Here is a 57,671-nt window from a genome sequence, read left to right on the forward strand (position 1 = left end):
AGCCAAAGCCACCTGTTTAAACAGGATGTCAATAACGCCAAATCCTAGGAACACAAACAACGGTGCCAGTGAACGGGCATCTTCCTTCGCCTGCTGCTGTGGTCTGTACAACACAAAGAATATAGCTACAAAGCCGAATACCAGTCCGACAATCTTGTAGTTATTAAACGTCTCTCTGAACAACAGCCAGGCTGCTACGATTGATATGAAGAGTGACAACCGCTGCGCAATATCCGTCTTTACGATCCCGGCCTGTTTAACAGAAGCACCCAGAATCAGGAATACAGAGGGCAGCAGCAATGCCAAACTGATAAATGCCCACCAGGGAGCATTAGCATCAATAAGGGAAAAATCTGGTTGGTTCAGCAGAAAACTGAATGCACCCGCAATGATATAATTGATTGTAACAGCCTGAAGGACATTTACATGATAACGTTTGGCCAGTTTCAGAATAACACCTACAGATACGCTGCAGATGACACTTAATAAAATGTATAACATTTAGATTCCCGACATTTAGTCGGCAAAAGTAATGAACTTTTGTAATCCTTGTTCAGGCCAGCCAGGAATGAGCGGATTTCTCCGCTCCCCCACTGATTATACCGGCGTCCTGAATTTGCTGGTTGCCTGTTTGAGGTAATAGCCTGTATGTGATCCCTCGTAATCGGACAGGTCATATGGTGTGCCTTCAAAAATCACCTGACCGCCTTTATGCCCACCTTCTGGTCCCATGTCAATTATCCAGTCAGCATTTTTGATGACATCAAGATTGTGTTCTATCACGATCACGCTATTACCACCATCTACCAACCTATCCATCAGCGTGATCAGTTTACCGGTATCTGACATATGCAATCCCGTCGTAGGCTCATCCATCACATAGATACTTCCTTTTTTGTGTAGCTCACTAGCCAGTTTGATTCGCTGACATTCCCCGCCAGACAGCGTACTGAGTGGCTGTCCAAGGGTAAGATATTCCAGTCCGACATCCATCAGCGTCAACAATTTCTTTACGATCTCTTTGATAGTGAAGAAGGCATGTGCTTCTTTGACAGTCATTTCCAGTATTTCGGAGATATTTTTACCATTTAGCCGGTAATTGAGGACATCTTCGCGGTATCGCTTACCCTGGCAGATCTCACAGGGCGTCTTTACGGCCTCCAGGAACGCCAGATCGGTATAGATGACACCCGTGCCCTGGCAATTCTCACACGCGCCTTTGGAGTTAAAGGAAAACAGGGCAGCATCTACGTTATTTGCAGCGGCAAAGGCTTTCCTGATCTGATCCATCACACCGGTATATGTCGCAGGGTTAGACCTCGAAGATGTTCCTACAGCGGATTGATCTACCACAATCGCTTCCGGGTGTTTGGCCAGGAATGCATGATGTATCAGCGAACTCTTACCTGAACCTGCTACACCGGTTATTACTGTAAGAATGCCGGCGGGGATATTGACGGAAACATTCTGCAGGTTGTTATGGGTGGCATGTGCCACAGCAAAATGCCCCGTCGGAGTACGGTATTTTTCTTTAAATGAGAAGGCATGATTCATGAACTTACCAGTCAGCGTATCCGCCGCGAGTAATCCTTCGAGATCCCCTTCGTACATGATACGTCCTCCTTTCTCGCCCGCCATCGGTCCTACGTCAACAATATGATCCGCAATCCTGATCACGTCAGGGTCGTGTTCCACCACGATGACCGTATTACCTTTGTCCCTGAGCAGCGTCAACAATGCATTCAGCCGGTATACATCTCTAGGGTGCAAGCCAACACTGGGTTCATCAAAAATGTACAATACATCAATCAGGCTACTGCCCAGGTGTTTGACCATTTTAACCCTTTGCGATTCTCCGCCTGACAGTGTATCTGTTGGTCTGTCAAGACTAAGATAACCTAGTCCCATATCTACCAGATGCTGCAAACGTTCCGTAAGTGTGGCGATCATCGGCTGGGCCACAGGATCATTAATGCTTTGCAGTAACGGGATAAGTTCTTCAACTTCCATCGCCGACAATGCCGCAATATTGTGTCCTGCAATCTTACAGGACAGTACCTCCTGATTCAATCTTGCGCCCTTACATTGTGGACACACCCCATATTCGAGATAGGCGGATACCATCTTCTGCGTCCGTTCAGACAACGTTTTGATATCCCGTTTGATATACGAACGGTTGAACTTTTCGATGATACCTATATAAGTGGCATTCATCGTACCATTGCCAATCTGGAGTTTGAACTTCTTCGGAGGACTGTATAACAACAGATCCATTTCTTCCTGCGTATAGTCTTTCAGTTTTTTATCCAGGTCGAAGTAGCCGGTATTGGCATACATTTCCTTCTCCCACGTAGCGAAACCGGGCACCTGTAAAGCACCTTCCCTTAATGACTTCTCAGGATCGTAAAACTTACTGCCATCAAATCCCAGCTTCTGCCCCAATCCATTACACTCAGGACACATACCCTGCGGGTCATTAAACGAAAACACATTAGAATAACCCACAAAAGGTTGTCCTATGCGCGAAAACAATAACCTTAATACCGGAGAAATGTCCGTAACAGTGCCCATCGTGGAATGTGAACCTCCGCCTAACCGTTTCTGGTCTACAACAATTGCCATACTCAACTTCTCAATAGCATCAGCATTAGGTTGCGGATAGCGCGGTAACAGATTTCGTATGAACATACTGAAATTCTCATACAATTGCCGCTGGGCTTCATTGGCAATTGTGTCAAATACAATAGAGGACTTTCCTGAGCCGGAAACACCAGTAAAGATGTTAATCTTTCTTTTGGGCAAACGGATGTCGATGTTTTTCAGATTGTTCTCACGTGCACCGCGTATTTCGATGTATTCCTGGGTCATGGCGTTAAAATTTATACGTTAAGAAGAGCGTGAAGATTATCCGGAAAAGAGGGGGCAAAAGTATTATTTTAATTATAACCATCAACAGGTAATATCGACTTTCTTTTCATGTTCGCAGATATACGATATTGCCAAGGAATGTCACCAGCCGTTTCATGGCTCTATCATATTGATAAACATCATCCGATTTCTCAAGAGCCGGAAAATATTACACGGACGGGAGGTTGACATTTAAACCTGAAAAGACTATGTTTGTACATACAATACATACAAATGTACAAACATAGTTATATTTTACTGATCCTGGCCTGCTGCTATTCGTGCGTAGCGCCCAAAGAGAACCTGTTAAGATATGCCGATCCAGGTATTGGCACTGCTCACAGCAGGTGGTTTTTCTATACACCGGCTGCCGTACCTCATGGCATGGCGAAACTGGCACCTTCTACTAACGGGCACTACGGCAATCCCAGTGGATGGGAAGCGGTAGGGTATGACACCAGGCACACGTCTATTGAAGGATTTGCGCATTTCCATGAATGGCAGGTTGGTGGCGTGGTCGTAATGCCAGCTACCGGACAGCGATTGCTGACTCCCGGTGAACTGGAAGATGCAGAAAAAGGGATTAAAAAAGGTTACCGCTCCTCTTTTAATCATAAAACAGAAGTTGCACAACCGGGGTACTACAAGGTTGAGCTGGACGACTATCATATCACCGCAGAGCTTACCGCAACTGAGCGGGTAGGCTTCCACAGATACACCTTTCCGGCCGGCACGGATTCCAGGATTATACTGGACATTGGCAATAAACAGGGAGAAAGCGGTGAAGTGCTGGATGCAGAAGTGCATATGACCGATGAGACCCATTTTGAAGGGTTTGTAACTACCTATCCTGCCTACATCAGGCAATATGACCCTAAAGGCAGTATCTCTATGTATTTCTATGGAGAGATCAGTAAACGTCCGACGGCAGTTGGCGCATTTAACGCCGGCAATGTACGTCCCGATGTAAAATCCAGTAGTGGTAAAGGTGCTGGCATTTACCTCGAATTTCCTACCACCAGCCAGGAAACTGTGGAACTGAAGGTTGGTCTGTCTTATACCTCCGCGTCTGAGGCACAAAAAAACCTGATAGCCGAGGCTACCGGACTTGATTTCAACAAAGCCCGTAAGCGCGCACAGGACACCTGGCAGCGTGAGTTCAGTAAACTGACGGTAGCAGGAGGAGATGTGAAAGACAAAACAAAATTCTATACTGGCCTGTATCATGCATTGCTGGGCCGCGGCATCATCAATGACGCCGGACAGCCAAACCGTTATAATACAGACGCTATATGGGGTGCATTCTGGAACCTGACGCAGCTGTGGGCACTCTCCTACCCTGAGCGCTACAATGACTATGTACGTTCTCAGCTGGATATCTATCGTAACAGAGGTTGGTTTGCAGATGGGGTATCCAATGGTCATTTTACGTCAGGAGTGGGCACAAACTTCGTGGGACTGGCCGTTGCTGCTGCTTATCAATGCGGCATCCGGGACTATGATACTGCACTTGCTTACAAAGCTATCAAAGCGAACGAGATTGATGACCTCAACAGACCGGTAGGTTCAGGTAAACTCGACGTTGGTATCTTCAACAAGCTGGGATATGTTCCACTTCTCGAAGAAGATAAGACTGACAGTACCGGATCCCGGTTTTCCGCATCACACACATTGGAATACAGTTACAGTGCATTTGCAGCCGCGCAGATGGCAAAAGCAATGGGAAAAACCGCTGACTACAATTACTTCATTGATAAATCCAATGGCTGGAGATTGTTATTTAATAACGACACTAAGCTGATTCAACCGAAGACAGCAGCGGGTACATTTATTGAAAATTTTGACCCAATGCAGCCCTGGCGGGGATTCCAGGAAGGGAATGCGGTACAATATACTTTCTACGTACCGCAGAATCCTGCCGGCCTGATTGCAGCCATGGGAAAGGAGGAATTTAATACCAGACTGGATAGAATATTTACCAATGCACAGCAAAACAGCTTCGGAGGAGGTAAAACGATCGATGCATTTGCCGGCATCAATGCCAGTTATAATCACGGAAATCAGCCCAATCTACACATCAGCTGGTTATTTAATTATTCCGGCAAACCATGGCTTACGCAGAAGTGGACACGCGCTATCTGTAACGAATTTTATGGCACAGAAAGCATCCACGGCTACGGATATGGGCAGGACGAAGACCAGGGGCAACTGGGTGCCTGGTATGTAATGAGTGCCCTGGGACTATTTGATGTAAAAGGACTTACAGACCTGCGTCCCGCGATTCAACTGGGTAGTCCGCTATTTGAAAAGGCCACTGTTACCCTCGGCAATGGCCGGAAATTACACATCATCACAAAAAATAACAGCAAGGAGAATGTCTATGTGCAGGCAGCAAACTTCAACGGACAGCCGCTGCAACATGCATGGTTGTACAGAGATGAACTGATGAAAGGTGGAACACTGACGCTGGAAATGGGTAGTTCGCCGAACGAGCAATGGGGTCAGGAGCCACCGCCTTCCATACAATAATCCTTTAACGGATACACTTTCTCAATAGTTGTTCATGAAGGAATGCTCATATTGAAAGTGTCCGCCTAGACGACCTTTGCGTTCCTGATTGTTTGAATTTTGCATGTTTTGCACTTTTTAAGGTGTAAGCCTATTTCAAGGATATCATTACAGCATTACATGCCAACTAAATATTCTAACGACATGTACAGAGATCTCAGGATTATTTTTTCACTTGTATAGGTATATTAGGACTAGACATCGTACAAATCTTCATCATCCTACGTTCATCTTACGTTCTCAAACGTAGGATGAACGTAGGATGAACGTAGGATCACCCCAAAAAAAACAAACGCCCCATTATCACTTTCTATATCTCTCACACCACGATATGGCGTCCTGTGCACACGTTTTGGCGTCCTATGGACATGGATCAGCATTGAAAAAAGAAATGTGCTACTTTTGTTTTAACAATTCCGCTCAACAGGCGCACACCTTCAGCAGAACATAACAGTACACTGCGATTGGCCGCCGACGGAATTGCTCACCACACTTGTGATGTAACTATTTTCGTTAACACCAGACATTTAAATTAATAACACGTGACTGATCAAAACATATACTTCGATGTAAATAAGCAACTATGGAACAATAAGACGGCGGTGCATATGAAATCCGCTTTCTATGACCTGGCTGCGTTTAAGGCAGGTAAAACTTCTTTGAATGAGATTGAACTTGAGGAGCTGGGAGATGTATCTGGTAAAAAACTGCTTCATCTGCAATGTCATTTCGGTATGGACACCATCTCCTGGGCTAAACGTGGTGCTGAAACGACCGGTCTTGACTTCTCTGACAAAGCCATTGATGCAGCAAAAGAACTAGCTGTGGAGATGGGCGTTAACAGTCAATTTGTGTGTTCTAACGTGTACGATGCAGGCCAGCACCTTAGCGAGAAATTTGATATTGTGTTCACATCGTACGGCACGATCGGCTGGCTGCCCGACCTTAACAGATGGGCCGCTGTCATTGCGGAACGACTAAAGCCTGGCGGCGTTTTCTATATGGTGGATTTCCATCCGGTAGTATGGATGTTTGATGATACGTTTTCTTACTTTAAATATTCCTATTTCAATACCGGGTTGCCTATAGAGGAGGAAAATTCCGGCACCTATGCGGATAGGGACGCTGATCTCAGGGATAAGGAATATGGATGGAACCATAGCCTCAGTGATATCCTGAACGCATTGATCAAAGCAGGATTGAATATCCGGCTGTTCAATGAGCACGCCACGTCGCCTTATGAGTGCTTCAGTAATATGGTGCAGACGGGGCCATCTTCCTATCAGATAGCTAAGATGGAAGATAAGCTACCTATGCTGTATTCTATTAAAGCAGTATACGAAAAATAGAGAGATGACCGGAATGGGACTGACAGTAGCGATAGCTCCATGAAACCGGCATATTTTACCGCCAACAGCTATACAAGGCTACCCTGGGGCGTTTCTGTAAGCACGCCGGTGTCCATGCGGTAGAGATGATGTGCAACATGGAAATATGCATCATCGTGGGTAATAGCGATAATGGTACGGCCTTCACTGATAAGCGAAGGCAGAATAATTTCATAAAACCTGCGGCGGAATACTGGGTCCTGATCTGCGGCCCATTCATCCAGAACCAGTACAGGCCTGTTCTCCATTAACGCTGCTATCAATGCCAGCCGTTTACGCTGACCTGCGGAAAGATTGATCGTTGAAAAAGTGCGCTCCTTCAGATCCACCTTATGTGCCATCTCGAAAAGCGCCAGGTAATGACGAAATTGCGAGATAGCCGGGTCTGATATACCATAGAGTTTATCAAAAAGGTAATAGTCGCTGAAAACAACAGAGAAACAACAGAGATAGTCAGATTTGTTTGCCGAAGTAATAGGATACCCATTGAGTAGTATCCGGCCTTCACTGACAGGCAACATCTGCAGCAGCACCTTGAGAAAAGTCGTCTTACCACTTCCATTACCTCCATGGATAAAGGTAATACCACCTTTTTCGACTTGCATGTTAATAGGGCCGAGTCTAAAAGGCGTATCCCCACCTTTACTTTCATAGGAAAAGGAAATATCCTGGTAGTGAAGAGACTGAAAGAGCGGAGGATCACTCACTACCGGTAGTTGGCTGATTGATTCCCCTGATGAATTTAGTTCATCTTTCATGTCTATGATCCGTGATGCGGCCACATTAGCCATCGCAACACCAGGAATCTGCATGAGGATTGTCTCAAGGGGCTTCAGAATAAATAATAAAAGGAATACAAGACGGGTGGTAAGCACCGGGTCTCCGTGCAACAAATAGTCTGAAACGCCAAAAAGGAAGCAGCCGATAAAGGAATAATAACTTAGTTGAACAAAGAAATTATTGTTAATCATACCAGTGATGCCTTTGCGATGGTAGAAAATGCTATCCGTTATGTCTTTCCGTATCTCTGACTCAAATATCTCGGATCCCTTTGCAGGATTAACCTTGATTTCCTTGAAACCACCCAGAATATACTCAAGGTGGCGTACAAAATGCTCTTCTGTATCTCTGGCTCTGGACAAGTGCGCCATAAAAGACCTGCGGTTGAGCAGGTAGAGCAGCAATCCGGCAAGAATCAGCAACATTGTCGCCAATAGTACCTGTACTGATAAGATACCAAGGTAAACGATACAGCAGGAAAAAACAATAATAGCGCTGATCAGCTCTACAATGCCGAGGCAGCACTCAGACAGGACCACGACATCACGCGTGAGACATGCATATATCCTGCTCTGTTTGTCGCTGATAGCGGTGTAGTCTGAACCCACGATCCGTTGCGTCATCTCAAGACGGATAGCGCCAAGTTGCTGCTGGGTAAACCGGATAACGGACCCTGACAATAACCTGGTGGATACGACAAAGATGAGCAACAGACCTGCAAAGTACAATGCATCATTTGTACCACTGGCAGCGCTGCTGGGGGCCAACTGATTGTTGATGGTGATCAGCAGCCCGCTGCTGGCTATACCAGAGATACAGCCAGCTACTGCAAAAGTCAGAAATTTCCTGAAATGGACTTTGAAGAGCAGATGATATAGTGCCATGTTTACGCTATAATGATTAATTGAGTGACTGACCAATATTCAGCTGCTCGGATCTGTCGAAATAATACCTTGCCACTGCAATGTCGAAGATGGCCATACCCATGGGGTTAAACATCACTACACTGTCTGCGGCATCGTCCAGCACAGCATTATCCAGCAGACACTGACTGATATTGAACGTCTGATCTTCGGTAAGGCCATGTTGCAGATGCATCTGCTCAACATCAGTATTTTCGCGGCAGATCTCCTCCCAGTCATCTACCACCATTCTGTCTACATGCTGCAGAAATGACGGTTCGTAATCCCGAAGCGAGACATTCAGATGCAGGGTGCCTTTTGAAGGTATGCTGTTTATATATCTACCGGAAGAGACCGTGCAGGTAATGAATATTTTACTATTTTCAAACGCTGTTTGCCAGTCATCGCAGATTATCACCTTTGATTGCAGATGAGCAGGAATACTCTGCAGATCAGGTTGGCGAAGGTCGAAGATATAAATGTGCTTTAACTGGTCTCCCCATAGCGCATCTATCATCGACAGATGCATCCTGCCGATGGGACCAAAACCAATAATACCGAAACTGAGGTTGTCACAGGTATTCAGTGACAGATATTTCCGGATTACCGCACCGGTGACTGCTGCAGTACGGATAGCACTTACAGCGCCGGTATTCAGGATGGCAAACGGAATACCGGTATCCGCCTCATTGAGTATAATCGTTGCATGAGCGCGCGGAATCTGTTTTTCTATATTTCCCGGAAAACTGGCAATCCATTTAATACCAGCGGTATTGATATTGCCGCCAACAAACGCAGGCATAGCGATGATCCTGTTTTTAAGATTTCGGTATCTGAGATATGGCTTTACCGGCTGACTGGTCTCACCTTCTCTTAATAACGCTGATGCTTGCTGTACAACATCGGCTAGTCCATGCCAGTCTGTTCCTATTTCTCTGATGTGCTGTTCACTAAGATATTTCATGAATCAATTTATTGCTTGAATGAATTGTCTTTTCAACCCAGCTGGTGTTATACACAGTATCCAGGTAGGCATTGCCCTTATCAGGACATATAATAAGCGCCGGCTTGCACTCATGACCATGTTCATGGAGATACTTTCTGGCCGCGGCATATACAGCTCCTGTAGAAGCTCCTCCGAAAATCATCTCTTGCTGTAATAGCTGCTGACATCCTTCTATGATCTCCTCCTCAGGCAGGATCATGTAGTCGTCAATTTCCGCTGAGCGGATCATTGTAGAATGCTGACTGGACCCGATACCAGACAAGTGACGTACACAAGGTTTATTCTGGAACACCATGGAGCCTTCCACATCTACACCAATGATGCGGATATTGGGGAATTTTTCCTTTAGTCTGCGGGATACTCCGGTAATCGTACCACCGGTACTGACACTGATAAATGCATAGTCAAGTTCCGTAAACCGGTCACAGATCTCCTTTCCCAGCGAGTGATAATAACTCAGGAAGTTGTCTTCATTTTCGTATTGATTGGGATGATAGGAACCGGGGTATGCAGCCAGTAGCTCCTTCAATATTGCCAGTCTGTTTAACAGGAAGCCTCCGGAGGAATCTCGGTGTGTTACCTTGATCACATTATAAGATAAAAGACGCATGAGTTTTTCCTTCTCATCAGCGGTGTTGGCATCTATGATAGGGATGAACCTCAGATTCAGTTTTCTGCAGATAGCAGCGAGCGCAATACCAAAATTCCCGGAGCTGGATTCTATCACTACCGTCTCAGGACGTATAAGATTTTTCTTGATTGCACTTTTGAGAATGTAACAGGCGGAACGGTCTTTGACGCTACCCATAAAATTCTCAAATTCCAGCTTCGCAAAGAGATTACAGCCGCTGTTTTCCAGCTGAATACAGGGTGTGTTACCTATTCGCTGTTCAATTTTTTCTATTGCGGATAATAAAGTCATTCTGTTAAAGATTAACGTGGTGTATAACTATTGCAGATTCGTTTCCATCACAGCTACATTCGATTCTGCATAACGTAAGAAGTGGTCATTCATGATCTCAAGGCGGTTAATAATTACCTCTGCCGGTTCATGGATGGTAGTGATGCGAAACCATGCCTGTCCGTTTTCCTGTGGCATGCCGAATACGTTGCCTGGCAATATGCCAAGTCTGGCCCCGTTTAACGTCTCACGAAACAGGACATCGCAGCTACCTCCGAACAAAGCGGGATTAGCTTTCGCAAATATGACATTGCCGATATTGCCGTTGACCACTTCACTGATCAGCGGTAATTGCTGCATAGCAGTGACTATTTTAGACATACTGTCTGCCTGCACTTTGTTACTATGATGCACCATTCGTTTATAGTGCTCAAACAAGCCGTTATCCAGGATGCCATCGAGTACCTTCTGTACATCCATTTTTACATTCCAGCCAGCGAGGAAAGTGTCCATCAGTGCAATATCATCAGCGACCAGCGGGGTTTGGTCTAACATCTTTTTGCGAAATAAAAGGTCCATAGCAAATACCAGGCTGGTGTGATTGTTATGGGTATTGTTGAACAGCGACGCGTAATACTGGTAAGCCTGTTTGATACGCGGGTCGCCTATCATATATCCCATACGTAGTCCGGAAAAGAACGGTCTGTCTTTGCTGGCACCGAAGACCTTGAAAAGATAGTCTGGTGAATCAGTCAGGCAGAATATCTCAGGGTTGAGCATCTCTTCGTCCCAGATGGTTTCTTGGTAGATATTATCTACGATCAGGTACACCTTTTTCTCCTGGCAGGTTTTAACGATATCAGCCAGCGTCTGCAGATTCTCTGGTTCATAGGTACTCTGAGCAGGGTTATTAGGATAGGTCAGCACCAGCGCAATAGTATTTTCATCTATTGCAGCTGCCACTTCTTCTACCGTAGGCAGGAAGTCGTTTTCTGGTTTTGTGAGCAGATACTTACTTTTACCACCATGTGCGTTGACGATACCGTCATAAACACTATAGTTCGGAACACAGAGCACGACGTCTGGACGGCCAGGGAATCTTGGGCGTTCCATATCGAAGATAGATTTCAGGAGACTGCCCATTACACCGGTAGTACCCATACCTGAGCCTACAGCCAGCGTTTCCAGATCAACACCTTTGGTAAGAACGGAAGAAGCAACAGAAGGATAGTTCTTACTAAGCCACTCATTATACTGACGAACCCTTTCCGTCTCGAGTGCCTTTACTAATTTACCGAGTTCATATGAACCATCCGGAGCACCGTAGCCGTAGGAAGGTTTGAAGATGTCTTCCACGATACCGGAATTAATGACTTCTCCATAGATATCGCGATTGAAGTTAACGAGGTCGAGGTAATCACACTGCTGATAAGCTGCAATTGTAAATGCATCAATCAGCCGGGTGTACATGTCATTACTAAGATATTGCATAAAGAGGTTTGATTTTATTGTAAGGTTGCTAGTTGTTCGGGAACATTGTATAAGTGAGTTTTCGGACAGGGATGCCCAGCAGCTGCCTCACTTCTGCAAGTGATTTATTCAGCAGAGGATCGGGATCAAAGTCTTCCAGCGAACATAGACCCGTTGTAGCCTTGGCTAAGCGGACTGCGTCGGAGAAGATATCTACTTCAGCTTTTGTCAACCTGAATTTGCCCGGGTACAGGTATCGGCTGACAAATTTGAAACAGGCTACTTCCAGTTTTTTCAACTTGGGTACACTTCCCATTGTAAATCCGATAACAAATGCTTCGTCAGCATTGGTAAGTCCACGGCCAAGCAAACAATGTATAAAGTCGTGTCGATAAAGCGTCACAGCACCGGATAAAGGGAGCGGCGATGCAGGATTTTCAATCAGTTTAACGATCCATGGTATATGCGTATCAGGTGTGATAGCATACATCTTCATGTATCGTGCGTAAGCTGCTGTTAACGTTAATTGGCCATCGTCCTGCCATGGGTCAACATTTCTGTGGATAATTACAGGCTGAGATGGGGTTAGGTTTCCAGATTCCATTTCGTTATTTCATTATGGTGGATAATTACTTTAATTGCCAGTCATGGATGTCAACTGGTCTTCTGATACTTCCAGCAAATAGTATTTATCAATTTCAAGTAAAATATTTCCTTCAACGTCAGCAATGACTATATCAGTTTCAATCCCACCTGCTGCACTACGGCTTGTGGCATGACAATAGTATTGCGCAGGCAGCGGCCGGTAATGTCTGATGGACCTGAATTGAAACGGCGCCAGCATTGGATTGTCAAGTAACAGCGTAATGGCTACATCCAGCAATGCAGGATGCAACAGGTAGGTATCGACATCCGATACGAATGCGGGATCGAGCGATAGCAGCGCAATTCCTTTGTCGGCACTTCTCCATACCTGGCGGTATACATCCAGCCACCTTCTGCCGAAGGCAAGCTGATAGGCAACATGGGCATCTGTTGCTACACCGGTCTGCTGCTCATGGGATGCCATTGTTTGATAAACAGTCTTACATGCTGCTACATCAAACTTTAAGTCGGTGTTTCCTACTACCCGGGCCGCAGTTCCCGTAACATGAACAGCACTGTTACCATCTGAGCGCAGGCATGTGATGGAGAATGTTGCCTGATCTGCATCACCGGTGAACAAAATCCGGAGCTTCGCTTCCTCATCCGGCTGCATCAGCAAGGGCTGAGATATAGTAAGTTTGGTAATTTCAATGGCAAACCAGTGGAAATAAAGTCTGCAGGCAGCAAAGGCTAGTTCCAGAAATCCAGTTGCCGGCAAAGCAGAAAATTGTCCGATACGGTGTTCCCTCAGCATCCAGTGATGCTTTGCAGACAATGTCATTTCAAACGTGCATTGATCTTTTCCCTGACGAACGTACGAAGGAAAAAAGACCTGTTCTGCTGCCGCTGTATCAGCTAGTGATCTGTCCATGGATTTATTTGTTTAAAGCATCCTTTATCTGGTTCAAAACATATATTTTAGTAGTCATTAACCCATAAAAAAACTATACAATGAAATTCCTGTTCTTCAATGCCCCTGTGTTGTTTCGTAAACCTGCCCAGCCAGCACACCAGCAACTATTTGAGACCTTCTTCCGTATCTACCATCATCATCCTCAGTTGTTTCCGTGGGTGCTTCCGTCTCCGCTTTCAAAAAGAGGATTATTGTTCACCGGTTTTAGAAGTGATACATTCAGGAAGTACTCCGGCCTGGAAATCGGGCTACTGACCGGCAGCTACTTCGGGTATGTCCGACTTCCCGGGGCTTTACCCGGCGGTGAAGGCTTCGTGAATACCGGTATTCATCATTTAGCATTTACTTACCTGCAGGGTTATAAAAAGCATTTTTTAACAATCAGAAAGTCTGCTGATACGCACCTTCATCTAATCGACAGTGACTCAAGAAAATCGGCTAAAGGGCTCCATCACTTTACCAGTTTTAATTTTTACGACTATTCATTGTTTGTAGAGGAGATTTGCTACTGCCTTCATCACTATCTGACTGAGAAGAAAAAGATGAATACACCTTTTCAATATCCCGCTGATGTTGAGCAGGTAGTTCGTCTTGCAGAGGAGTGACCGTTAAGTCTTCCTCTCTCTCAGCTTGCTTTTTCCAGTTATTCTTGAAAAGAAATAATGCAGGATAGATCCACCACAACATGAAGAATGATAGTATCATAAGGCTATAAATACCAATATGCAAGGACATACCTAGTACCGCAAGCACCTTATGCGTACGACGGAAAAGGAATGCAAAGAAGAAGCCCACTTCAACAATGCCGGTGTATACACCAATGACATGATATACTTCTCTGTATTGCGTCATGAACTGCCCCAGTCGGGTGCCAAACATCATAGTGGCATAATAACTTGTTTGTCCGGAGGTAAACCATTCAACGCCGGAGTTGAGTAGCTTAGAAATACCGGTTTGCAGATAGAGTACTGCGATAAATATCTGCATGAATGCAATAGCAAAAGATGCGGCTTCTCGCTGCGCCTTATCAGATATATAAATACGTTTACGCATCCAGCTATCCAGCGAGTAATGCCTGGAAGTATCCACACAGGATAGTGCAATCGAGAAGAAATGCAGATGTGTAATATACGCGAGCCAATAACTATCGTTCGCAGCAATGTAGCCGTTTAACAGGAAAAATGACACCGTCAGCACTACCATACTGACACGGGTAAAGAGACCTGCCAAAGTAAACAGTCCGCCTACTATTGCAACACTTTTCAGTATCAGGAATGCAGTTGGTCCTAGCGCTGGAAGGAAAGGGAAGATAGCATCCTGCCGGTGCAGGAAGCTGCTGGTTAGTCCGTAAAAACTACTGTCATAATCGCCCCAGATCAGTAATACCAGGCAGATGACACTTATGGATATGCGCAATGCGGCGAGACGTTCCCATACAGCGGGTTGATGGAAAAGAAAATACGCCAGTTTGCCTGAAAGCTTCTTGATCATAAATGTATGGCTTAGGATTGCTGGTGATAGGAATAAATCAGTTTACGGTTCACTGGCTCGAGTTTTTGACCGTACCGGTACAGATCCAGGTCGTAGTTGTAAATGAATACCTCCATGCCCGTAAAATGACTTCCCGGCGTCGGTCTTGCCGATGGAAGTATTTCATCAAACTTTCCCCAGGGAGCGGTATTCAGGTGATCAAGCAGAATCCGGCACAGCTGTACCTTTGAACTTTCATTATTACCGTCAAAGACATCGCTCATCAGTACGGGCGTTCTGTAGTACTCAATAGGGATGGCATTTCCCGGTAGGACAAGCTGCTTATTTCCTTTGCTGTCATACAACCAGATCATAAATTCATCAATCTTGGGTTGCATCATTCTATTAAACATGTTGTATGAGCAGAACGGCCAGCTATTTGTATTTCGGATAGTGTGTGACACCTGAATTACAAAAAAGGCTACCATACCAGTGAACAACATGATTTTTGTGGTGTGCTTCATGGATGTTTCGTTTACATTATAAGCTACTATTTCGCCAGGGCCTTTTTACTGCTGATACATTGTTCCAGCTCGATAACGGAAGGATTCAGAAATATATCTTCCAGCGTCAGTGCGATACCAAATTCCTCTTTCAGCAAGCCAATAAGCCTGATGGCCCGGATGGAATGGCCGCCGGCTTCAAAAAAGCTGACTCCAGGACTTACATTTTCAGATTCGAGTACCTGCTGGAATACCCGGAGAACGTTTTTCTGTCCGGCTGTCAAATCGGTATCCATTTCTGTGTTACCGACGGGGAGTATGGAAAGCAATTCAGTTTTATTATTCTTTCCTGATTCCAGTACTGGGATTTTATCTACCACTACAATTCTTGCAGGAATCATGTAGGAAGGAAGCAATTGCTGCAGTCTTCTTCGCAGGCGCAAGGGAGTGAGATTAGATACCGCTGGCGAGGTCAGACTAGCGGAATGGTCAATCCATACGCAGGGGTCATAATATGTTGCTCGGTCGCAGGTCAGGTCTACATGTACCGGCTGAAGCGCATCTTTGATAAGGTAACTGCCATCGTTCTCAAACACAACACCGGTCCATCCTTCCCATTGCACCAGGGAGCCTTCCACATGTTGTGACTTTTCTGAGGTACCGATGATCTTTCCACCAATAGATTCATGTAGTCTTATCCATTTATCTTCGCTCCTGTCCTGAGCGTCACGTAGCGCTGCATATGCATCTATTGGTATTTCCTGCCGGTCTACCTTATCTATCGGGCGTAAAGCAACCAGCAGGTGCCGGAATCCTTCCCTTGAGGCGATTCGCTTGAAGCCGTCGATTATATGGCGGCTAACACCGCCCACCCAAGAGAATGAGGCAGCTGCCACTCCCGCGAGAATAACTAATGTATCTGGCGTGTCTCCCGCTTCTGCGCCAAGTACGCCTCTCTCAAGCGCATCATCCCAGCCGCCCGGCAGGTCAGCGACAGTACCATTCCAGCGGACCGGTACCGCATTGCCTACGGCAGCGATGGCACCCTGGTTATCAGTGATTACCAGCTGAAGTTCCGGAAACAGCTGATAAAGCCTATGCCAGTAATTCTTAATGACCGTGGCACCCTTGAAATACTCGGGCCAAGCGCCGGTATGTAATGCATCTGCATATCGCTTCAATTCAGGACGCTGGGCTATTGTGAACAGGCGTAAAGCATTATTTTGTCTTTCCGCCAGAAGTGTGCATGCATCATCCAGCTCAACAGCGGTAGTCAACGTTTCACCCGCGTTACCGCTAGCAGTAACTACCGCAGCCGCATTACGCACTCCCGGAATTTTTGATAATGCAGTCTCTACTTCATCCAGCTCAATCCTGTTGCCATTGAGCTTGACCTGGTTATCCAACCTGCCCTGGATGACAAGGTTACCATCTGATAGTAAAACACCCCTGTCACCAGTACGGTACAAGCGGTCACCGAAGCCATCATTGAATGGATTGGGAATAAAGGCATTATCTGTCTGGGCAACATTCCCGAAATATCCTTTGGCAAGTCCGAATGAGGAAATCACCACCTCACCCGCTACGTTTGGCGCACAGCTATTCATATGTCGGTCAACCACATAGATAGCGGTATTTGCTACCGGCTTTCCTACCGGCATAATGTCAGCCGTAGTACTTTGTGCACAGTCATAGCTGGCAGCGTCAATAGTGATTTCTGTAGGGCCATAGTGATTATATAGCCCACATTTGAATACGCTAAAGAATTTGTCACGAAGAGCAGCGGTCATAATCGCTCCACCACAGATTACATACCTGAGCGAGACGGGATAGTCAAATACACCGGTGGCGGCAGCTGTGACAAATTCGCTAAGCAGCAGTGGAACAAACTGTATAAAGGTCACCTGATGTTTATTTATACATCCTCCCAGCGCAGCGATATCTTTATTAGTACTATCAGATATAATAATGCGGGCACCAGACAATAATGGCAGGAATATTTCCAGCATTACGGCATCAAAAACGACCGGTGTGTGGAACAGTACGCTATCGGTAGTGGTTAGCGGATATTGTTGCATTGTGGACAACATGATATTCAGTAGGCCCTGGTGTCTGACCTCTATCGCTTTGGGAACACCTGTGCTACCGGAAGTAAATATGATGTACACAACATCATCCAGTTGCCAGGCTACCGGCTTAACAGCTGGCACAATAGTGTTTAATGCCAACCTCTTTGTAGCAATATCTGTATATTTCCCGGTCAGCAATGCAAAAACGTCCGGTGACAGAATACTGGCATCGTAAAAGATATCAGCCATATCAACCATCTGCATGATGGTATCCATACGACCGGCAGGGTATTCCTTCGTAAGCGGAATCCAGGTTGCACCAGCCTTCAGAATACCAAGGATGACACCAATCATTTCAAAGGAAGGTGCTAACAGGACGCCCACTTTACTGCCTTTTACCACTCCTTTGTTTTGCAGATAAGCGGTTACTTTTTCTGAGAATACCCGGATTTCTTCAAATGAATAGATTTGTTCATTGTGTACAATAGCCGTCCCTGCACCCTGCCGAATGAGATTGTCAGTAATCAAATCTGCCAGGGAGTCAGCAGGCAATGGAATACGAGTGCCCGTAGCAGACAAAGGCTTTTCTTCCAGCAGATATGTCCTGAGGTAATCAGCCGGAGTTTTTATTGCCTGTTTCAGCAGCGTGAGGTACCACCGTAGGAAGTTGGCCGCTGTCTCTTCCCTGAAGAGATCTGTATTATAGCGGATGGACAGTTTCATGTAGTCCACAGTATGGTCCACCTGCATCGTAAAGTCGAAAACAGATGTATCTTCTTCAAACAGTTGTACATTATCTGCTTCGTACATTTTCACTTCCATGCCATCAAACTGATAGGCCAGCTTTTCAAACGAGGTCTCATCATTCTGAACGCCAAAGAATACAGATATGAACCTGGATTTAGAGAAATCACCGGTATGTTTCAGCAATTCCAGTACTTTATTGAATGGATAAGAGTGATGATCATATGCCTCCAGGGATACTTTTCTCACCTGATCCAGTAATTGCTGGAAGGTAGCGCTATCATCTACCTGGCTACGGATAGGAATAGCAGAAGCAAATAATCCGACGATAGGCTCCAGCGAAGGGTGATCGCGGTTAAAAATGGGTGTACCGACAACGATATCATTCTGACCAGTGATACGGAACAGTAATAATTTCAATACTGACAATAACAGTATCTGGAGCGTCACATTATTGGCTTCCTGGAAACGGGTCAGGTCTCTTCTGGTATCTTCATCGATCAGCTGAAATATTGTCCGCCCATTGAATGTCTGCCTCACGGAGCGTGGAAAGTCCAGCGGCAATTCCAAAGGAAGTGGAAGCGTCTCGAACTGCTGCAACCAGTATGTTTTGTGATGATCAAGGCTACCATCATTCAACCGGGTATGCATCCATTCAGACCAGTCATAATAGTTAACCGACAACGGTGTCAGTTCCGGGTGCAGGCCCTTGCTAAGCTGGTTATATAACTGCTGGAGTTCTCTGAAGAAGATAAACGTAGAAAGCTGATCCCAGATAATGTGGTTAATTTCAAAGACAAAGATGTGGCGTTCTTGTTCCACCTTTATCAACCGGAATGTTGCTACCGGAGCTTTGGACAGATTCAGTGGTTTCCTGTATATCTCACTCAGAATTTTCTCTAAAGGCAGTTTCCAGTTCTGAGATCCGGAAATATCCACCAGGAAATCATCCATGGCTATATCCAGGTCATCTACAAGGGATACATGTGGAGTACCGAGTATCTCATGGAAGGCAGCCCTGAACACCTCATGCCTGTTTATCAGGATGTTCAGAGATTGCAGCAAGTGAGGCACGTTGACAATACCGTTCATCTCAAGCACCATCCCAACATTATAGAAGGTACTATCAGGGTTTAGTCTTAACATAAACCATTCAGGATATTGCACAGGGGAAATCTCGTAATGCTGTTTAGGCTGCTTCACCGGAATATCGGCTGTTTCGTCCGTGCGCAGCAGAGAACCTTCTTTTTCACTAATCACACTACCAAGGCCACGTATAGTCGGATTCTCGAATATATCGAGCAATACGAGATCCGCCCTGAAGTGTTTCTTAATTCTGCTCATCAGCTGTATGGCAGCAACAGAATGACCACCAAGCCGGAAGAAGTTATCGGTGACACCGAGCCTGTCAACAGACAATACCTCTTTCCAGATGCCGAGTAACACATGCTCTTCCGGAGTTCTGGGTTGTTCAGTACTTTCAGATTGGAAATCCATTTCTGACAAGGCCTTTCTGTCAATCTTACCATTAGCAGTCAGCGGCAGTCTCGACAACACATGAATGTTGGCAGGCACCATATAGGCCGGCAGCCAGGCAGACAATTCATCTTTCATCTGATCAGTATTCACGCCATCAGTATCAGACACAGTGATATAAGCACTCAGATATTTATGGCCCTGTGAGGTTGTATGATCAATCACAACAGCTTCCTTGACAACTGGTATTTTCAATAAGGCGCTTTCAATTTCACCTGGCTCAATCCTGTAGCCACTAATTTTCAGCTGAAAATCCTTCCTACCCCAGAAGTCCAATTGTCCGTCGCTACGGTATGAGCCAAGGTCACCTGTTCTATACATCCTGCGCGGAGTCGTGGTGAATGGATCCTGGAGAAACACTTCCGCTGTCTTCTCCGGGTTGTTGATATAACCTCTACCTACACCAACTCCAGATACAAGGATTTCGCCTTTTACTCCGACGGGACAGATGTGCATATGCTCATCAACCACATATATGTGCATATTCTGTACAGTACGGCCTATCGGAATAATCTGGTCTTCGGGAGGAGCCGTCAATAAGCTATGGGTGATATCATCGGAAGCTTCAGTAGGACCATAAGCGTTTACTACCGGTATACCGGGATTTGCTGCAAACCACCTGGAAGCCAGTTTATGTGGAAATGCTTCTCCCGTCGTAAGCAGGAAGGACAGATCCGGGAAAGATACCTGGCGCTGTTCCTGCGTATCACATATCAGTGAGAGATAGGAAGGAACAACCTCCAGGATAGTGATCCTGTCTTTCACTACCTGATCAACAAATTCGTTAATATCCAGGTTGGTATCTGTTGTGTAAATGACAGTAGATCCACCGGTAATTAATGACACAAAAAACTGCCAGACGGATATATCAAAAGTATGTGAGGCGTTCTGTGCTACTATGCTTTGTGGCGTAAGACCAAGATCATTAATTTTGGCAAACATGTGATTCATCATACCTGCATGTTCAACCATTACTCCTTTGGGTTTTCCGGTAGATCCAGACGTATAAATGATATACGCAAGATCACCGGCACTAGCTGTTACTGGAGGATTTTCAGGGGACAGCCCCGCTATTATTGCAGCTGCATCATCCATATGGATAACTGTTCCGTCAAACAGGCCGGCACTTCCAGTTATAAAGGCAGAACGCGTCATGAGTAATTTGCTGCCGGCATCCGTTAGAATGTCTGCAACACGCGCCCTCGGATAAGCTGTATCCAACGGAATATATGGCACACCGCATTTCCACAATGCAAGAATTACCTGCATCATTTCAATGGAACGCGGCAGCATCAGTCCGACGGGAGCTGTGCTGGCACCTAATTGCTGTTTAAGAAAGACAGCAATTCTGTTAACGTGTTCATTTAAGGCAGCATAACTTAACGACACGCCATCACACACCACTGCCCGGCTACCGGGCGTATTGGCAGCGTGCTGCTCAAGGTAGTGGGGAATCAGCTTTTCGACAGGAAATATGGTATTACGGCCTTCAAACTGCTGAATAAGCTGCTGCTGATCTTCTGCAGACAACAACTTAACGGTATTAAATGGCACGTTAACATCAGCCAATAACTGAGAAGTCACGTTTTCCCAGCATCGCAACAGCTGTGAGCACATCGCCTCGGGATATGACTCCGTAGAATAACTAATCCTGAGTAGTAACCGATTCTCCTGCTTCGAGACAATGACCTGTATCTCTTCTTCTGGCTCATCAATAACCGGGAGGTCATGGAGGTTATCCATGGCAATGGCAATATTAGTAGCCGGATGCAAGTGAGGAGACGCCAGACTATCTAATACATTTTTAAGGGGATAGTCCTGGTTATCGTACGCTTCTATCACAGTTTTACCGCATACCATCAGCAGCTCTCTGAAAGTAGTGGACAAGGAGATGTCATCAAAAAGAAGAAGGCTCCTGTTGAAGGTATCCTCGGTTGCCTTCAGTTTATTGACAGGAGAAGAAACTGTTATATGCGACTGCCTGAGAAATTTAGACAATAGCACTTTCCAGCTTGCTACCATCACGATGTAACAGGTAAGGTCTGCATTGTTGGATATCTTGAGTATTCTTTCCTGGAGTGTTGATGCAATTTCCCAGTCCAGAACATGCCTGGACGCTGGAGGCAACACACTGGTGCCATGGGCCGAAAGGCGTACAGGTTGCTCAATGGCTGCCAATTTCTTTAACCAGTATTCTTTCTGATTCAGAAATTTATTAGAAAATAACAGCAGTTCTTTATCAAAAGTATTTGTAATCATGGAGCATCAGAATTTAAACATATCATTTAACTGGGCATCAGCAGTAGCTTCCTGTAAAGGCATCATCTCAGTGGTTTCTGTTTCACCTGCCCATGCCTCTTTCATCTTTTTCAGTACGCTGACGTCTGCTTCTTCTTTGTGTGGGTGAAGAAGTTTGTCACGTACGCCTTCATTAAATGCAGCAATGAACTGTTTCAGCTGGGGCAATGTTTTACCTCTATGTAACAGGTGGAGTAGATTATCGAAGTCAAAATTGTATTGGGGTAGCCAGAGTGAGTTCTTAATGGAAAGAAAATTCTGATCTACAATGTCACAGGCAGTCTTTGCATCCATAGTTTCATGACTCCATTCAAAGCTTTCACCTTTAATCTTGTATTTATCTTTCTGTTTCCAGATGGGAGTAATAGGCTCAAAATACCACTGTTGCGTTCGATAGAAGTCCATTTCTGTCTCTTCTATGAAATCTACCGTTTCGCGCACTGTCTCTTCTGTTTCACCTGGAAACCCGATAATGAACGAACCAAAAGTAGCGATCTCGTATTTCTTCAACAGTTCGATACCTCTGCGGTAGTGTTCTGCGGTAGCAGCTTTGTCCATGTTCTTCAGGATACGGTTACTTCCTGATTCAATACCGAGAAAAACGCCTTCGCAGCCACTCTCCTTCATGAGCTTCATGGTTTCATCATCTGCAAACTGACACCGGTAATAGGAGTGCCATTTGAAGTCGAAACCGTGGCGGATCTTCTCACGCAGCAGCGTTTTAAAACGTTCTTTAGGTATATTGAAAGTGTCATCCACGAAATGAACACTTTTGAGGGTGGGAATTTTAGAGAGGAGCTTCAGTTCTTCAATAATAGGAGCAACATCTGTAGTCTGGTAGTCGCCGGCATGCGCTGGGAACCCGCAGAATGAACATTTGTACGGACATGAAATGGCGGTTCTTACTGCAACATGTTCATGTACTCTGTGAGCAAAAAGGTCCCAGTTGACGGTATTGTCAACAAGCTTGTTATCTTCCTTCAATTCAGGAGTGGGAAGGTATTCAGTGCCGCTCTTATAATAAGTATTATACAAATTTGCTGGCGAGCCATTCTCCCGCAGCGTGTTCAGGATATTCACGAGCGTCAGTTCCCCTTGAGAACTGTTCACGTAAAAGTCAGCACCAATACTTCTGAAGAGATAATTCACAAAAGTGCTGTCCTGCGTCCTGATCTGGGTTGAAATAAACGGACCACCAACAATCACTTTTACCTTATTACTGTATTTTCTGACAAATTCCATTATCTCCAGGATCGGGAAGACAGAGACGTACAGTGTCGTGATGATAGCCACGGTACGTATACGTCCGGCCTTAAGCAGATCTCCGAAATATTCCTTTTCATCCTGGAATGAATTGACATAATCAAACGTGAAGCCTCGCCGGTGTAGATAGGTGCCGAGATAGCCTATCGCATTACTGTGGGTTTCCAGCATATTGAATGGCCGGAAAGTTGTATGTCCGGGGGTAGACGCTCCTACGATATTAATAACATCAGAGATGGGCAATATCTTTTTGTTGATAGTAAGAATGCTTTTACTTAGATCACGGTAAGCACCGGAATCTGTCCCCATCTTGCGGAGATTACTTTCATAACCGGAAAAAGGCATTTCGTTATGACCTACAAGAAAACAGTCAATCATGTTATTCATATGTCAGAAAAGTTAAATTGGAGTCCTGATACTAAGGGGCTGCCGTTATCGACAGTATTGGTGGTTGTTTCTGAGTCTAGCAGTTCTGCCGGTCCATTATTGAGTCGTACCATGGACATATCATCAATCAATGTTACACTACCTGAACACAATTGGGTAAGCAGATGCTGATAAAACATGGAAAAACGCACAATAGTCTGCTCGAAAAACAATGCATTGTTATATTGAAAATCAAAACAGAGGTTACCATTTATTTCTTCGACCGTAAGGATAAGGTCGAAAACCACAGAGCGGTGTTGACGCTTATATGGACTGATCGCAAATTCTGTAGGCGCGGCTACTTCATCGTCGAAGTTGTACATTTCAAATAGCACATCAAACAGTGGATTTCTTCCATCACGCTGGACACCTAATTCTGCGACCAGTTTATCGAACTGATATTCCTGGTTCTCAAGTGCGCCTGCCATGGATGAAGTCACTTCCCGGATAAAATCATCTATCTTTTTGTGACGTGAAGGAGCAGTACGAATTGCAAGTGTATTTACAAACATGCCAATGGACTCCTCAAGCTCCTCATGCACTCTACCGGAAGTTACAGTTCCTACTACTATATCATCCTGTCCACTGAGTTTTGACATCAATATGGCGTAAACACTAAATAGCACATTGAATATAGTTGTTCCATGAGCTGCCGAAAAGGCTCTTAACTGCGCTGTAAGCGTTACGCCGGCTTCATAGCAATAGCTATCGCCAGAGAAGGTCTGCACGTTACCACGTGGGTTATCCAGCGGTAGCTGAAGGGGTGTAACCGGCAGATTGAACTGTCCGAGCCAATAATCTCTTTGCTTGCGGACTGCCTCGCCTTCAAAACGGGCGTTCTGCCAGACTGAAAAATCCTTATACTGTACCCGGATAGGAGGCAATGTATGAGTTGCGCCTTTTGCCGTAGCGGTGTACAGCTGGAGTAGTTCCTGTATAAAAAGGCCCATAGACCAGCCATCGGTCACAATGTGGTGAAGGACGTAGCATATGACAAATTCCTCTTGGTCCAGCTGTACAGCACCTGCCCTTATGAGGCATCCCGAAGTAAGGTCAAAAGGTGTCTCTGCCATTCTGGTGATCCACTCGTCCAATTTCACTGTCTTATGCTCCAGATTACGCCAATCTTGAAACTCAAGTTTAAAGCTGACGTCACGGCTAGGAAGGATCTTTTGAACAGGGATATCGTCATTGACTATAAATGCTGTGCGCAAGGACTCATGCCTATCTATAATCTGCAGGAATGCTGACTGAAGTACATGTACATCCAATGTTCCTTTTAACAGGAAGGTGCCGGGCATGTTGTAGGCAATAGCATTCTGTTCCAGCTGACATACTATCCAGAGCCGCTGCTGTGCGGCAGACATTGCATAGTACTCCTGTAGTGGTGCTGGTGGGATGGTAAGAGTAGCGCTTACTGCTCCGTTACCGCTTCTTTCATCAAGGAAGCCTGCAAATTCAAGAATAGTCGGATGTCTCATGAGATCCTTAAATTCAAGCTCCACTCCTGTCATCTTTTCAAGCCGGTTTAGCATACGTAATCCTAATAGAGAGTGACCGCCTGCGCTGAGGAAGTTAATATCGAGATCTACATGCTCAAGCTTCAGGATACTCTTCCATACGGCGGCTACCGCATTCTGCATAGGTGTCCACTGTGCATTGATAACCGGCAAATTGATCTCTGCAACAGGTTCTTCTGATGTATCTTCCTGCACCGTCTGTGGCCCCTCCAGTTGTTCTTCAATAATAAAGTAAGGATTGCGGCCTATTGTGGCAGGGCTTACATTAGACACTATATAATTCGCCTTATCGCCCATCAATGCCAGTTCCATCAGCGAGAGTCCGTCTGCAGTCAGAATTGACTGCGCAAGTTCAGCCGCAGATGGCTTGTTATGCGTATAGAAGCGATTCCACATACCTGTCTCTCTCCAGGACGGCCAGTTCACAGATACAACGCGTAGCGAATTGCTATTCAGTTTGTGCGCTAATGCATCCATATACAGGTTGGCAGCTCCGTAGTTTGACATGCGGGCCGCTGGCAGCAGGGCGTTGTCTGAAGAAAACAGGAATAAGAATTGCAGCTTTGTACCCGCCGCCGTTAATATATGATTAGTACCCTGTACTTTAGGGTATAACGTCTCTTTGAATGTATCCGCATTATGATGCCTTATGCGCATAGTGCCGGGCAGTCCGGCGGCATGAAAGATGCCTGAAAATGCCTTACCGAAAAACTGTCTGGCAGTATCAGCTGCAGCAGCTGTCGCTCCTTCGGAAGCAAGATCTGCGGCCTGGTACAGGATGCGCGAACCGCTTTTCTCCAGCTCTAACCATTTACTGATTACTTCATGATGAGGGGCGGATTTGTCAGCGGCGACCATCTGCCAGTGGATTCTGTCAGGCAGCTCTTTACGACCAGTAATAAGTATATTAACCGGGCACCTCATCGCTAACCAGCATACCAGTTCAAGGCCAACACCGCTACTTCCGCCAGTAACCCAATACAACTCATCTCTTTGTATGAGCACAGGTGCCTGTGGCTGTTGCGGAGAGACACGAGGCGCTTGTTGAATCAATGGCGTGAATCTTTGTCCGTTGCGCCAACCTGCCATCTGATAATTGTCATCAACAAACATCTCCTCCAGCAGGTCAATAGCAACACTGTGAAGATTAGACAGCTCTTCGCTGTGCAGATCGATACATCTTACTCTGCACAAGGGATACTCCTGCGGTAAGTATATGGTGAAACCGTGTATTGCGGCATACTCAGGAACAATACGTTCTTTATCTTCCGGCAGAATGCACCTGCCATTCACCGTCACAGTAATAAACTGTATACTGGTTTTATGAAGGATGTCTGAGAATGCCCGGGCAAAATGAAAATGTGCATATAGCCCTGATGCAAGCAATATTTCTGTATCCGGCTGTCCGGCGATTGCGCAGGCTCCCAGATGATATACTGTACTGAGGCTGATATCCCGTAATGCAACCTCAGACATAAGCCTGTCATAATCTTCGGGCTCGTTAAACCGGATAGTTATATGCTGTTCACTTTCTATGGAAAAGCGGTCCCCATTATCAATGAGCAGGTAATTTCTTCCTTCTGCTTTTAATGCGGCAACTAGTGCATTCCCAATCCCAGTCGTATCATTAAAAACAAGCACACAGCCTGCTGTTGGCTGCGGGAATATGCTTCTTGTCTCTGCGGGTCGCCAGCTCAGTTCATACAAGTGTTGCTGCAGATTGCGGGTATTCTTGTTCTCCAGCCAGCAGCGAACCGGCTCAAAGCTATATCCGGGCAAGGGAATCTTTCTTGCTCCAGAGGTGTAAAAAGCCGACCAGTCAGGCGTAAGCCCAGCAAGGTAGCAATGACGCACTACTGCCAGGAACGAGGTAATAGTTGAGGAACTATCAAGGGTTAATATCCGTGAGTGACCTTCTGCTGGGGAAACCGTCCGTAATGTTCTTGAAATACGGCCTTCAGGACCTAACTCAATAACAAATGTATCGTCAGTAAATTTTGTGGATGCAAACTTCCTAAGTGATGCTGCCAGATCTGTACTGTCCGGTACATAGCGGTTCAGTCTTTCCAAAGCAACCTCCAGGCTAATCTTACCGGATATGCAATCTGTAGTGATCTTACCTGTTCCGAATCCCATAATCTTGCGGGAGGCTATGCCCGCCCTTTCCAATAGTTTGTACAGGCAGTACTGAAATACAAAACTGTTGACTGTAGGATGCTGAACACTATATCCAGTAATCGAGCGGCACGTATGTAGTGCTTCCTGAAATGCCGGGAAAGCGGTAGCATATAACGCTATGACATCGGTATCTATCTGATAGTCATCCGAGAATACATACCAGTATACTACTTCTCCGTCAAACGTATAGGATGACTGCTCCTGCATGATTTCCAGCTGCATCAGGAGGTCATCTGCACTATCCGTAAGAATAGCCGTTCTATGAGCATAATGTTTTCTACCATGCCCGAGCGTATAGGCTATGTCACTTAAATTAGGCGCGTCTGTGACAAGCAGCTGTTGTAATAATAACTGCAGGTTTCTATTAAGTCCTTTTGCAGTCATTGACGATATCGGTAATAACACTGGCATTGGTGGCAATGTGGAGGTATCAGCAGCTATGAACTGCTCCAGTACCATGTGGCAGTTTGTACCTATGAAGCCAAATGAACTAACGCCAGCTCTCCTGGGTGTGCCAGTAGGTGTGTCCCAATACCGGAGTTTTGTATTCACATATATCGGAGCAGCAGGAAAATTAATATATTGATTAGGAGCGTTAAAGTGCAGTGACGGGAATAACTGTCCGGAGTAAACAGATAACACTGCTTTTATCAATCCAACTATTCCTGCGGCGGCATCTGTATGTCCGACGTTGGTCTTTACTGAAGATATTGCACAGATATTGTTCTTCCGGGTATGGACGGCAAACGCTTTGGTAATAGCCTCTACTTCTATCGGGTCTCCCAGTGCAGTACCTGTACCATGCGCTTCGATATATCCGATAGTTTCGGGGTCTATGCCTGCTTTCTCCCATGCTGACAAAATCAGTTCCGTCTGTGCGAGACTACTGGGAGCAGTCAATGATGTAGACCGTTGCGCATCCTGATTAGCCGCGGCACTCTTAATCACAGCGTATATATGATCTTTGTCAGCAATAGCCTTATCCAGAGGTTTCAGTAATATTGCCGCTACCGCTTCACCATTACCTATACCATCTACTCCTGCAGCGAACGCCTTACACTTTCCGTCGGCAGAAAGCAGTCCCACGTCTTCCTGTTTATCATCTTCCTGATTAGGGAACAGAATAATATTGGCTCCACCTACCAGCGACATTTCAGACTCTCCGGCCAGGAGGTCATTACATGCCATGTAAACGGCCAGTAGTGAAGAAGCACAGGCTCCGTCTACCATGAGCGCGTTACCCGTAAAGTTGAAGAACCGGGAGACCCTTCCTGCGGTTGCTGCATTGAAACAACCGGTCAGTAATGTGGGATCAAACGCAGTCGCAAGTTTATAGTACTGCTGATTCGTATCCCCCATATACACGGATACCCGTTTCCCGTTCAGCTGGTCCGGATTAAACCCGGCGTTACTGATTGTCTCATAAGCGACCTCCATCATTAGACGTTGATGCGGGTCCATATACATTGCTTCATGCATTGAAATACCAAAGAACTGATGATCGAACCTGTCGATATTTTCCATGTAGCCGGTTACCTGATACTTAGTGGCTCCCGATAGCGAACTCTCTGCTATCCGCACAGGTGAAAGCGCACGTACCAGATCGCTTCCGGCACACAGATGGTGATAAAACTCAGACAGGTTGATGGCATCCGGAAACCTTCCGCCCATTCCTATTATTGCAATATCTCTATTCATGATTTCATGTAAGAATTTATAAAGTAGAGGCCTCTTTAACCAGACTAAAATGCCGGCTGACTATTGAGAAACTCCATTTCCCTTTTACATTCGGATGCTGAAAATCCCTTCGCAGTCAATATGTCATGTAGCAGTCGCAGTGCATTATCCTTTGCATCAGTGGTTAACGGCGTATCAGTGTAACTTCCGCGCATTGTTGTGAGTTGGGACCACGGATCAAACAGCAAATCAGCATTATTATCAATCACGCTGTTCTTTGTTGATGCTGCAATTGCCAAACACCTATCTATTAATGCAGCTGTTGTCATACCTCTCCTGCTGTACCTACGCTTCAGTTCTTCCAGATCCTCCTCAGCATCCATAGCGTAGCTTTTGATACCAGGTGATACAGATCGAAGCAGATTCTTAAGTACCATTTGCGGCCCGACTTCAATCATCAGATCCACACCGCAGCTGACCAGGTACTCCATACTCTCCTTCCACCTGACGGTTTTAATAAACTGTTTCAGTAAAGTACGCTTTACCATATCTCCAGCTTCATACGGCCTTGCAGACACTGTAGCGATTACCGGCCAGTCGAAGCTATGCACGGCACACTCATTCAGGGCTACTGACATATCTTCCGCACCTGCGTCCATTATTCTGCAATGAGAAGCATAGTCCGTAAACAGGTAGTTAGTATCTGCACCTACCTCTCCGGCAATTTGTAGGAAACGGGCTACACTTTCGCGGGAACCTGCAACTACCTGCTGCCTGAAATGATTATTGATGGTATGATAAACTACATGCCCTGCAGCGCTACAGTCGGCAACCAGCTGCCGGAAAACCGGGAGATCAATATTCTTAACAGCGGCCATACAACTGCCGGTAGCAGCGCCAATTTCTTTCAATAACCTTGTTCTGACCTGGACAAGCTTTATCGCTGATTTCAAATCAAAAACGCCTGCACAGGTTAAGGCTGCATATTCACCTACACTATGACCACATCCAAAGGCTGGATTAACGCCCAATACAGATGTCAGAACTCTATAACAGGCCACACTATAGGTCAATATTGCAAGCTGAGAATAGATCACGTCGTCAAGCATCGCCTGTGGTCCCTCCCAGCATAGTTTCTGCAGATCAAAACCGATAATATCTGCAGCTTCTTCAAAAGTGGCAGCGGCTATCGGATATGTTTCACACAATGACCTGCCCATTCCAACGTATTGGGTACCTGTTCCGGGAAACAGCAATGCTACTTTTCTGCTAACGTTCATATCCTTCATACGCTTGTTAATAGATTTATAGTTCAAACTCTTCAAATACATCCGTCGGCGCTGACACTTTCAGGTTCAGCCGCTCGGACAATAATGCACACAGCTGCTGTACTGTACCATACACAAACAACTCTCCAATGGATAGCACGCCTGGATAAGCAGCTGACAAAAGTTTAAACAGCCTTATTACTTTAAGTGAGTTACCTCCCAGCTCAAAGAAATTATCCGTAGTACTGATATTATCTATATGCAGCACTTCTTCCCACATCTTTACTATCGCTGCCTCCAGCTCATTGGCAGGCTGTATTGCCTCTTTACCCTGGTTGCGTACAATATGTATATCAGCAGCAGGCAGCCTGCTTCGGTCAAGTTTTCCGCTGGCATTCAGCGGAAAACTATCCATATGAATGAATACAGCCGGTATCATATATGACGGTAGCGATGCAAGCATATGCTGCCTTAGTTCGATATTATCTATTGCAGCAGCTGATACGTAATAGGCAGCTACATATTTGTCACCGTCGGCCGTCTCCCGCGCGAATACAAAGACTTCAGAGATACTACCAAACTCCAGTAACACTTTCTCTATTTCCCCCAACTCCACGCGATTCCCTCTGATCTGCACCTGATCATCGACTCTGCCCAGAAACTTCAGATTACCATCCGGCTGCCACACTCCTATGTCGCCCGTGCGGTATAATGTTTCTCCCGCTGCAAAAGGATGAGGAACAAACCTCTCTGCTGTTAGTTCCGGCCTGTTGAGGTACCCTTTTGTAAGACCTACCCCTCCGATATAAATCTCTCCTTTTATGCCTATCGGAGTTAGTTGCATATGCCTGTCCAGAAGCAGGATAGATCTGTTATACATCGGCCGGCCAATAAGACCAGCAGCGGAAATATCTTCAACTTTATGCCAGGTGGCGGACACAGTGCTTTCTGTCGGACCATACAGGTTATGTATCGTCATACTCTTCAACCTGGTGATATAGGCCGGCTTCAGTTCTTCCCCTGCACTGATGATATACCGGAGAGAAGACAACCTATCCGGATAATCATTCAGCTCGTTGATAACGAGTGGCGCGGCGCTGAGGAAAGTCACGCTATACTTCTGTATCAGCTGCAAAAGACCTTCAATATCAGCGCCACCTTCCCGGCAGATTACCAGTTGCCCTCCTGCACATAAAACAGGAAATATCTCCTCTATTGACGTATCAAAGGCAAGTGACGCCTGCTGTAGAACCGTATGTGTCCGATCTAAAGGCAGGTAACTGATGATAGAACAGATATAATCTGTCAGCGAAAGATGTGTAATAGGAATACCCTTAGGTTTGCCGGTAGAACCGGATGTATACATGATATAGGCTGTATCTGCCAGGGATACATCAACCGGCCATTTGTCTGGCACATTTGCTAATCCGACTTCCATGACGTCGGAGTATAAGATCACTGGTAAGGAGATATCGTTTATACGCTCCGCAGTATCGGCAATGACAGCTACAACTGCTGCATCATTCAACATATATTTCACCCTGGTGCCAGGATAGGTAGTATCAACTGGCATATAAACAGCTCCTGCCTTCATAATAGCAAACATGCATACTATTGCTGCAATGGAGCGATCCATGTAAATGGCTACCACTTCTCCGGGTTTGATATTAGCTTCATACTTCAGATAGGCTGCCAACCTATCTGACAGATTAACCAGTTCACGATAGGTAATCTCATGATCTTCCTCAATGAGTGCGATACTTTCGGCTGAAGCCTCCGCCTGATCAGCCAGTAGCTGAAGGACGGTTTTCTCGGGATGTACGACACGTGTATCGTTTATTGTATGTATCAGCCAATTCTTTTCATCCTGCAACAGATAATCCAGCTGGTAAACAGGACTATCAGGACTAGTTACGATCGCATTTATCAGACTTTCCAGATGAGCATGCATTCTGGCAATAACATCCTGCGTGAACAGGGCCGTACGATACTCCACGTTCATAGTCACTCCTTTCTCATCTTCCTGGAAGATGAAAGAAAGATCATATTCACTTCTCTCTACTTCATGCCATTCTGCTGTAATGTCTAATTCACTGATACCTGGAAATGTAATCGCTTCTGTATAGTTCTGTAGTACAACCGATACATTGAATAGCGGCTGTTCCTTACGCCGGAATCCATACTTTTCTTCGATAATATCATCTAATGGAGCCATCTGATAGGCAAATGCTTCCATAGTAACCTGCATGTTTGCCTGTAACAGATCGGCAAAGTTCTTCTGTGCATCCACATTCACCACCAGCGGCAATGTATGAACAAACATGCCCGGCGTATCTTCCAGCTCCTGTAATGGTCTTCCGGCATGAACAGTACCAATAATCATCTGTTCTGCATCACAATACCGATGGAGCAATAAGGCAATGAGTGACAACAACCCGGAGAACCTTGTCGCCTGTTTACTTTGAATGTACTTGTCCCATGCAGCCATCAGTGCGTCTGTCAATCGGAACTGCGCTGTTCTGCCAGTATGCATGGTCTCCGGAAGCTGCTGCGCCTGCACTGGCAGATGCAATACGGGTATTTCATCCGGCAGTTGATTTCTCCAGTATCGGGTGGCAGTAGAAAGCTGTTCCTGTAACAGTATCTGCTCATACCATACGGAGAAGTCCCTATACTGGAAAGCAGGAACAGGTAGCGCCTCACCCTGATATAGCGTAATCAGCGATCTGAGAAGCAAGTGAATAGACCATCCATCTGTAATCACGTGATGAATAACAAGACATATTCTGAATGTACGGTCTTCCAGCTGGCAGACATGCATTACGGCCAGCGGACCTTCTTTCAGATTATACTGTCTGGCGGCAACTTCATTGAAGATAGCAGCACAAACGGCTGTACTATCCTCCGCACTTCTCAGGTCTGTATAATCAAAGGCGGGTTGCCAGGTATCACCCGGGTGAATGATCTGTACCACCTTCCCATCAATCAGATCAATATTGGTACGAAGTATTTCATACGTCTCAGAGAGTCTCTGCCAGGCGTTTTCCAGACGTGTTATGTCGAGATCACCCTTTATCAGGAAAGGAGTTGTAATATTAAAGATATCGCTGCCATCCAGCTCGCATTGCATCCATATGCGCTTTTGCCCAGGTGTAGCAGGATAGTAATCTGCCCTCCCCGAAGGAACGATAGGTGGCAATACATTACCCGCACTGGCAGCCATATAGTCTGATAATGCCTGAATAGTAGGGTATTGCCAGATGCTAATCATCGTGAGGTCAAGCTTAAATCGCCTGTTTATTCTGGTCAACAGTCTTGCAAGTGTGATGCTGCTACCAACAGAGAACAGGTTATCTGTGATCCCCACTGGAGATCCGGGCAATACCTCACGCCAGATGTCCTGCAGCTCATGATCAAGGAGGTTTCTCGCTGCTACCTCCATCCCTGCTCGTTCCTGTTGTGCTATGCCTGCGACGAGCTTTTTCTTATCTACCTTACCATTGTTAGTCAACGGTAATACCTCCAGTTGCTGAAACAGCTGAGGCACCATGAAGCCGGGTAACTTTCCGGCCAGAAATGCCTTCATGTCTGATTCAGACACAGGAGATTCCGCAGTGAAACAAGCAGCCAGACTCTTGCCATCCCCACTATCGTATCCTAATACGACAACTCCTGTTATAGCATGATGCTGCCGGATGACATTCTCTACCTCACCACATTCAATACGGAAGCCACGTATCTTAACCTGCTCATCTATCCGCCCTTTGTATTCGAGGCGACCATCTATTGTCCAGCGGCCGAGATCTCCGGTTTTATACATTTTCCCTCCAACATGGAAGGGATTGTCAATAAAACGTTCCCGGGTAATATCGGGACGATTATGGTACCCTTCCGCAACTCCTAACCCTCCTATATAAATCTCACCAATTGCTCCCTCAGGCAATAGCTGCCTGTTCTTATCCATGATATAGATGTGAGTGTTATCGACCGGGAAACCGATGTTTATGGACAGGGATTGCCAGTCTGTTTTCAGCCATGTGGAATAGGTGCACGTCTCTGAAGGTCCATATAGATTAAATACATGCTGAATATGTCCACATTGCTCATAGAGGCTCTTGACCAGCTCAGGCTTCAGCTCTTCTCCCGCGAGGTTCACCACCTTTACCGACGGAGGTATGGCCTTTTCTGCCAGCAGATGCCGGATAGCAGAAGGTACTGTGTTTATTATGGTAACTTCCGGTCGGCTACCGGCGGTAAGCAGTGACAGTGCATTCTTTACCAGCACTACCTGATGCCCACAGCTAAGAGGAAAGAATATCTCATATACAGAAAGATCAAAACATATGGATGTACAAGCCAGCATACGCTCTCGCTCACCCGTATCAAACGTCCTGCGAGCCCAGGATAACAGATTGAACACGTTTTCGTGCCGGATGCTGACGCCTTTAGGCACTCCACTTGAACCAGAGGTGTAAATGATATAGGCCGTCTGCTCAACAGCTACCTGTGGCAGCCATGGTATAGCCATATCTGCGGAGATAGGCCCTCCACTCTCTTCCAGTATGATCCTGTTGCCCGTAAAAGCATCCAGCTCGCCGGCTAATGCTTTTTCTGTTAACAGGAAGCGCGCCTGACTATCCGCTAAATAATACAGGTTCCGCTGCTGAGGGTACTCTGGATCTAATGGGACGTATGCTCCCCCAGCCTTCAATATGCCCAACATGCCGACAACCATATCAATGGATCTGCTGGTATAAATACCTACCAGCTCTCCGCATTGCAGGCCTTTCCGGAGCAGATGCGCAGCCAAGTCTGTTGACCTGCTAACAAGTTCCCGATAGCTGATTGACTGATTGTCACAGGAAAGCGCTATCAGATCAGGTGTAACAGCCGCCTGCTGATCAATAAGTGAACCGATACTAATGGCTTCGGGTGCGCTCTTAATTGCCGGATTCAATACATACAGCAGCCTGTCCAATTCAGACGTTTCCAGGAAGGAGACCCTACTTATCGCAACGTCTGTATTTACTGTGAGCATTCGCATCAGAGACACAAAATGGTCCAGCAGTTTGTGTATTGTCTCTTCCAGGAATACGTTCCTATTATACTCTATACCGATCTCCAGGGTATCCTGCTTTTCTACAAAGACAAAAGACAGGTCAAACTTACTGGTAGTCACCGGCAATGGATATGTTGTAACCTCCAGGCCTTCTATAATTGGAAGTTGTTCATAAAAGTCACGGTCTTGCTGGTATACAACCATTACATTAAACAGCGGACTGTTTCCGTCCGATTGTGCAAGCAGCCGGTTAAGGGGGTAAAACTGATTATCATACGCATCAGTAATGCTTTCCTTTACTGACAATAGTAACTCCCGGAAAGTCACCGTATCATTAAGCGTGGTACTGATGGGCAATGTATTAGCGAATAGCCCTATTATGTCATGTAAGTCTGCATGTACGCGCGCTGCTGCAGGAGCGCCAAGCACCAATCTTTCCTCTCCCGTATATCTGTATAACAATGTATTGAGTACGGCGAATAACCCCATGAAAGTGCTCACCTTCATATCGGCGCAGAGCGATCTGAAATCATGAAGGTCTCTAGCAGGAACTGTTGCCACCTTTATACTGCCACTATAGCTTTTTAAGCCCACAGGCATTATATCATAGGGTAATGGCAAGAGGCTCGTAATATCGGATAGCTGCTGCTGCCAATATGCCTGCTGCCTGATTCCGTCCGGAGAAGCCAGTACTGATTGTTGCCACGACACAAAATCTCCATACCGTATGGCGTTATCCGGAAGCACAATATCTCTTCCTGCCAGAAGCGCATTATATCGCTCCAGTAATTCCTTTGTAAAAATCCCCAATGACCAGCCATCACTGATCAAATGATGCGTATTCAGGAAATAGATATTCCTGTCATCAGACAGTTGTACGATTACCACCCGGAAAAGCGGACCATTAAACAGGTCAAACGGCTCATCAGCCAGTTGTGCCAACAAGCTATTGATCTGTTCTTCGGCGTAAGCAGTTCCGTCATATACGGTAATTTCACTATTGAATGCCGCAGGTGCATGAACTTTCTGAAAGGGTATGTCCCCTTCGATCACGAACGTAGTACGCAAGCTGTCATGCTTCGCTACTACAGCATTGATAGCCTGTTGCAATACTGCCACTGAAAAAGCTCCCTTTAGCAGATAAGCTACCGGCATGTTATAGACGCTTATACCATCGCCGCTTCCCACAACAGGCCACAATGCCAACTGATTCTCTGACAAAGGGACAAGCGCGCCAAGGTCCGCCCGTTCAATCCGGTTGATGGACGCCATGGACTTTATCCAGGCAATAATATCCTGTTTCGTTGCTCTTACAGCCGTCAGCAGGTCTGATGGTATCACCGTACCTGCAGGCGGAACCAGCTTCAGGGTATCCCCCTCAAGCGACAGCTGTATTTTCAGCGATTTAAGTCTGGCTAATATGCTGGATATTGTCATTACAGATTAAATATTAATAGCTTCACCACTCATGATTCCTGAATCGGCAGCATCCTGCTGCATCCATAAAATCACTTCTATCTCCCGGGCCAACAAATGGATTGTCGGATTATAGAATACCTGCTTAAGGTCTAGTTTTACCTGACATTGCTTATAGATGGCAGACACCATTCTTGTAGCTTTAAGACTATGCCCACCTATCTCGAAGAAGTTGTCATGTATACCTATAGGCGACCGCTCGAGTAATTGCTCCCATATGGCCGTCAGCATCACTTCCTCCTGTGTGGCAGGCGGTACATATTCGGCAACGCTAGCGATATTTGAACTGGTTACCGGCGGCAATGCCTTTCTGTCAATCTTTCCATTTGCCGTCAACGGTAAAGCATCCATCCTGATGAACACTGCCGGCAACATATACTCCGGCAACGTCTTCCGCAGATCGGCCAGCAATGGCGCTACTGCAAATGCAGGATCTCCGCTTACAACATATGCGGCAAGAAATGTGTTACCATCTCCATCTTTTGCTGCCACTACTACAGCATTATCTACTAATGCATGCGCAGCCATTTTAAATTCTATTTCTCCCAACTCTACCCTATGACCACGTATCTTGACCTGGTTATCTTTTCTGCCGAGATACTCCATATCTCCTGCTTCATTAACATATACCAGGTCGCCCGATTTGTACATCCTTCCGCCCGGATTAAATGGATCCGGCAGGAATCTTTCTGCGTTCAGCTCTTCCCGGTTATGGTAACCAATAGCCACCCCTTCTCCGCCTACATACAATTCCCCTGGTACACCTACCGGCAGCAACTTCCTGTTTTCATCCAGCACGTAACAACTGAGCGTAGGGATCGGAATACCGATATTACTCTTGTCAGCTGCTATCTCTGCGGCTGTTATTTCCTTGATAGTTACATGTACTGTTGTCTCGGTAATACCATACATGTTGATGATACGGCATTGGGGATATTGCTGACTGAACACATCAAGCATGGCCGGCTGTAGCGCCTCTCCTCCGAATATGAGATACCTGAGCGAAGCACATTGAGGTACATTCCCATCTGCCTCGGCTTGCAGCAACTGCCTGAAGGCACTTGGGGTCTGATTCAAAACCGTCACCTTTTCAGCGGTAATCAATGCTATATATTCAGCAACATTTCTGCTTGTAGATTTCGGAACAATCACCAACCGGCCGCCAAACAGCAACGCACCATACATTTCCCATACAGAGAAATCAAACGCATAGGAATGGAACATGGTCCATACATCCTTCTCATTAAAATCAAAAGGAAACGCGTCGTTTTTCAACAGCCTCACTACGTTCCGGTGTGATAAACGGACACCCTTAGGATTACCTGTGGTACCCGATGTATAAATCATGTAAATAGCGTCAGCAGGAGATATCGCCTCGTGCAGATTGTCACCCGGGAAACTTGCGTAATCAGTCTGACAGGTATTTACATACGCTACCAGGCTTGCCGTTGTAACACTTCCATCTGTCAGCACAACTTTCGGTGCAGCATCCGCAAGAATAAAAGCAATCCTTTCCGACGGTACAGCCGGATCTAATGGCACATATACTGCTCCGAGTTTAATGACAGCCATGATGGCATATATCATCTCCTCAGAACGTTCGTACATCAATCCAACGAGGTCCCCTCTCACTACATTATATCTTTCCTTTAACAGATGCGCAAGCTGGTTGCTCCGCTCACTCAGCTGCTGATAAGTAACCTGCGTACTGCCGGATGTCAAAGCGATGTTATCGGGCGTCAGGGATACCTGTTGCTCGAACAGGCTCACTACCGTCATTGTGGATGGATAACCGCAATGCAGTCTGTTGAATTTACTCAGGATGTCACTCACCTCGGCCGCTCCTAACATACTGATGTCTGCAATGGCGGTTTGCGGCTGCTGACACACACACCTGATAATATTCATCAGGTGCTGTCCCATCCTTTCTATCTTTCCACTGGTAAATAGGCCGGTGTTATACTCAAGGTCCAGCTGTATGCCTTCCGTAGTCTCCACGAAGGAAAATGTCAGATCAAACTTGCAGCTGGTCTCTACAGGTCTGTATACCTCAATATCCAGACCTGGTAACTGGATATGCGACAACACATCCTCTCCCTGCATCACTACCATTACATCAAACAATAAAGACCGGTTACGCATACGTTTGACCTGCAGATCCTCTATCAGCAGGTCAAAAGGATATGACTGGTGCTCAAACGCATTGATGGTACCCTCTTTCACGCTCTTCAGCAGCGTAGTAAAATTGTCTGCTGCCTCAATTGTATTCCGGAAGCATAATGTATTGACATAACAACCTATCTGGTCTTCAAGATCCGGATGTATGCGACCTGATACAGGCGATCCTACTAGCAGATCATGCTGGCCTGTATAGCGGTATAACAATACATTGACAGCTGCCATCACACCCATATATACACTTGCACCGTGTTGCTGACAAAGCTGCTGAAACTGAACAGATTCGCCTTTCTCAAGACGGAAAGTTGCAATACGTCCGGAGAAACTTTGTGTATCAGGTCTTCCGCCATCTACCGGCAACTCAAGTACTGGTAATGTACCAGACAACTGATTTAACCAGAACTCTCTGTGTTGCTGCATGTCAGTCGTCTGCAACTGTTCCGCTTCCCAGGCAGAAAAGTCCTTGTAATGTATTGTAAGTGGTGCACTATCTACCACGCGCCCTTCCACACTACCCTGGTAGAATGACAACAGTTCCCTGATCAGGATACCCATAGACCAGCCGTCACTAATGATATGGTGCATACCAAACAGAAAGGCATGTCTGTTGTCTCCCATTGGAATAATCGCAGCTTTGATCAGCGGACCACCATCCAGGTCATACTGCTGCCTGGAAAATGAGTGGATTTCTTGCTCCAGCAGGTCGTCTGACAGCATCCTGCGTGTATCGTATCTCAGTACATTATCCGTTGGCACCGCCGGCAGAATATGTTGCAGGGGAACCCCATCAACTGAAGGGAAGATTGTTCTGAGACTCTCATGGCGCTGAAGCAACCATGTGAACGCCTGCTCCCAGGCAGAAATATCCAGTTTGCCGGTCATAATAAATGCCCCGGTCATGTTATAGGCAACTGACTGTTCCTTATCCAGCTGGCTCAGTAACCATAATCGCTGCTGGCTGTTAGATACAGCATAGTTGTCTGCCTTCGCTACAGCTGGTATAGGTTTAATCTTCCTCACCGACGCAGGAATAGCATTTTTATAATATTCAACCAAAGATGACTTATTAGCTTTCAATTCCTGTAACAGGTCAGCTGGCACGGTCTCATTTTCCGGGCATATAATTTTCAGTCCATCCCCTTCCAGTTGAACCCTGATATTTAGTTGACGCAACTTTCGGATAAGCTCTATCATATAGAAATTGATATATTATTATTAACTGATAAGGTTTGTACGCCTGATGTATACTCCTGCCGTATCCACCCTAGCAAAGTCATTCTTGCCGCAAGCGAACGGATAGTGGGGTATTCAAACACATCTGCCAGTGTAATGGCCAGTCCGGTTTCCGAGATAATGGCAGATATAAGCCTGGTGGCCTTCAGACTATGGCCGCCAAGTTCAAAGAAGTTATCATTGATCCCTACCTGGTGCTGGCTAAGCAGCTCTTCCCATAATCTGGCCAGCAATACCTCTTCCGGCGTGTTAGGCGGCACATACTCCATTATCGCGGGCAACTTCGGATAACCTCCCTCTAAGAGTGCCTTCCTGTCAATCTTTCCGTTTGGCGTTAGCGGAAATGTAGGTAGCCTGGTAAAATACTGCGGACACATAAAAGCGGGCAATAAAGACCGCAGATGCAGCAATAAGGAATTTACCGGCACTTCCTGTTGAGCCGTATAAAACGCCCATAGTTCACTATCGTCGGAACCCGATTGCACCACCAGAACAGCTGCCTGGTCTACCCCGGGATATTGACAGATCTGATGCGCTATCTCTCCTGTCTCCACCCTATGCCCCCGAATCTTCACCTGTTCATCATTCCTTCCTAGTATTTCGAGCAGACCGTTCGTCCATCGGCCGATGTCTCCTGTTCTATAGATCTTCTCACCGGGCCTCAAGGGGTGGGGAATAAACTTTTCGTTTGTTAACCCCGGCTGATAATGATACCCGGAAGAAAGACCAGCACCCCCTATACCTATCTCTCCTATGTAACCTGGAGGCAGTATATGCCCGTATTGATCCAGGATCAGTATGTCGGTATTGAGTATAGGTTTGCCTATGTATATTTTCTCATCATCTGGTTGCAGCCGGTGCATGGCAGACCAGACCGTCGTTTCAGTAGGCCCGTACATATTCCATACTGTTTTCCCTCTCCTCATCAGTTCTCTTGCCAGGGTCATATCTATGGGTTCACCGCCACAAAGTATAGTCGCACTACTTATCCCTTCCCAGCCTGCAGATATCAGTAACCGGAACAGCGAAGGAGTACCTTGTATGAATGTTATACCACTAGTGGCCACTGACCGGGCAAACGTGAGCGGATCTCTCATTTCCTGTTCTGTGATCATATGTACCCTGCCGCCACATACCAATGGCAGTAACAGTTCCAGGATGGAAATATCGAAAGAGATGTTTGTGACTGCCATCACGCTGTCCTGCTCATTGATCTTCAATTCGTGCTGCATGGCAGACAGGAAGTTAGCAAGGGCAGCATGACTGATAACAACACCTTTAGGCTTTCCGGTTGAGCCGGATGTATACATCAGATAAGCAGGTGCGCCTATGTCGGGTAAGGGCAACGGGCTTACGTTCCCTGTATGCTCCTCGTCCATGATCCGGTCCACAAACATACTCCTGGCAGTCAGATGCTGCCTGTTCTCCCACAGATGTGCAGTGGTTATAACTGTTTGCAGGCCACTATCACTGATGATATATGCCATACGCTCACTCGGAAGATTAATATCTATTGGTACATAACAGCCGCCTGACTTCAACACTGCCAGGATGGCTACTACCATACCGGCAGAACGTTCCAGGTGTATACCCACAATCCGGCGTTCTTCAGGATGAGCTGCATAAACAGCCATCAGGCGATGTGCAAGTACGTCGCTCGCGTAGCTAATCTGCTCATATGAATAAGTCTGCTTCTGGCAGATAAGCGCCGTCCTATTCTTCTGTAAAAGCGTTTGCTCACTGAGCGCTACCAATATGTGCTTTATGCGTCCCTGCGAAGACGGACCAGCCATCCATGCTGCATATGTGGGAGGAACTGCTGGAAGTATTGGTATTTGTAAAATGCGTTGCTGTGTATGATCGATACAGGTTTCCAGTAGTTGTACATAAACAGCACTCAGACTGCTGACCTGCTCCCTGGTCAGGTAGCTTTCCCTGTACTCGAAATGCATACATGCCGGCTGTCCGGATTGATAGTCTAGTATCTGCACCACTAATCCTTCTTCCTGTTCATTCCTGCCCAGCATATTTATTTCAGCCGGAACATCATGAAACCGGCTATCAAAATGAAAATGCTGGTATGAGAAAAGGATATTGTACAAGGGGCGCTGCCGGTCAGTCATGTCCAGCACTTCACTGGCAGGGAGTTTACTGTGCCGGTAGATGCCCCGGCATTCTTTCCCTACTACGTCCAGCCATTCTTCAAAAGCAGGATCACTTCCTGCGTTCAGTACAAGTGACAGCACATTCAGAAAGGGGCCGATTGTTGTTTTATCCTCGCTACGCCTGTTTAATACCGGTAGTCCTACAACCAGATGAAGCTGCTGAAACAACCTGCTGATTGCAAGTGCAAATACTGCCAGCATATACTGTGCGGCGCTGATATGCCTTTGCTGCGCAAATGCGCTGATCTTACCTGCAAGATCACGACTGACAACCTCCGTATGCCTGCGGGACTGCAATGCTTTTCTTTTACCTCCGGCAGTTGGATGTCCTGCATGAATAATGTCCGGCCTAGTGTCAATTGCATACGCCTTCCACCATGCCCGGTCCAAGGATGCACTATCCGATGCCAGATACACCTTCTCCTGCGCAGCATAAGCTGCATACTGCCTTACAGGTGATTGTGCCACAGCATCCTTACCAGCCATCAGCTGTTGATAGATGGACGCAGTTTCCTCAAACATCAGCGACATTGAATATCCATCTACAATGAGATGATGTACTTTTATATACCAGTAAAACAGCTGGTCATGAACTTTGATGATAGTTGTCCTGAATAGCTGACCTGTATCCCACATACTGACGTGAAAATCTTCCTGCATCCAGGAAAGTGCCTGCTCATCGGCACTTTCACACGTTGAAAAGTCAATAAAACCAATGTTTGCCGGAGTACCTTCTTCAAAAGACAGCACTTCAGATGATCTATCCGTAACGTGGGCACGCAATATCTCATGTCGCTTCAAAAGCAGATTAATAGCTGCTTTAAAAGCGTCAACATCAATACAGGATTTGATCCTGGCAAAGCCACCTACATTAAACAGATCAGACATGGGAGACTGACACTGTGAAATATAGATTCCCCTTTGGACACAAGTGGTTTCCAAACAATTCATATTTCCCAAAGCATTGAGATTACAAGTAGTGGCACAAGCAGTACTACATGCAGTGCATGCAGACGTTAACAAACATTAATAACAAGCCGTATTCCCCTGAATGCATGCATTCGGAAGAAAAAACCCCTATTATAATGACGCTTGTGGTATTATCAGTCCTTTAGCTCATTTAATTTCGTAGCATTGTCAATACTGGCATTACAGTTAAATTAATATCGTGAATACTTAACTCCATTTACAAACAACTTACCTCATAGATCATACTACGGATAAACGTTTATTTCAGGTACAGTGAAATTTGGGTCACAGGTCAACAACACTGGTTTAAATTCAGGCTAACTAAATAATAAACTTAACACCAGTCTGTCTGTACATGTTGTGGAATAAAAAAAACCTTCACTCGAAAAATAAGATATCTAACAAATGTAACGCAAAAACGAAACAAGAAAAAAAAATTTCTAGTTGATTTTTTTTTCTTTTTCTTTGAAATCGCAGTCGTCAATATTGCATACACAAACATACTGCAATCAGAAGTACAGCGAAGCAGATAAAACAAGGAGATACCCGTGAAAGGTGCCATTGACAAAGACTGCAGCGACATTGCCGTTACTTATCCCAATCTCTCTTTACCGGATAAAATACAGCAATTCATATTGTTTCCATACCCAATTAATCAACATGAACCATTACCTGATACGTCCGTCCTTATTACCGTTTATACATAGCAGTGAATTTGAATAGCTTCTATATATCACAACATATATGATCATCACCACTATTTGTCTGAGGAAAATAATACCAGTATATCTGATCATTTTCCTGGCTATCACCAGCCACGCCATTGCACAGACGCCCTTCGGAAAGATATCCGGCATAGTCAATGACAGCACCGGGTATCCGCCAAACGCGCTGAATATATTCCTGCTTCATGACAGCACAGGGAAAATAGTATCGTCCGTAATGCCCGATTCCATCGGCACGTTTGTATTTGACCGCATTGCACACGGAAAATACAGGCTTGGCATCATTGCCACCGGCTATAAGCAGGAAATGAGAGGTCCGTTTTTTATTAATAAAGAAACAACTTCCATCAACGCCGGAATCATACGACTGACCGGCAACAGCAGCCAGTTAAGAGAACTACTGGTCAAAGGACAGAAACCATTATTGCAGATATCCAATAATAAAACTGTCTACCATGTTGAGAACGACATCAACAAAGACAACTACAGTACCACGGAAATGTTGCGGAACGTTCCGGGGGTTATGGTAGACGGCAGCGGGAATATTTACCTGAAAGGAAACACTAATTTCCGCGTGTACCTGAATGGGAAAAGTGCTTCCTTCCTGGCCAATGATCCTAAAGAAGCATTAAAAATGCTGCCTGCCGGCTCTATTAAATCAATAGAGGTAGTGTTTTCACCTTCTGCAAAATATGATGGCGAAGGCGCTGCAGGCATCATCAACATCATCACTAAAAAGAAAATAACCGGTAATAACGGACAGCTTAATGCCAACGGTCACACGCTTGGTACCTTCAGCGGAAATGGCCTGTTAAATATACGTACTGGCAACCTGATTCTGAGTGCCAATACAGCGGCTTCCCGTTATAATTATGATGCTACACTAGATACCCGCCAGTACTCACACGTCAAGGCCAATGAATATGATTTTTCCCGGGCTATGGCAACTAATCTCAGGATCAATAATATCCAGGGAGGACTGGACCTCAGTTACGAAATTGATAGTGCAAGTAATCTGACTGTATACGGGAATATTGCTGACAAATCAACCGGTAACTTCTCCACTGAAAACAATATACTTATAACTCCGCAGGCGTCCACGCCCAATCCAGGCATGCTGGGAATTGATAATAAAAACACAGACGTAAATTATGATGCCGGCATCGACTACAACGCACCGCTGGGCAAGTCTGGCGCGTTTGTTCTTTCCGGGAATTATAACAGGCAAAACCTACACATCAACAATGATATCGCACAAACTGTTAAGAACAACCCTCCTGCATTTTACAGAAACAGGAACAAACAAACATTGACACAAACTACTTTACAGGCCGATTATACTGTTGGCTTTAAAAAGAACAAACGATTGGAAACAGGCCTGAAGTTTATCGGACGTGACATCGTCAGCAACTATGAACAACATCTTATGAACCCGGATCATGTATATGAACCGAACACCGATAGAGCTGACTATTTCAACTACGAACTGAATATAATGGCAGGGTATACAATGTTTCATTTTCCTATTTCATCTGCATGGAGCGCCAGCTTAGGTATGAGGGTGGAACATACATTGGTGAACACTATTGCGGGTAACAACAAAAACACCAGAGATAGTTACACTCACCCGTTACCTTCTGTGAACATTCAATGGAATGTGAATGCAGACAACCAGCTTGCAATGAATTATAGTCAACGTTTACAGCGTCCCTGGATTGAAAACCTAAACCCACTGTATAATGACAATGACCCGTACAACGTCTCCTTTGGTAACCCATACCTGACTCCTGAGAAGACCAGCAGCTTTTCCATTGAGTGGATGAATAGTCCTAAAAATATTGCGGTATCAATCGGCCAGATTTTTACAACAAATAGTATTGAGGCATACACCATACCTGCCCCCGGCAGCAACAGCGCGCTCAGTTCCTTCTATAACATCGGTAAAAGGTATAATACTAATATTGGCCTTAACTATTCATTCAATCTGTCAGCCCGCTGGAATACAAGTATCAATGTGCAGGGCATATACATGCGGGTAGTATCCACAGACGACCATAACTACGCTAATAGTCTGTTAAGTGCTAATGGCGCTTTCAGAACAGGATACTCCTGGGATAACGGGTTGAAGGTAGAAGGCAGTCTTTACTTCTACACCAGCAACCCAACCTTACAGGGGCACTCGAGCGGATGGGTAACCTATAACATCACCGCCAGAAAAACATTCTTCCAAGATAAGCTCGGTATCAGTGTGGGTGTCGAGAGGTTCTTCCAACGCCATAACATCTACCGGGATAAGATCGAATCCCCTGACTTTTACCAATATATGATCTATAAAACCCTGGCGAGAGCAGCGAGAATGGGGATCACCTGGAAGTTTGGTCATTCCAGTATCGCCGGCTCACACAAAACCGGCGTAAATAACGACGATCTGAAACCGAGTATTAAGACGAGATAGCAGACTGTACAGCTAAAAACGGTTTTATTCTCAATACTGCCCTGTCATTCCCCCACCAGGGAGCGTCTCTTCACGGGCATAATATGCCACTTCCGCTTGCTTATCAGGATTAATAGGCCCGGCGTTCCCATCTCCCACTTTGGGACGATTTACCTTATCTAAAAGCACATTTCAGTCAACTCACCTGTTTATCAACCGTCGAAGACGTATTGATGCCCGTCTGATATTCACATAAATCAGGGGTAAATAGCACATCAAAAGGGCACTTCAATATCCCGGGGATATTGAAGTGCCCTTTTGATGCCCTTATGGTGATGGGATCATATAAAACACAAACCCTTGTCAGGACGGGTCCAAATAAAAAAGGACGGCCTGCCGGTCGTCCTTTTACTGATAATATGTTATAATAAATCAATTTGTCAATGTCCGTCACACTGTGGCCGGATGCACCGGAATTACGGTATGGCTCCGTCTGCCCGGTGTCAGATCGTACAAAATCTCCCAGCTTTCTATGTAATCTTCCAGGAAACAGGAAGCCCCTCCGTTAAAGTGCGCATTACAGGGCCAGGTACCAGTGATCTTGTTGTATATCCTACCATTGCTGATAATGAAATGCTCGTTGAACCATTCGTAGAAGTATTTTACATACGCCTCCCGGTTACCACGCTGAGCTTCGCCCAACGCCTGCTCCGTGATCTCCGGAGAAAATGTACAGAAAATTTCGCAATCCGTATCCAGCTTCATTTGGTGCTGGTTCTCAAGATAGATAACCGACCACAGATACTGGTTACTATAAGTAAAATTACCTGATACCTCAGACAGATCCACCTCGTGTAATTGCTTTAACAAACCTGCTCTGCCAATGAAGCCACCGCTGTTCAGGTATTTATAGAGGCTGTCTGTTGCCGGATAACGGGGGGCCAGTGACTTATCCGGATAACAACATGTCTCCGCAGAAAACAGCAGATCCGTACCGATTTTGTCAAACTTTTCCAGTATTTCATCTTCATCTGCCAGCATGATAGCATCATAACCATCGGTAAATAAAACTATTTCATTATCATCCAGTTCACTTAAGTAAGAGCGTAAGATCCTGTCTTTCATTCTATGGTTCCTGAAGGCATCCTGGTCACACGTCAGGGTAACCAAATCAAGGCCTTTGAGTGCACAGGACATTTTTAGCTTAAAGAATCCAAGGTCATTCTTATTGGATATAGCAGTGACTACTTTCATACGAAGAAATTTCGGGTTTATAAATTTACCAGGGCTCCTGTTTCGGGCGCTGGCATTGGTTGTTTGTTTGTACTGAATCCTTTCAGGCGGTTGGCCTGGAAGATCCATTGTTCAGCGATGATCTCATGGAGGGCTACGCTATAGTTATCCAGCGTATCCATTCTTGCGTCAGCCATCCGGACGAGGATACCTCCATACTGGCGGTTCAGTGCTTCCGCGGCAGGTCCGGCGTTGATAAACTCATTGATCAGCCGGTGAAGGAAATGGCGGTAGCTGCTGCTATCTTCATTCTGGATGATCAGGTTAACCGGGAAGCCATGCACGCGCCAATACGTCTGTAACTCCACCAACTGCTCGACAGCCTGCATATCAGCAGTCTGCCTTACTTTCAGAAGGATTGTCGGGAAATTAACGCAGCAGGCCGGGTAGCCATGCACCACTCCTTGCAGCAGCAGGTTATCAGCAAAGATCAGGCGACCCAGCAGACCAGTAGACAACAGTACATCTTTCTCAGTAGCGTTGGTCTGTTGCAGTAATGTGTGCGCATGTGCAGCTGCCTGTGCAAAGGACGTTGCAGGGTCGAAGGCATCATGTACTCTGTTTAATAACGCCTCACAATTTGCCTGGGTATCTGCAATACCGAGGCAGATGTCAGCCGTAACAGCCGATTGCGGAGGTATTGTAACATAAGATTTGATTGTTGCAATGATACCAGAACGAAGATGCTTGTTCTGCTGCTGCCGGGAATCTCCGGTAATATCAGCTTCATATGTATACTCCGCCGAAGTGGTATCTCTGAGCTTCATCATAAAGAATGCTTCAGGAACAGGCGTGGTGTCAAGCGGCCCGTATCTTCTGCAAAGAATAGACTGCCTGTCAGCCCTTACCTCAGCCTGTAGGCTGGTATGCAGTACGCGTTGTTCCGACATTGGATACAACAGCAGATCTGCATAGCCAGTCACTTCTACATAACGAGGCAAGTCGCTATGATTGCGGATAGTTACCTGCCTTACTTCCAGGTCATCTTCGGGAGATACCGCCAGTGTGGAAATCAGTTCAAGTTCGTTGTTTGAATGCACCCAGCGTACCTGACCGTGCAGGAAGGTGACATTATAATCTGACTGTTCATGGCAGATGGACGACCATATGGAATCGTTGTCCAGGTCTCTGACACGGAAGAATAGTCCGCCATTGGTATTCCTGGTATCCCGCCAGCGCGTAACTGCAATATCATTCCACCTGCTGAAACTTGAGCCGGAACCGGTCGCCATCAGATGGTATCTTCCATTAGAGAGCAGCTGTACCCACGCCTTTCTATAATCGGCAGTAACGTTCATGCTACCCATCTCTTTGGCAGGAGCAACATTAGTATGCTGTACATCAGTACTGGTCTCCTGTTGATCAATATAACAAGCAGCGTCCCAGGGTATTTTCTCCTGTAACAGCATGACTGCAGACATCAGTTCCGGATCTGCTTCAAAATGCTGGTGCATACGTTTATTCATCAGCAGGTAATGCAGCGCCAGGAAACTCATACCCTGATGATGGGCCATGAAGGTGCGTACCGGCACGGACGTCTGACCATGAGGCATACGCGAGGGCATATAATCAACTGATTCTATCAGTCCATAGCGGCCATCAAAGCCGTCTGCGGCCATCCTTTCCAGGTTACTTACAGCCAGTTCCGGCGCTACCATCAGGGCCATGGCAGCGGAATAAGAACTCATAACGATTTCTTCCGTCATACGACCATTTTTCAGACTGAGCGCCGGCACACCATTTACCTTGTATTGGTAGTTCATATTCAGGTCGGTCGTGCTGTAACAGGACTCAGAGATACCCCAGGGTACATTATGACGTTGCCCGTAGCTGATCTGTTGTGTTACCGCAGATGCTGAAGCGAGGTGTAGTAAGGTGTCGTCATATTCCGGCATCACCAGCAGCGGCATCAGGTATTCAAACATAGTTCCATTGGCAGATTGCAGGATAAACTCCCCTTCAATGTTAACCAGTGGGCGTCTGAGTGCAAACCAGCTTTGTACGGGCAATTTGCCCTGGCACACAGCAACATATGTTGCCAGTCTGGCTTCTGAAGCAAGGACGTCGTAGCAGTCAACATCCAGCGACCCTTCTTCTACCCGATAACCGATAGATAGCAGGTGCTGTTCCTTATCATACAGGAAATCGTACTCCATATCGGCATAGTCAGTACACTGCGCATACATGCTTTCGAGTGACTGCATACGTTCCTGCGCAGCGGTTATAACAGATTGCATAGCCGGCTCCATAGGCAGGTTGGCCAGTTGTCGTAAGGTGACACCTGCCGCCGGAATGTGCGCGGTTGCAGTCGCTGAAAAGCTCCAGGGGGCGAGTGTAGTCAGGTCGGTCATGATATCACCCACCTGGCGCTGAAGCGCTGCTAACCAATAGGCGCTATCGCTTTCTGGTGGCACATTACCGGCTGCAAGAGCAGTATGAACGTCTGCAGCCAGCGCTTCCAGTAGCACACGGGATTCCTGCCAGCGGAAGTTATGACTCTTAGCTGCTATTGACAGTTTATCTGCATACTGCACAAGCAGTGCTGGCTGTTCGCACAAACGAAGTGTATCCAATAGTCCGTTAAACAATGCAGGGCTGAACACCGGTTGATCTATCATTGCTTTTAACCCCTGTCTCATCACCATAAGGTGTCCGGCAAAATTCCCACTATCCACGGAAGAGACATACCGTGGATAGGAAGGCTGCATGGAATGCGTATTGTACCAGTTATAGAAATGTCCTTTGTATCTTTCTAATCGTCCGATACTATGGAGCGTATGGCTGGTAAATGTGATGAACCTTCCCGATGTCAGATAGCCGAAATCATGCGCAGCGAGGTTAGCCAGCAGCCCAAGTCCGAGGTTGGTGGGAGATGTGTAGGCAGCCACCTTCCCTACTGGCTGTTCCTGATAATGATCCGGCGGCAGCCAGTGGTGTTCTTCATTGGCAAACTGCTCGAAATAAGCCCAGGTTTTACGTGTGAGCGATTGCAGGAATTTATGCTGAGTGTCACTGATAGCAGCCTCTTTTCTGGTGGAGGGAAAGTTAAGTTTCCAGGCCATAAAGGGAGCCAGTATCCATAACAATCCCAGCGGATGTAAGTATATAAGGCTGACCATACCCACAGCGGGAGCCACCCACATCAGCCGGTATACATCCGGCAGGCTGGTATAGGTAATATGCTGTGCGCCGGAAGGCACCCATTCCAGCAGTTTTTTGCGGGAAACACCCATCCGCCAGAGCGCCCGGAAGGTGGCATCCAGTGTTAGCCACGCTTCGTGGGGAAGACAGGCAAACCGGTATACATCCATCACGAACCTGCTGCCAATACCTTGTAACAGTACCTGTAGTTCGCGCTTGCGGAAGAGGTATTTACTGATTTCGCCGACTCTTGTCAGCAGGAGTATCATCGTTGGAAAAACAGCCAGAAGCGGCACATACACGGTCCATCCCATCAGGAACAGTGAAAGCAGCACTACAGAATACATACATAGTCTGAGGTTGTCAAAGATTTTCCATCTGGACAGGGCAGACAGTGGGTTCCTGACCCTTTTACCGGCAGGCCCCGGCACACGTCTGCCTATCCATGCAGCAATCTGCCAGTCACCCCTGATCCAGCGGTGCTTCCGCTTAAGATCTACCCAATAGGTAAAAGCGCCTTCGTTCAATTTCACGTCATTTAGCAGTCCTGAGCGGATGTAGGAACCTTCCAGGAGATCATGACTCAATATCCTGTTCTCAGGAAGCTGTCCGTCAATGGTTTTCAGAAAAATGTCTACATCATAGATGCCTTTACCGACAAAAGAGCCTTCTGCAAACAGGTCCTGGTATACATCGGGGAATGTGCGGAGGTAGGGATCTACTTCCGGACCGCTGCCCGCCAGCTGATGGTAAAGGGAGTCTTTGATCTCACGGATATCCAGCTTGACAGCAGGTTGCAGGATGCCGTAACCGGCTACTACCCTTTTACGTTCTTCACAGTAGACCGGCCGGTTCAATGGGTGCGCCATTGTGCCGACTAGCTTCCAGGCAGTTTCAGGCAGCAGCTGGGTATCTGCATCCAGCGTAATGACGTATTTGACAGTGGATAGTATGTTTTTATTACCGGTAATTTTAAGGAAATTAAGTTCTCCTCCGTTGCGCAGCAACAGGTTAAGGTCATTCAGTTTACCTCTTTTCCGCTCATGCCCCATCCAGCATTGTTCATTAGGATTCCAGCGGCGATGGCGGTGGAGAAGGAAGAAGCGGTTTGGGTCATTATACTTATGATTGAGTGCAACAATTTTAGCATCCACCATGCTGAGTAGCACTTCATCTTCGGGAGATATTTCGTGCGGTGCATCTTTGAAATCAGTCAGCAGGGCAAAATGCAGGTGCTCGTATCTGTTTCCCAGGAACCTGATTTCCAGCGCTGTAACCAGTTCTTCGATCTCCGTAGTGCTCGTCAACAGACTAGGTACTACTACCAGTGTACGGGATTCTGCAGGAATATCTTCCAGGTAATTCATCCGCGGCAGCAGCTTTGGCTCGCTTTTAAGTATGATTAACTGATCTATCACCATACTACTGATATAGCTGGTGCTGATAAGTAGTAGCAAAGCGGTCGGGATATCCTGCTGATGACCGGTGAAGAACAGCAAGCCGGCAATCAGGGCGGCCAGGGCGGCAATTGCGACCAGGTAAACCGTCAGCCGGAGAGACATGTTCTTACTTAATTTACTGATCCATCCATCCGCAGGAATAGCTAAACTGGCTTCCAGTTCCGCCCTCTCTTCACCCAGCAGTAGTGCGCCGACATGGTTGTTGGTGGCAGCAGCCAATTCCATTGCACGACGGGCTACCTCAGCTTCCGGTATCGCCGCTTTTTTGGCGATCGCATGGGTTGCCATTCTATAGGAGTCGCGCGTACTGTAATCCATTGCTGCATATATGCCTGAGGGCTCAGTGATATACACCGCCTCCACTACACTGATCTCATCGATAAAGTTCTGCCAGTCAATTGCGTCCAGCATACGGAGCGCACTGATAGCGCTACGTAGGGATATTTTGTCTGCAGCCAGTATCTCCTGGATCTCATACACATAATCTTCGCCTACATAACACAGTTCATATAGCCGTTGGTTGATGAGTGCAAGCGGTCGTTCCATGTCTCCTTGCTGTTTGAGCAATTGCCCAATCAGCTCAGCTGTAAAAGCGCCTCTGGATAGTAAGCCAGCCGCCAGCATCTCCTGTGTAAGCATTTCCAGCCGGCGTTCGTCATCAGCAGCAGCAATAACGCGTTGGGCCCAGTCGCCGGCATTGGCAGTATCAATAGCCGCCAGTGCGAACCTGGCAGCGAGGCGTTGTATATTTTCTATGAGTACGTACGTGATCAGCGCCGGAATTGCTTTCAGCTCGGTGGCCGTCATCACTGCCACCCGCTGATAGGCTTTGAAGAAAGCGGCCAGGTTATGGAAGGTGATCTGGGTATCAGTGTGAGATACAATCTTTACCAGGAAGCTATACAGCCTGGGTTGCCGCCCGTTGATACCTTTACGTATGAAGGGCAGCGCCGGATCAACTTTTACGAACAGGCCCTTTAGTTTATTGATATACCCCTGTACGAGGTTATAATCTGTGGTAGTCCATTCTCTCATTGTCACCACTTCGCGGGGCGTGGCACTGGTATCAGCAAAGAGTGTATTTATCAGATCGAAATTCCTGGCAATATCAGCAAGGTTACGGTTCCAGTCTGTAGTATGATTACCGGAAACCAGTTTATCCCGCTCTGCCATTACCTTGCAATGTGCGGCTATCTCAGCCTGGTCTACCAATACAGATCGGAATGGAGGCTCGTCGGCCACCATTTTTTTCAGATATTGATAACGTTCGTCGTGAGATGGCTTTCGTAGCCGGAACAATTTATTGATCATAAACTCAAGTAGATAGCGGGTTAAAGTAGTGGGTTATGGGTAACTATACAGCTGAAAAGTAATGCTTGTGCTTTTCGCTTTCAGCGATCCGGTGTTTGATATCCCGGGCGATTTCAATGACATTCCTGCCTTTCATCAGGTTGTAATGATTACCAGGAACAGTTTTCACCGTTACATGATCTGCAAAATTGGACCAGCCCAGGGTTTCTTCCATATCCTGCCAGTTGTTTTTTGCAGCTCTGAGCAGGACGACCGGCGACTGTAACCTGCCGGAAGGCCGGTAAGCAATGGTGTCATTGTAAAACCGGAGGTTGATAAGGCGGGAGAAATATTCTGCCTTCCCGGCCACTGCCGGAATCATCCTGCCGATATATGCGGCCACATAGGGCATCATCTGAGCAGGCGGTAGAGTATCGATATGGGCTTTCATCGTCAGCACCCAGTCAGGATATGGCTGTGCAATAATCTTGAAGCTCTCAAAATATCCCTGTGCCAGAAACATCATGAAGTCAGCCTGGCTACAACCCAAAGGCGGGTTGGATACTTCTTCCAGCGCCTGATCCAGTATAATGGCAAAGTCCAGCATATCCCCTGCAGCCTCTAATTGTCTGACCATCTCAAAAAGGATGTAAGCGCCAAAGGAGTGGCCTATCAGCCGGTATGGCCCTTCTGGTTGTATCATTTTGATCCAGGCGATATTCTGTGCCGCAATAGCTGGTATATCAGCAATAGGGGCTTCTCCCTTGCAGGTGCCAATCATATCCAGTCCGTAGAGGGAACAGGTATTTCTGAATACGCGGCCAAGCAGCCGGAAGCTGTGGCATTTTCCGCCGGTACCGGGGATGATAAAACAGGGCCGGGATCCCGGTTCAAAATTCAATACCCTGATATGCCTGTCTTTTCTGCTGAAAGTCTTACTCATAATAGTTTCATTAATCAATCTGTACCTGATAGCGCTTCCCTTACGAGGGCCTGTGCCAGTATATCCAGCGCGTCTATAATCAGGATACTGTCCGGCAGGTCCTGGCGACATACCAGCGACAGTTCCGTACAACCGAGAACTACTGCGTCGGCTCTTTGTTCTTTAAAATATTCTATTGCGTGACTGACCATCAACCGGGCCTCCCTGGTAATACCTGCGGGATTGGCCTTGATACCGAATACCGGGTCATAGATAGCCCTGTGGATATAGTGATGCTGAAATTCGAGGGATGGCAGCACTACTTCATATCCCCATTCCTCCAGGATATGCCTGTAGATACCGGAACGATAGGTACCATTAGTGGTGAGCATTCCAATGCGGCGCAGATGGCCCGGCTGATGACTAATATAGCGGCAGGTCTCCTGCGGCATGTGTACCAGGTTAACCTTACTCTGGCAGCGGAGCAACTCTTCACACACCACATCGTAAATACGCGGGGAGTGTGAAGTGTTACACGCAATACCTACCACTTCTGCGCCGGCATGTTCCAGCTTCCGGATCACCTGTGTGATACCGGCAGCAGGGTTGAGCGATTCTTTCCCATCCAGGAAAAGCGTTCTATCGGCCATATTGGAAGGAAATGACATCAGTATCACAGACAAGTGTTCCTGGTCTGCACGGGCAAGCGTATGAGAAGTGATATTATTGAACAATGCACCTCCTGCCTGTGGTCCCATCCCTCCTACTATGCCGATCACCTTCCTGGGATCTGGTGTATTGAACACGGGCATTATATTTCGGTGAGTGTATGAGCAGCAGGAACTGCAGCAATTGCATGATGTGCGTCCTCGAAGATCTGCAGGGCGCTGTCAATGATCTCTTTATTGACGATCAGTGGAGGCAGGAACCTGACAACATTGTTATAGTGTCCACCGGTTTCAAAGATCAGTCCGCGTTGCAGGCACTCCTGGCGGAGTTTCTTCACCAGTGCGGCGTCAGGCTTTTTGGTATATCTGTCCTTTACATATTCTACACCTACAAAGAGTCCACGCCCCCTGACTTCCCCGATGCACGAGAACTGATCCATCAGCTGCTGCAGTCTGGCAAGCAAGTACGCGCCCATTTCCTTTACATGTGCTTCTACTTCATATTCCTTGATGAAATCAAATGCGCCGTTACCACCGGCAATACTCACCTGATTTCCCCTGAAAGTACCGATATGGTCTCCGGCAGCCCAGGATTCCACCGCTTTGTTATACACGATAGCTGACACCGGGAAGCCGATTCCACCAAGACCTTTTGACATCGTGATAATGTCTGGCAGAGCGTCTGGATTACTATACGCCATAAAGTTGCCGGTACGAAAGAAGCCGCTCTGGATCTCATCGAAGATGACCATTACGTCATGTTTCCTGGCGATATGGATAATTTTTTCGAGAAATCCCTCTTTAGGTATTACGGTACCACCTTCACCCTGTATAGGCTCCAGGATGACAGCAGCAGGCTTTACTACACCGGAATGCGGATTTTCCAGCACATAGCGGAAATACTCCGCGCAGTCGAGTTTGCATGTCTCCTTCTGGTGATTAAACGGGCAACGGTAGCAATAACTATATGGAAGGAAGGTAATATTAGGCAGCAAGGACTTATAGCCTGACCTCAGCTGGGTATGGCTGGTAACAGATAAGGCACCTGAAGTCATCCCGTGATAGGAACCATGAAATGCGATTACACCCTCACGGCCGGTCTTATGTTTAGCCAGTTTGATAGCTGCCTCCACGGCATCCGAGCCAGTAGATGCGCAGAATGCTACCTTAAACTGGTCTCTGACGTTATCTGGAAACTCAGCCAGTATCTTTTCAATGAGATCCAGCTTATTCTCTGTCGGGAAATCCAACACGTGAATCAGCTCTTCCTGTTGTTTTCTTACATACTCCAGCACGTATGGATTAACGTGGCCTACATTGAGTACGCCGGCCATGCTGAAAAAATCAATGAACTGGTTACCGTCTGCATCTTCCACAATAGCGCCTTTTGCACGTTTCAGTGCGATAGGAAGCCCTTTGGGATAAGATACAATACTGCTTTCTAATAATTGCTGGCGGGCGATCAATGCCTGAGAGCGAGGGCCAGGAATAGTGTCTGTGAGTATACTGGGTTGTTGTGCTAAATGGAATGATTCGAACTTACTCATAAATGCGGGTTTGAAATGGTATACAATGATTAATTATGCTTGGCTAGTTTCTTTTCGCAGAATTTTATCTCGGGTGAGATAGGAAACAATACAAAATTCAGATCGTGGGCTCTACGGAAGTACTTTAAGGCTTCGGCATAGGCCCCGTTGTTTTCTTCAAAGATGCCGAGCAGAAACAGTCCGCCGCCGGCTTCAGGATAGGTGTCAATGTTCTTTTGCAGGATACGCTTTGCTATAGGAGGATCTGCCGTAAAAAATATCCAGCCCAGTTCAGTCATTGTTTTCTCAGGCAGCTTTCCATTATTCTTCTTTTCCAGCTCGGCAACTTTCGTCCAGAAGCCTGCTGCTTTGTGTTGTTTATAGGCCTGTACAATCGGTTCTACGGGACTGGGATACTGTTCAGCTATGGATGATCCGACGGTTGGAACAACATCCAGTCCGACAGACATACTGACGATTCTTTTTATCATTGCCCTGCCACGTTCAGAGTTGGTAAAAAGAGCAATACCGCTCTTTTTAACGACAGAATAGCAGATAAATGATTCAAAACCAGGGTTATCGCCTCCATGTAAAATGATGGTATCATTACCATGATATTGTACTTCAAAGCCAGGACCGAAGTACCAGGTAGTATCTCCGGGAATGAGGCGGGTCAATGGCTGCAACATCTGGTTAATGC

Annotated in this window: 26 protein-coding genes (2 of these 26 only partly in view); 3 read left to right on the forward strand and 23 right to left on the reverse strand. The window is 46.3% G+C overall.

The window, feature by feature from the left end; all coding sequences use genetic code 11:
- Both K1Y79_RS22820 and K1Y79_RS22825 read right to left on the reverse strand, forming a co-directional pair.
- Positions 1-501: the 5' portion of a DMT family transporter gene (locus tag K1Y79_RS22820; protein WP_220252511.1), read on the reverse strand. The gene continues 366 nt to the left of window position 1, outside the view; the window shows 501 of its 867 coding nt (coding positions 1-501); it begins with the start codon at positions 499-501; the stop codon falls past the left edge of the window.
- Positions 502-597: 96 nt separating this feature from the next.
- The gene (locus tag K1Y79_RS22825; protein WP_220252512.1) at positions 598-2,868 is read right to left on the reverse strand and encodes an ATP-binding cassette domain-containing protein; all 2,271 of its coding nucleotides are present in this window, start codon (positions 2,866-2,868) and stop codon (positions 598-600) included.
- A 273-nt stretch (positions 2,869-3,141) separates the two neighbouring features.
- On the opposite strand from K1Y79_RS22825, the gene K1Y79_RS22830 reads away from it, so the two are divergent.
- Positions 3,142-5,436 (forward strand): GH92 family glycosyl hydrolase, encoded by a 2,295-nt coding sequence (locus K1Y79_RS22830; protein WP_220252513.1) that lies wholly within the window; start codon positions 3,142-3,144, stop codon positions 5,434-5,436.
- Between the two features lie 581 nt (positions 5,437-6,017).
- Positions 6,018-6,824, forward strand: a complete 807-nt coding sequence (locus tag K1Y79_RS22835; RefSeq protein ID WP_317197500.1) for a class I SAM-dependent methyltransferase — start codon at positions 6,018-6,020, stop codon at positions 6,822-6,824.
- 68 nt (positions 6,825-6,892) lie between these two features.
- Here the strand turns inward: K1Y79_RS22835 and K1Y79_RS22840 are convergent, their stop codons facing one another.
- From K1Y79_RS22840 to K1Y79_RS22910, 15 genes are all read right to left on the reverse strand, one after another.
- On the reverse strand, positions 6,893-8,527 hold the full coding sequence (locus tag K1Y79_RS22840; RefSeq protein WP_220252514.1) for a cyclic peptide export ABC transporter: 1,635 nt from the start codon (positions 8,525-8,527) through the stop codon (positions 6,893-6,895).
- Between the two features lie 16 nt (positions 8,528-8,543).
- The gene (locus tag K1Y79_RS22845; RefSeq protein ID WP_220252515.1) at positions 8,544-9,509 is read right to left on the reverse strand and encodes a 2,3-diaminopropionate biosynthesis protein SbnB; all 966 of its coding nucleotides are present in this window, start codon (positions 9,507-9,509) and stop codon (positions 8,544-8,546) included.
- Complete coding sequence (gene sbnA / locus K1Y79_RS22850) at positions 9,496-10,473, reverse strand: 2,3-diaminopropionate biosynthesis protein SbnA (RefSeq protein ID WP_220252516.1); 978 nt, start codon at positions 10,471-10,473, stop codon at positions 9,496-9,498. Before sbnA ends, K1Y79_RS22845 begins: the two co-directional genes overlap by 14 nt.
- A gap of 27 nt (positions 10,474-10,500) precedes the next feature.
- Entirely contained in the window at positions 10,501-11,943 is a 1,443-nt protein-coding gene (locus K1Y79_RS22855; RefSeq protein ID WP_220252517.1) for an aminotransferase class I/II-fold pyridoxal phosphate-dependent enzyme, read from the reverse strand.
- Positions 11,944-11,971: 28 nt separating this feature from the next.
- The gene (locus K1Y79_RS22860) at positions 11,972-12,526 is read right to left on the reverse strand and encodes a ubiquinone biosynthesis protein COQ4 (RefSeq protein ID WP_220252518.1); all 555 of its coding nucleotides are present in this window, start codon (positions 12,524-12,526) and stop codon (positions 11,972-11,974) included.
- 30 nt (positions 12,527-12,556) lie between these two features.
- Positions 12,557-13,438: a polyketide synthase dehydratase domain-containing protein gene (locus K1Y79_RS22865; protein ID WP_220252519.1), complete on the reverse strand. Its 882-nt coding sequence runs from the start codon at positions 13,436-13,438 to the stop codon at positions 12,557-12,559.
- Between the two features lie 507 nt (positions 13,439-13,945).
- Positions 13,946-14,971, reverse strand: a complete 1,026-nt coding sequence (locus K1Y79_RS22870) for an HTTM domain-containing protein (RefSeq protein ID WP_220252520.1) — start codon at positions 14,969-14,971, stop codon at positions 13,946-13,948.
- A gap of 11 nt (positions 14,972-14,982) precedes the next feature.
- A complete protein-coding gene (locus K1Y79_RS22875; RefSeq protein WP_220252521.1) occupies positions 14,983-15,474 on the reverse strand; it encodes a hypothetical protein in 492 nt (163 codons plus the stop codon).
- 26 nt (positions 15,475-15,500) lie between these two features.
- Positions 15,501-22,061, reverse strand: a complete 6,561-nt coding sequence (locus K1Y79_RS22880; protein WP_220252522.1) for a non-ribosomal peptide synthetase — start codon at positions 22,059-22,061, stop codon at positions 15,501-15,503.
- A 6-nt stretch (positions 22,062-22,067) separates the two neighbouring features.
- A complete protein-coding gene (locus K1Y79_RS22885) occupies positions 22,068-23,750 on the reverse strand; it encodes a PhpK family radical SAM P-methyltransferase (RefSeq protein ID WP_220252523.1) in 1,683 nt (560 codons plus the stop codon).
- Positions 23,747-29,185, reverse strand: a complete 5,439-nt coding sequence (locus tag K1Y79_RS22890) for a condensation domain-containing protein (RefSeq protein ID WP_220252524.1) — start codon at positions 29,183-29,185, stop codon at positions 23,747-23,749. Before K1Y79_RS22890 ends, K1Y79_RS22885 begins: the two co-directional genes overlap by 4 nt.
- 44 nt (positions 29,186-29,229) lie before the next feature.
- On the reverse strand, positions 29,230-30,453 hold the full coding sequence (locus tag K1Y79_RS22895; RefSeq protein WP_220252525.1) for an ACP S-malonyltransferase: 1,224 nt from the start codon (positions 30,451-30,453) through the stop codon (positions 29,230-29,232).
- 16 nt (positions 30,454-30,469) lie between these two features.
- Complete coding sequence (locus K1Y79_RS22900; RefSeq protein ID WP_220252526.1) at positions 30,470-36,928, reverse strand: non-ribosomal peptide synthetase; 6,459 nt, start codon at positions 36,926-36,928, stop codon at positions 30,470-30,472.
- A 6-nt stretch (positions 36,929-36,934) separates the two neighbouring features.
- Positions 36,935-40,339, reverse strand: coding sequence for a non-ribosomal peptide synthetase (locus tag K1Y79_RS22905; RefSeq protein ID WP_220252527.1), 3,405 nt, complete (start codon positions 40,337-40,339; stop codon positions 36,935-36,937).
- Positions 40,336-43,494: a non-ribosomal peptide synthetase gene (locus tag K1Y79_RS22910; protein WP_262903185.1), complete on the reverse strand. Its 3,159-nt coding sequence runs from the start codon at positions 43,492-43,494 to the stop codon at positions 40,336-40,338. The genes K1Y79_RS22905 and K1Y79_RS22910 overlap by 4 nt, the downstream gene beginning before the upstream one ends.
- Positions 43,495-44,256: 762 nt before the next feature.
- On the opposite strand from K1Y79_RS22910, the gene K1Y79_RS22915 reads away from it, so the two are divergent.
- Positions 44,257-46,692, forward strand: coding sequence for a TonB-dependent receptor (locus tag K1Y79_RS22915; protein ID WP_220252529.1), 2,436 nt, complete (start codon positions 44,257-44,259; stop codon positions 46,690-46,692).
- Between the two features lie 429 nt (positions 46,693-47,121).
- On the opposite strand, the gene K1Y79_RS22920 is transcribed toward K1Y79_RS22915, so the two are convergent.
- The 6 genes in view from K1Y79_RS22920 to K1Y79_RS22945 are tightly spaced (at most 43 nt apart) and all read right to left on the reverse strand, a layout consistent with a single transcriptional unit that may run on beyond the window.
- A complete protein-coding gene (locus tag K1Y79_RS22920; RefSeq protein WP_220252530.1) occupies positions 47,122-47,925 on the reverse strand; it encodes a glycosyltransferase domain-containing protein in 804 nt (267 codons plus the stop codon).
- 17 nt (positions 47,926-47,942) lie between these two features.
- Positions 47,943-53,876, reverse strand: coding sequence for a glucoamylase family protein (locus tag K1Y79_RS22925; RefSeq protein WP_220252531.1), 5,934 nt, complete (start codon positions 53,874-53,876; stop codon positions 47,943-47,945).
- A 43-nt stretch (positions 53,877-53,919) separates the two neighbouring features.
- On the reverse strand, positions 53,920-54,798 hold the full coding sequence (locus tag K1Y79_RS22930; RefSeq protein ID WP_220252532.1) for a thioesterase domain-containing protein: 879 nt from the start codon (positions 54,796-54,798) through the stop codon (positions 53,920-53,922).
- 14 nt (positions 54,799-54,812) lie between these two features.
- On the reverse strand, positions 54,813-55,583 hold the full coding sequence (locus K1Y79_RS22935; protein WP_220252533.1) for an aspartate/glutamate racemase family protein: 771 nt from the start codon (positions 55,581-55,583) through the stop codon (positions 54,813-54,815).
- Positions 55,584-55,588: 5 nt separating this feature from the next.
- On the reverse strand, positions 55,589-56,992 hold the full coding sequence (locus tag K1Y79_RS22940; protein ID WP_220252534.1) for an aspartate aminotransferase family protein: 1,404 nt from the start codon (positions 56,990-56,992) through the stop codon (positions 55,589-55,591).
- 29 nt (positions 56,993-57,021) lie between these two features.
- Positions 57,022-57,671, reverse strand: partial view of a serine hydrolase domain-containing protein gene (locus tag K1Y79_RS22945; protein WP_220252535.1) — the 3' end only. It continues 835 nt past the right edge of the window; 650 of the gene's 1,485 nt are visible here — the last part of the coding sequence; its start codon lies off the right edge, out of view; the stop codon is at positions 57,022-57,024.

The organism is Chitinophaga rhizophila, from assembly GCF_019492185.1.
GTDB classification, from domain to species: domain Bacteria; phylum Bacteroidota; class Bacteroidia; order Chitinophagales; family Chitinophagaceae; genus Chitinophaga; species Chitinophaga rhizophila.

Bases quoted from the DNA above. Each gene is read 5' to 3' on its own strand.
- K1Y79_RS22845 (WP_220252515.1), bottom strand. From the start codon at position 9,509: ATGAAATATCTTAGTGAACAGCACATCAGAGAAATAGGAACAGACTGG.
- K1Y79_RS22900 (WP_220252526.1), bottom strand. From the start codon at position 36,928: ATGACAATATCCAGCATATTAGCCAGACTTAAATCGCTGAAAATACAG.
- K1Y79_RS22920 (WP_220252530.1), bottom strand. From the start codon at position 47,925: ATGAAAGTAGTCACTGCTATATCCAATAAGAATGACCTTGGATTCTTT.
- sbnA (WP_220252516.1), bottom strand. From the start codon at position 10,473: ATGACTTTATTATCCGCAATAGAAAAAATTGAACAGCGAATAGGTAAC.
- K1Y79_RS22890 (WP_220252524.1), bottom strand. From the start codon at position 29,185: ATGAATAGAGATATTGCAATAATAGGAATGGGCGGAAGGTTTCCGGAT.
- K1Y79_RS22855 (WP_220252517.1), bottom strand. From the start codon at position 11,943: ATGCAATATCTTAGTAATGACATGTACACCCGGCTGATTGATGCATTT.
- K1Y79_RS22870 (WP_220252520.1), bottom strand. From the start codon at position 14,971: ATGATCAAGAAGCTTTCAGGCAAACTGGCGTATTTTCTTTTCCATCAA.
- K1Y79_RS22940 (WP_220252534.1), bottom strand. From the start codon at position 56,992: ATGAGTAAGTTCGAATCATTCCATTTAGCACAACAACCCAGTATACTC.
- K1Y79_RS22885 (WP_220252523.1), bottom strand. From the start codon at position 23,750: ATGAATAACATGATTGACTGTTTTCTTGTAGGTCATAACGAAATGCCT.
- K1Y79_RS22925 (WP_220252531.1), bottom strand. From the start codon at position 53,876: ATGATCAATAAATTGTTCCGGCTACGAAAGCCATCTCACGACGAACGT.
- K1Y79_RS22915 (WP_220252529.1), top strand. From the start codon at position 44,257: ATGATCATCACCACTATTTGTCTGAGGAAAATAATACCAGTATATCTG.
- K1Y79_RS22875 (WP_220252521.1), bottom strand. From the start codon at position 15,474: ATGAAGCACACCACAAAAATCATGTTGTTCACTGGTATGGTAGCCTTT.
- K1Y79_RS22880 (WP_220252522.1), bottom strand. From the start codon at position 22,061: ATGATTACAAATACTTTTGATAAAGAACTGCTGTTATTTTCTAATAAA.
- K1Y79_RS22930 (WP_220252532.1), bottom strand. From the start codon at position 54,798: ATGAGTAAGACTTTCAGCAGAAAAGACAGGCATATCAGGGTATTGAAT.
- K1Y79_RS22825 (WP_220252512.1), bottom strand. From the start codon at position 2,868: ATGACCCAGGAATACATCGAAATACGCGGTGCACGTGAGAACAATCTG.
- K1Y79_RS22865 (WP_220252519.1), bottom strand. From the start codon at position 13,438: ATGGACAGATCACTAGCTGATACAGCGGCAGCAGAACAGGTCTTTTTT.
- K1Y79_RS22895 (WP_220252525.1), bottom strand. From the start codon at position 30,453: ATGAAGGATATGAACGTTAGCAGAAAAGTAGCATTGCTGTTTCCCGGA.
- K1Y79_RS22830 (WP_220252513.1), top strand. From the start codon at position 3,142: ATGTACAAACATAGTTATATTTTACTGATCCTGGCCTGCTGCTATTCG.
- K1Y79_RS22860 (WP_220252518.1), bottom strand. From the start codon at position 12,526: ATGGAATCTGGAAACCTAACCCCATCTCAGCCTGTAATTATCCACAGA.
- K1Y79_RS22910 (WP_262903185.1), bottom strand. From the start codon at position 43,494: ATGAATTGTTTGGAAACCACTTGTGTCCAAAGGGGAATCTATATTTCA.
- K1Y79_RS22840 (WP_220252514.1), bottom strand. From the start codon at position 8,527: ATGGCACTATATCATCTGCTCTTCAAAGTCCATTTCAGGAAATTTCTG.
- K1Y79_RS22905 (WP_220252527.1), bottom strand. From the start codon at position 40,339: ATGATAGAGCTTATCCGAAAGTTGCGTCAACTAAATATCAGGGTTCAA.